The sequence below is a fragment of the Streptomyces sp. P5F9 genome (genome assembly GCF_057961495.1).
The window spans coordinates 1-55,222 of sequence record NZ_JBXVPZ010000016.1 but is presented as its reverse complement, the minus strand read 5'-3'; the positions used below and the strand labels follow the sequence as shown (position 1 = coordinate 55,222).

At 69.2% G+C, this 55,222-nt stretch carries 56 protein-coding genes and 1 riboswitch (1 of these 57 cut by a window edge); of the genes, 31 read left to right on the top strand and 25 right to left on the bottom strand.

Annotated elements, in window-relative coordinates:
- From AC31A1_RS05360 to AC31A1_RS05340, 5 genes are all read left to right on the top strand, one after another.
- Window positions 1–407, top strand: partial view of an HD-GYP domain-containing protein gene (locus tag AC31A1_RS05360; RefSeq protein ID WP_489652087.1) — the end only. It extends 844 nt beyond the left edge of the window; 407 of the gene's 1,251 nt are visible here — the last part of the coding sequence; its start codon lies off the left edge, out of view; its stop codon occupies window positions 405–407.
- Window positions 408–511: 104 nt separating this feature from the next.
- Window positions 512–1,492, top strand: a complete 981-nt coding sequence (locus AC31A1_RS05355; RefSeq protein WP_489652086.1) for a tetratricopeptide repeat protein — start codon at window positions 512–514, stop codon at window positions 1,490–1,492.
- A 242-nt stretch (window positions 1,493–1,734) separates the two neighbouring features.
- Window positions 1,735–2,385 (top strand): peptide deformylase, encoded by a 651-nt coding sequence (gene def, locus AC31A1_RS05350; protein ID WP_405973958.1) that lies wholly within the window; start codon window positions 1,735–1,737, stop codon window positions 2,383–2,385.
- A 297-nt stretch (window positions 2,386–2,682) separates the two neighbouring features.
- Entirely contained in the window at window positions 2,683–3,777 is a 1,095-nt protein-coding gene (gene cyc1, locus AC31A1_RS05345; RefSeq protein WP_489652085.1) for an epi-isozizaene synthase, read from the top strand.
- Window positions 3,777–5,147 carry a bifunctional albaflavenone monooxygenase/terpene synthase gene (locus AC31A1_RS05340; RefSeq protein ID WP_489652084.1) on the top strand — a complete coding sequence of 457 codons (1,371 nt, stop codon included), beginning with the start codon at window positions 3,777–3,779 and terminating at the stop codon, window positions 5,145–5,147. Before cyc1 ends, AC31A1_RS05340 begins: the two co-directional genes overlap by 1 nt.
- A 17-nt stretch (window positions 5,148–5,164) precedes the next feature.
- On the opposite strand, the gene AC31A1_RS05335 is transcribed toward AC31A1_RS05340, so the two are convergent.
- Window positions 5,165–6,127, bottom strand: a complete 963-nt coding sequence (locus tag AC31A1_RS05335) for a GlxA family transcriptional regulator (RefSeq protein ID WP_489652083.1) — start codon at window positions 6,125–6,127, stop codon at window positions 5,165–5,167.
- 87 nt (window positions 6,128–6,214) lie between these two features.
- Here AC31A1_RS05335 and AC31A1_RS05330 point away from each other — a divergent pair, with 87 nt between their 5' ends.
- Window positions 6,215–6,379 (top strand): hypothetical protein, encoded by a 165-nt coding sequence (locus tag AC31A1_RS05330; RefSeq protein WP_489652082.1) that lies wholly within the window; start codon window positions 6,215–6,217, stop codon window positions 6,377–6,379.
- On the opposite strand, the gene AC31A1_RS05325 is transcribed toward AC31A1_RS05330, so the two are convergent.
- The 5 genes from AC31A1_RS05325 to AC31A1_RS05305 form a co-directional block, all read right to left on the bottom strand.
- Entirely contained in the window at window positions 6,357–6,815 is a 459-nt protein-coding gene (locus AC31A1_RS05325) for a hypothetical protein (RefSeq protein ID WP_489652081.1), read from the bottom strand. The genes AC31A1_RS05330 and AC31A1_RS05325 overlap by 23 nt on opposite strands.
- Window positions 6,816–6,942: 127 nt before the next feature.
- Window positions 6,943–9,027 carry a putative Ig domain-containing protein gene (locus AC31A1_RS05320; RefSeq protein ID WP_489652080.1) on the bottom strand — a complete coding sequence of 695 codons (2,085 nt, stop codon included), beginning with the start codon at window positions 9,025–9,027 and terminating at the stop codon, window positions 6,943–6,945.
- Between the two features lie 311 nt (window positions 9,028–9,338).
- The gene (locus AC31A1_RS05315; RefSeq protein WP_489652079.1) at window positions 9,339–10,352 is read right to left on the bottom strand and encodes a ribonucleotide-diphosphate reductase subunit beta; all 1,014 of its coding nucleotides are present in this window, start codon (window positions 10,350–10,352) and stop codon (window positions 9,339–9,341) included.
- Window positions 10,352–12,781, bottom strand: coding sequence for a ribonucleoside-diphosphate reductase subunit alpha (locus tag AC31A1_RS05310; protein ID WP_489652078.1), 2,430 nt, complete (start codon window positions 12,779–12,781; stop codon window positions 10,352–10,354). Before AC31A1_RS05310 ends, AC31A1_RS05315 begins: the two co-directional genes overlap by 1 nt.
- 125 nt (window positions 12,782–12,906) lie before the next feature.
- Window positions 12,907–13,030: riboswitch (cobalamin riboswitch) on the bottom strand.
- Between the two features lie 52 nt (window positions 13,031–13,082).
- Window positions 13,083–13,589, bottom strand: a complete 507-nt coding sequence (locus AC31A1_RS05305) for a GNAT family N-acetyltransferase (RefSeq protein ID WP_489652077.1) — start codon at window positions 13,587–13,589, stop codon at window positions 13,083–13,085.
- Between the two features lie 485 nt (window positions 13,590–14,074).
- Here AC31A1_RS05305 and AC31A1_RS05300 point away from each other — a divergent pair, with 485 nt between their 5' ends.
- From AC31A1_RS05300 to AC31A1_RS05275, 6 genes are read left to right on the top strand one after another with little or no spacing between them, the layout of a single operon-like run.
- Window positions 14,075–15,367, top strand: coding sequence for a beta/alpha barrel domain-containing protein (locus AC31A1_RS05300; protein ID WP_489652076.1), 1,293 nt, complete (start codon window positions 14,075–14,077; stop codon window positions 15,365–15,367).
- A 3-nt stretch (window positions 15,368–15,370) separates the two neighbouring features.
- On the top strand, window positions 15,371–16,360 hold the full coding sequence (locus AC31A1_RS05295) for an AEC family transporter (protein WP_489652075.1): 990 nt from the start codon (window positions 15,371–15,373) through the stop codon (window positions 16,358–16,360).
- Complete coding sequence (locus AC31A1_RS05290) at window positions 16,357–17,646, top strand: Nramp family divalent metal transporter (RefSeq protein WP_489652074.1); 1,290 nt, start codon at window positions 16,357–16,359, stop codon at window positions 17,644–17,646. The genes AC31A1_RS05295 and AC31A1_RS05290 overlap by 4 nt, the downstream gene beginning before the upstream one ends.
- A 43-nt stretch (window positions 17,647–17,689) precedes the next feature.
- Complete coding sequence (locus AC31A1_RS05285; RefSeq protein ID WP_489652073.1) at window positions 17,690–17,929, top strand: DUF3311 domain-containing protein; 240 nt, start codon at window positions 17,690–17,692, stop codon at window positions 17,927–17,929.
- Window positions 17,926–19,590: a monocarboxylate uptake permease MctP gene (gene mctP / locus AC31A1_RS05280; RefSeq protein WP_489652072.1), complete on the top strand. Its 1,665-nt coding sequence runs from the start codon at window positions 17,926–17,928 to the stop codon at window positions 19,588–19,590. Before AC31A1_RS05285 ends, mctP begins: the two co-directional genes overlap by 4 nt.
- 13 nt (window positions 19,591–19,603) lie before the next feature.
- Entirely contained in the window at window positions 19,604–19,846 is a 243-nt protein-coding gene (locus AC31A1_RS05275; protein WP_489652090.1) for a hypothetical protein, read from the top strand.
- Here the strand turns inward: AC31A1_RS05275 and AC31A1_RS05270 are convergent.
- The 3 genes from AC31A1_RS05270 to AC31A1_RS05260 form a co-directional block, all read right to left on the bottom strand.
- The gene (locus tag AC31A1_RS05270; protein ID WP_489652071.1) at window positions 19,770–19,982 is read right to left on the bottom strand and encodes a CstA-like transporter-associated (seleno)protein; all 213 of its coding nucleotides are present in this window, start codon (window positions 19,980–19,982) and stop codon (window positions 19,770–19,772) included. The two genes, AC31A1_RS05275 and AC31A1_RS05270, sit on opposite strands and share 77 nt — an antisense overlap.
- Window positions 19,954–22,101 (bottom strand): carbon starvation CstA family protein, encoded by a 2,148-nt coding sequence (locus tag AC31A1_RS05265; RefSeq protein WP_489652070.1) that lies wholly within the window; start codon window positions 22,099–22,101, stop codon window positions 19,954–19,956. The genes AC31A1_RS05270 and AC31A1_RS05265 overlap by 29 nt, the downstream gene beginning before the upstream one ends.
- A gap of 246 nt (window positions 22,102–22,347) precedes the next feature.
- Window positions 22,348–23,112 carry a GntR family transcriptional regulator gene (locus AC31A1_RS05260; protein WP_489652069.1) on the bottom strand — a complete coding sequence of 255 codons (765 nt, stop codon included), beginning with the start codon at window positions 23,110–23,112 and terminating at the stop codon, window positions 22,348–22,350.
- Window positions 23,113–23,421: 309 nt separating this feature from the next.
- Here AC31A1_RS05260 and AC31A1_RS05255 point away from each other — a divergent pair, with 309 nt between their 5' ends.
- From AC31A1_RS05255 to AC31A1_RS05240, 4 genes are all read left to right on the top strand, one after another.
- The gene (locus AC31A1_RS05255; protein ID WP_489652068.1) at window positions 23,422–24,708 is read left to right on the top strand and encodes an extracellular solute-binding protein; all 1,287 of its coding nucleotides are present in this window, start codon (window positions 23,422–23,424) and stop codon (window positions 24,706–24,708) included.
- 312 nt (window positions 24,709–25,020) lie between these two features.
- A complete protein-coding gene (locus AC31A1_RS05250; RefSeq protein ID WP_489652067.1) occupies window positions 25,021–26,004 on the top strand; it encodes a carbohydrate ABC transporter permease in 984 nt (327 codons plus the stop codon).
- The gene (locus AC31A1_RS05245) at window positions 26,001–26,864 is read left to right on the top strand and encodes a carbohydrate ABC transporter permease (RefSeq protein ID WP_393763223.1); all 864 of its coding nucleotides are present in this window, start codon (window positions 26,001–26,003) and stop codon (window positions 26,862–26,864) included. The genes AC31A1_RS05250 and AC31A1_RS05245 overlap by 4 nt, the downstream gene beginning before the upstream one ends.
- Before the next feature lie 8 nt (window positions 26,865–26,872).
- Complete coding sequence (locus tag AC31A1_RS05240; RefSeq protein ID WP_489652066.1) at window positions 26,873–28,420, top strand: glycoside hydrolase family 3 protein; 1,548 nt, start codon at window positions 26,873–26,875, stop codon at window positions 28,418–28,420.
- Between the two features lie 107 nt (window positions 28,421–28,527).
- Here the strand turns inward: AC31A1_RS05240 and nagB are convergent, their stop codons facing one another.
- Window positions 28,528–29,313, bottom strand: a complete 786-nt coding sequence (gene nagB / locus AC31A1_RS05235) for a glucosamine-6-phosphate deaminase (RefSeq protein WP_393763219.1) — start codon at window positions 29,311–29,313, stop codon at window positions 28,528–28,530.
- Window positions 29,314–29,527: 214 nt separating this feature from the next.
- Between nagB and AC31A1_RS05230 the strand changes: the two genes are divergently transcribed.
- Window positions 29,528–30,601, top strand: a complete 1,074-nt coding sequence (locus AC31A1_RS05230; protein ID WP_489652065.1) for an SIS domain-containing protein — start codon at window positions 29,528–29,530, stop codon at window positions 30,599–30,601.
- Between the two features lie 362 nt (window positions 30,602–30,963).
- The gene (locus tag AC31A1_RS05225; RefSeq protein ID WP_489652089.1) at window positions 30,964–32,430 is read left to right on the top strand and encodes a sensor histidine kinase; all 1,467 of its coding nucleotides are present in this window, start codon (window positions 30,964–30,966) and stop codon (window positions 32,428–32,430) included.
- A gap of 171 nt (window positions 32,431–32,601) precedes the next feature.
- On the opposite strand, the gene AC31A1_RS05220 is transcribed toward AC31A1_RS05225, so the two are convergent.
- Window positions 32,602–32,859, bottom strand: coding sequence for a WhiB family transcriptional regulator (locus tag AC31A1_RS05220; RefSeq protein ID WP_006142322.1), 258 nt, complete (start codon window positions 32,857–32,859; stop codon window positions 32,602–32,604).
- Window positions 32,860–33,178: 319 nt separating this feature from the next.
- On the bottom strand, window positions 33,179–34,147 hold the full coding sequence (locus tag AC31A1_RS05215; RefSeq protein ID WP_489652064.1) for a diacylglycerol/lipid kinase family protein: 969 nt from the start codon (window positions 34,145–34,147) through the stop codon (window positions 33,179–33,181).
- Window positions 34,148–34,263: 116 nt separating this feature from the next.
- Here AC31A1_RS05215 and AC31A1_RS05210 point away from each other — a divergent pair, with 116 nt between their 5' ends.
- Window positions 34,264–34,722: a hypothetical protein gene (locus AC31A1_RS05210; RefSeq protein ID WP_489652063.1), complete on the top strand. Its 459-nt coding sequence runs from the start codon at window positions 34,264–34,266 to the stop codon at window positions 34,720–34,722.
- A gap of 16 nt (window positions 34,723–34,738) precedes the next feature.
- On the opposite strand, the gene AC31A1_RS05205 is transcribed toward AC31A1_RS05210, so the two are convergent.
- The 3 genes from AC31A1_RS05205 to AC31A1_RS05195 form a co-directional block, all read right to left on the bottom strand.
- Complete coding sequence (locus AC31A1_RS05205) at window positions 34,739–35,851, bottom strand: RNA polymerase sigma factor SigF (protein ID WP_489652062.1); 1,113 nt, start codon at window positions 35,849–35,851, stop codon at window positions 34,739–34,741.
- A gap of 17 nt (window positions 35,852–35,868) precedes the next feature.
- Window positions 35,869–36,282, bottom strand: a complete 414-nt coding sequence (locus AC31A1_RS05200; RefSeq protein ID WP_004925829.1) for an ATP-binding protein — start codon at window positions 36,280–36,282, stop codon at window positions 35,869–35,871.
- Between the two features lie 266 nt (window positions 36,283–36,548).
- Entirely contained in the window at window positions 36,549–36,809 is a 261-nt protein-coding gene (locus tag AC31A1_RS05195) for a UBP-type zinc finger domain-containing protein (protein ID WP_489652061.1), read from the bottom strand.
- A 62-nt stretch (window positions 36,810–36,871) separates the two neighbouring features.
- Between AC31A1_RS05195 and AC31A1_RS05190 the strand changes: the two genes are divergently transcribed.
- A complete protein-coding gene (locus AC31A1_RS05190; RefSeq protein ID WP_489652060.1) occupies window positions 36,872–38,467 on the top strand; it encodes a Na+/H+ antiporter in 1,596 nt (531 codons plus the stop codon).
- 4 nt (window positions 38,468–38,471) lie between these two features.
- Here the strand turns inward: AC31A1_RS05190 and AC31A1_RS05185 are convergent, their stop codons facing one another.
- Entirely contained in the window at window positions 38,472–39,389 is a 918-nt protein-coding gene (locus tag AC31A1_RS05185; RefSeq protein WP_489652059.1) for a 1-aminocyclopropane-1-carboxylate deaminase/D-cysteine desulfhydrase, read from the bottom strand.
- A 48-nt stretch (window positions 39,390–39,437) separates the two neighbouring features.
- Window positions 39,438–40,028, bottom strand: a complete 591-nt coding sequence (locus AC31A1_RS05180) for an N-acetylmuramoyl-L-alanine amidase (protein WP_489652058.1) — start codon at window positions 40,026–40,028, stop codon at window positions 39,438–39,440.
- A gap of 295 nt (window positions 40,029–40,323) precedes the next feature.
- Between AC31A1_RS05180 and AC31A1_RS05175 the strand changes: the two genes are divergently transcribed.
- From AC31A1_RS05175 to AC31A1_RS05140, 8 genes are all read left to right on the top strand, one after another.
- Window positions 40,324–41,730, top strand: coding sequence for a family 2B encapsulin nanocompartment shell protein (locus tag AC31A1_RS05175; RefSeq protein ID WP_393762354.1), 1,407 nt, complete (start codon window positions 40,324–40,326; stop codon window positions 41,728–41,730).
- Window positions 41,731–41,843: 113 nt separating this feature from the next.
- Window positions 41,844–42,974: a family 2 encapsulin nanocompartment cargo protein polyprenyl transferase gene (locus AC31A1_RS05170; protein ID WP_489652057.1), complete on the top strand. Its 1,131-nt coding sequence runs from the start codon at window positions 41,844–41,846 to the stop codon at window positions 42,972–42,974.
- 295 nt (window positions 42,975–43,269) lie between these two features.
- Entirely contained in the window at window positions 43,270–43,875 is a 606-nt protein-coding gene (locus AC31A1_RS05165) for a GNAT family N-acetyltransferase (RefSeq protein ID WP_489652056.1), read from the top strand.
- A gap of 4 nt (window positions 43,876–43,879) precedes the next feature.
- Window positions 43,880–44,065, top strand: a complete 186-nt coding sequence (locus AC31A1_RS05160) for a hypothetical protein (RefSeq protein WP_406454767.1) — start codon at window positions 43,880–43,882, stop codon at window positions 44,063–44,065.
- A gap of 87 nt (window positions 44,066–44,152) precedes the next feature.
- Entirely contained in the window at window positions 44,153–44,566 is a 414-nt protein-coding gene (locus tag AC31A1_RS05155) for a YciI family protein (protein WP_317881753.1), read from the top strand.
- Between the two features lie 5 nt (window positions 44,567–44,571).
- Window positions 44,572–45,780: an RNA polymerase sigma factor gene (locus AC31A1_RS05150; RefSeq protein ID WP_489652055.1), complete on the top strand. Its 1,209-nt coding sequence runs from the start codon at window positions 44,572–44,574 to the stop codon at window positions 45,778–45,780.
- A gap of 9 nt (window positions 45,781–45,789) precedes the next feature.
- Window positions 45,790–46,134: a DUF952 domain-containing protein gene (locus AC31A1_RS05145; RefSeq protein ID WP_489652054.1), complete on the top strand. Its 345-nt coding sequence runs from the start codon at window positions 45,790–45,792 to the stop codon at window positions 46,132–46,134.
- Window positions 46,122–46,358, top strand: coding sequence for a hypothetical protein (locus AC31A1_RS05140; protein ID WP_489652053.1), 237 nt, complete (start codon window positions 46,122–46,124; stop codon window positions 46,356–46,358). The genes AC31A1_RS05145 and AC31A1_RS05140 overlap by 13 nt, the downstream gene beginning before the upstream one ends.
- Here the strand turns inward: AC31A1_RS05140 and AC31A1_RS05135 are convergent.
- The 4 genes from AC31A1_RS05135 to sodN all read right to left on the bottom strand — a co-directional run bounded on the left by AC31A1_RS05135 (window position 46,345) and on the right by sodN (window position 48,550).
- The gene (locus AC31A1_RS05135; RefSeq protein WP_489652052.1) at window positions 46,345–47,094 is read right to left on the bottom strand and encodes a VOC family protein; all 750 of its coding nucleotides are present in this window, start codon (window positions 47,092–47,094) and stop codon (window positions 46,345–46,347) included. The two genes, AC31A1_RS05140 and AC31A1_RS05135, sit on opposite strands and share 14 nt — an antisense overlap.
- A gap of 76 nt (window positions 47,095–47,170) precedes the next feature.
- The gene (locus tag AC31A1_RS05130; RefSeq protein WP_318018756.1) at window positions 47,171–47,587 is read right to left on the bottom strand and encodes a VOC family protein; all 417 of its coding nucleotides are present in this window, start codon (window positions 47,585–47,587) and stop codon (window positions 47,171–47,173) included.
- 10 nt (window positions 47,588–47,597) lie between these two features.
- On the bottom strand, window positions 47,598–48,008 hold the full coding sequence (locus AC31A1_RS05125; protein WP_019058262.1) for a helix-turn-helix transcriptional regulator: 411 nt from the start codon (window positions 48,006–48,008) through the stop codon (window positions 47,598–47,600).
- Between the two features lie 146 nt (window positions 48,009–48,154).
- The gene (sodN, locus tag AC31A1_RS05120) at window positions 48,155–48,550 is read right to left on the bottom strand and encodes a superoxide dismutase, Ni (protein ID WP_019058247.1); all 396 of its coding nucleotides are present in this window, start codon (window positions 48,548–48,550) and stop codon (window positions 48,155–48,157) included.
- A gap of 145 nt (window positions 48,551–48,695) precedes the next feature.
- On the opposite strand from sodN, the gene sodX reads away from it, so the two are divergent.
- Window positions 48,696–49,130, top strand: coding sequence for a nickel-type superoxide dismutase maturation protease (gene sodX, locus AC31A1_RS05115; RefSeq protein ID WP_489652051.1), 435 nt, complete (start codon window positions 48,696–48,698; stop codon window positions 49,128–49,130).
- Here the strand turns inward: sodX and AC31A1_RS05110 are convergent.
- Window positions 49,034–49,663, bottom strand: coding sequence for a CGNR zinc finger domain-containing protein (locus AC31A1_RS05110; protein WP_489652050.1), 630 nt, complete (start codon window positions 49,661–49,663; stop codon window positions 49,034–49,036). The two genes, sodX and AC31A1_RS05110, sit on opposite strands and share 97 nt — an antisense overlap.
- A gap of 100 nt (window positions 49,664–49,763) precedes the next feature.
- Between AC31A1_RS05110 and AC31A1_RS05105 the strand changes: the two genes are divergently transcribed.
- Window positions 49,764–50,522, top strand: coding sequence for a class I SAM-dependent methyltransferase (locus tag AC31A1_RS05105; protein WP_489652049.1), 759 nt, complete (start codon window positions 49,764–49,766; stop codon window positions 50,520–50,522).
- 206 nt (window positions 50,523–50,728) lie between these two features.
- Here the strand turns inward: AC31A1_RS05105 and AC31A1_RS05100 are convergent, their stop codons facing one another.
- Genes AC31A1_RS05100 through AC31A1_RS05090 form a run of 3 tightly spaced genes read right to left on the bottom strand, consistent with a single transcriptional unit; the run spans window position 50,729 to window position 53,460 of the window.
- Window positions 50,729–51,481: an amino acid ABC transporter ATP-binding protein gene (locus tag AC31A1_RS05100; RefSeq protein WP_489652088.1), complete on the bottom strand. Its 753-nt coding sequence runs from the start codon at window positions 51,479–51,481 to the stop codon at window positions 50,729–50,731.
- Window positions 51,482–51,534: 53 nt separating this feature from the next.
- Entirely contained in the window at window positions 51,535–52,473 is a 939-nt protein-coding gene (locus AC31A1_RS05095; protein ID WP_489652048.1) for an amino acid ABC transporter permease, read from the bottom strand.
- Between the two features lie 33 nt (window positions 52,474–52,506).
- Window positions 52,507–53,460, bottom strand: a complete 954-nt coding sequence (locus AC31A1_RS05090) for an ABC transporter substrate-binding protein (protein WP_489652047.1) — start codon at window positions 53,458–53,460, stop codon at window positions 52,507–52,509.
- Window positions 53,461–53,961: 501 nt separating this feature from the next.
- Between AC31A1_RS05090 and AC31A1_RS05085 the strand changes: the two genes are divergently transcribed.
- Entirely contained in the window at window positions 53,962–55,185 is a 1,224-nt protein-coding gene (locus tag AC31A1_RS05085) for an NAD(P)-dependent malic enzyme (protein WP_489652046.1), read from the top strand.
- The last annotated feature ends 37 nt before the right edge of the window (window positions 55,186–55,222 follow it).

Here is a 55,222-nt window from a genome sequence, read left to right as displayed (position 1 = left end):
AGCCCGACCTCACCGTCCTGGAGTACGCCGCCCTGATGCACGACATCGGCCAGCTCAGCCTCGTCGACCCGGTACCGGCCGGCGCCACCGCCGTACTCCCCGCGGAGGAGCAGCGGCGGATAGCCCTGCTCGGCGGGGCCGTCGTACGGCAGACCGGGGTGAGTCCTCAGGTGGCGGCCGTCGTGGAGCGGCAGGCCGACCCGTGCCGGGAGCAGCCGCTGTCCGCGCGGATCGTCCGGGCCGTGAACGCGTACGAGGAGAAAACCCGGGCAGGCGGTCCCGGCGGGCCGCTGCGGGCGCTGGAGGAGCTGCGCCTCGGGACCGCCGGGGACTACGCTCCCGAGGTCGTGGAAGCACTGGCCCGGGTACTGTCCCGGGACTGTCTGACCTTGCCTTCGGCTGGGTAACCCATGGGTAATGAGCGCCCTCCCAGCCGTACGTGGTTGGATGCGAAGAAGAGGGTGTCCGGGGGCAGAGCCAGCCCACTGAACGGAACTGGCAGGCGGGAATCGTGAGGATCTTCGGCAAGGGACGGCACCGGCCCTCCGCCTCCTGGCGGCAGGCCACAGACCGCGCGTTCACGCTGATCGGCGACGGTCGGTACGAGGACGCGGGCGCGCTGCTGACGCGGGCCGCCGATCTGGAGCCCTGGCTGTCCGAGTCCTGGTTCAACCTCGCCCTGCTGCACAAGTTCCGGCACGACTGGGAGCAGGCGCGGGCGGCCGGGCTGCGGGCCGTCGCGCTGCTCGACCGGGAGGCCGGCGCGCCTGACTGGTGGAACGTCGGCATCGCGGCCACCGCGCTCCAGGACTGGCCGCTGGCCCGGCGGGCCTGGCAGGCGTACGGGCTGCGGGTGCCGGGCGGGGTCACCGGGGCGGGTGAGCCGGCCGGGATGGATCTCGGCAGCGCGGCCGTACGGCTCTCTCCCGAGGGTGAGGCCGAGGTGGTCTGGGGGCGGCGGCTGGATCCCGCCCGAGTCGAGGTGCTGTCCATTCCGCTTCCCTCGTCAGGGCGGCGGTGGGGTGAGGTCGTGCTGCACGACGGGGTGCCGCACGGGGAGCGGACGACTGCCGCCGGGCACTCGTACCCCGTGTTCGACGAGATCGAGTTGTGGGCGCCGTCTCCTGTGCCTACGTGGGTTGTCCTGCTGGAGGCTGCCGCCGAGGCCGATCGGGATGCGTTGGAGCAGTTGGCGGCGGATGCGGGGTTCGCGGCGGAGGACTGGTCGTCTTCCGTGCGGTTGCTGTGCCGGATGTGTTCCGAGTCCCGGATGCCCTCCGACGAGGGTGACGGGGAGCATCTTGATCCGCATGATCACAGTGAGCCTGGGCATCCTGGGCCGCTCGGTCACCGGACGGATGGGCAGTTGTGGGTGCCTGAGCGCGAGTGTGGGTTGGCTGCGCCGGCGTCGCTCGTCAGGGGGCTGTTGGACGGGTGGGTTGCCGACAGCCCTGATTCACGGGACTGGCGGGATCTGGAAGAGGTCTGCTGAGGTCTGTGGGCGGGTGCCGCGCCGTCGTGGCTGGTCGCGCAGTTCCCCGCGCCCCTTAAAGACAGGGCGTTGTCGCTGGTCGCGCCTACGCGGCGGAGCCGCACATCGACACAGTCCCGCGCCCCTTAAAAGACAGGGCGTTGTCGCCGCCCATTGACACAGGCCCGCGTCTCTCGAAGAACTCCACGTACCCTGTATCAGCAACTTCTCCCCCTTGGTTTTCAGGAAGGCTTACGTCGGTCATGGCGCAGCAGGACACCGATCAGCAGCACGTGGGCGTGCTCCCCGTGGATGACGAGGGGTTTGTCATCGACACCGAGGGGACCGAGGAGCGTGAGGCGGCCTGGCGGGAGCGGGGGGTCTCGCGGGCGATCACGGTCGTCGGGAATCCGGTGCTGCACAAGGAGTGCAGGGACGTCACCGACTTCGGCGCGGAGCTGGAGACGCTGGTGGCCGACATGTTCGCCTCGCAGCGCACCGCCGAGGGCGTCGGGCTCGCCGCGAACCAGGTCGGGGTCGACCTGAAGGTCTTCGTCTACGACTGCATGGACGACGAGGGCAAACGGCATGTCGGTGTCGTCTGCAATCCGAAGCTGGTCGACCTGCCCGCCGACAAGCGGCATCTGGACGAGAGCAACGAGGGGTGTCTGTCCGTGCCGACCGCGTATGCGCCGCTCGCGCGGCCCGACTACGCCGAGGTGACCGGACAGGACGAGAAGGGCAACCCGGTCAAGGTCCGCGGCACCGGCTACTTCGCTCGGTGTTTGCAGCACGAGACCGATCACCTCTACGGCTACCTCTACATCGACCGGCTCTCCAAGCGCGACCGCAAGGACGCGCTGCGGCAGATGGCCGAGAACGAGCCCCGTTACCCCGTGGTCGCCAACGACTGATCCGGCCGGCCCCAGCGGTCGACCCGTCTCCCTTACGAACGGCGTCTGTTCAGGTACAACTCCCTGACCAGGCGCCGTTCGTCTGTCCCTCGCACATTCGATCGTTTGTGCTCGCGTAGTGATCCAGAATCGGTCACGCAAGGGGGGATTCTCGGCACTTGGGGGGAGTGAAGGGAGCAAATCCGTTCCCAGAACGGTCAGTTGTGGTGCTGAATAGGAAGTGCGGGGATACGCAACGGCGCACGCCCGGCACAGCGGGAGGGGCGTGCGCAACTGGCGGCTGAGAGGGGTTTGTTCGTGCCTGCTTTCTCACACAGCACCACATCGACAACGGCAACGGTAACGACGGCGATCGCGGTTCCACCGTCGCTCTCTCTCCCGGTGATCGAGGCGGCGTTTCCCCGGCAACTGCATCCGTATTGGCCGAGGCTCCAGGAGAAGACACGTGTCTGGCTGCTGGAAAAACGCCTCATGCCGGCGGACAAGGTAAGGGAATATGCCGACGGTCTTTGCTACACGGACCTGATGGCCGGGTACTACATGGGCGCACCGGACGAGGTGCTCCAGGCGATAGCGGACTACAGCGCGTGGTTCTTCGTCTGGGACGACCGCCATGACCGGGACATCGTGCACCAACGCCCCGACGCCTGGCGGCGGTTGAGGTTCCGGTTGCACGCGGCGCTGGATTCACCACGGCACCATCTGCTCCACCCGGATCCGCTGGTCGCCGGGTTCGCCGACAGCATGATGCGGATCTACTCGTTCCTGCCCGACACCTGGAACGCGCGGTTCGCCCGGCACTTCCACGCGGTCATCGAGGCCTACGACCGTGAATTCCGCAACCGCACCCAGGGGACCGTCCCCACCGTCGAGGACTATCTCGCGCTGCGCCGGCTCACCTTCGCCCACTGGATCTGGACGGACCTGCTGGAGGCGAGCGCGGGACTCGAACTCCCGGACAGCGTACGGAAACACCCGGGATATCGACGGGCGGCACTGCTCAGCCAGGAATTCGCCGCCTGGTACAACGACCTCTGCTCGCTGCCCAAGGAACTCGCGGGCGACGAGGTCCACAATCTCGGAATCAGCCTCATCAAACACGAGGGGCTGACCCTTGAGGACGCGGTCGCCGAACTGAGGCGCCGTATCGAGGAATGCATAGATGAATTCCTCGTCGCGGAACGGGACACCTTACGTCTCGCCGACCGGCTCGACGACGGCACCGTGCGCGGAAAGGAATTGAGTGCCGCGGTACGGACCTGCCTCGGCAATATGCGGAACTGGTTCAGCACCGTCTACTGGTTCCACCACGAGTCCGGCCGTTACATGGTCGACAGCTGGGACGACCGGTCCACACCCCCGTACGTCAACAACGAAGCGGCAGGTGAGTAATGACCGTCGAGTCTGTGAAGCCCGCGGCACCCGAGGTGCCGGAGCTGCTTGAGCCGCCCGTCGCGGGCGGCAGGGTCCCGCTTCTCGGCCACGGCTGGAAGCTGGTCCGCGACCCCCTGGCCTTCATGGCCCAACTCCGCGACCACGGCGACGTGGTGAGGCTCCGCCTCGGCCCGAAGACGGTCTACGCCGTCACCGCGCCGGCCCTCACCGGCGCCCTGGCGCTGAACCCCGACTTCATCATCGCGGGCCCGCTGTGGGAGTCCCTGGAGGGACTGCTCGGCAAGGAGGGCGTGGCCACCGCCAACGGACCCCTGCACCGGCGCCAACGGCGCATCATCCAGCCCGCGTTCAAGCTCGACGCGATCCCCGCCTACGGCCCGATCATGGAGGAGGAGGCGCACGCGCTCACCGAGCGGTGGAAGTCCGGCGGGACGATCGACTGCACCTCCGAGTCCTTCCGGGTCGCCGTGCGGATCGCCGCCCGCTGTCTGCTGCGCGGCGACTTCATGGACGAGCGCGCCGAGCGGCTGTGCGTCGCGCTCGCCACCGTCTTCCGGGGCATGTACCGGCGGATGGTGGTACCGGCGGGACCGCTCTACCGGCTGCCCCTCCCGGCCAACCGCGAATTCAACCGGGCATTGGCCGATTTGCACCTCCTCGTCGACGAGATCGTGGCCGAGCGGCGCGAATCTGGTCAAAAGCCGGACGATTTGCTGACGGCATTGCTGGAGGCGACGGACGACAATGGCGACCCGATCGGGGAACAGGAGATCCACGACCAGGTCGTCGCGATCCTCACCCCGGGAAGCGAAACAATCGCGTCCACGATCATGTGGCTGCTCCAGGTCCTCACGGAACACCCGGAACACGCCGACAAGATACGCGAAGAGGTCGAATCCGTGACGGGCGGCCGTCCGGTGGCATTCGACGACGTCCGGAAGCTCACGCACACGAACAATGTCGTCGTCGAGGCGATGCGGCTGCGTCCCGCCGTATGGATATTGACGCGACGGGCGGTCGCCGACTCCGAACTGGGCGGCTATCGGATTCCGGCCGGGGCCGACATCATCTACAGCCCGTACGCGATCCAGCGCGATCCGCGTTCGTATGCGCACAACACGGAGTTCGACCCCGACCGCTGGCTTCCGGAACGGTCCAAGGACGTGCCGAAGTTCGCCATGAGCCCGTTCAGCAACGGCAACCGGAAGTGTCCCAGCGACCACTTCTCGATGGCCCAACTGAGCCTGATCACGGCGGCGGTGGCGACGAGGTACCGCTTCGAGCAGGTGTCCGGCTCGAACGACACCACCCGCGTCGGCATCACCCTCCGCCCGAACCGGCTGCTGCTCAGGCCCGTGTCGCGGTGAGACGCGACGGCGTACGTTCAGGCGGCTTCCGGGCCCCTGAACGTGCGCCGGTAGGCGTTCGGCGTGGTGCCGAGCGCCCGGACGAACTGGTGGCGCAGGGCGGGCGCGGTGCCGAAGCCGGCGCGCCAGGCGATCGCGTCCATCGTCTCGTCCGTCGCCTCCAGCAACTGCTGGGCCAGCAGCACCCGTTGACGCAGGATCCAGCGGTACGGCGTGGTCCCGGTCTCCTGCTGGAAGCGGCGGGCGAAGGTGCGCGGTGACATGTGGGCACGGGCGGCGAGCTGTTCGACGGTGACCTCCTGGTCGAGGTGTTCCGCCATCCACACCAGCACCTCGCCCACCGTGTCGCACTGCGAGCGCGGCAGCGGCCGCTCGATGTACTGGGCCTGGCCGCCGTCGCGGTGCGGCGGTACGACCATCCGCCGCGCGATCGCGTTGGCGACCTCAGGCCCCTGCTCCTTGCGCACGATGTGCAGACAGGCGTCGATACCGGCCGCGGTGCCGGCGGACGTGATCACCGGGCCCGCGTCGACGTACAGCACATCCGGCTCCACGACGACCTTCGGATACCGCCGGGCGAGCAGCTCCGCGTGGTGCCAGTGCACCGCGCACCGCCGCCCGTCCAGCAGCCCGGCGGCGGCCAGCACGAACACGCCCGAACAGACGCTGAGCACCCGGGCGCCCCGGTCCACGCCCCGTCGTAGGGCGTCGAGCAGTTCCTCCGGGTACTCCCGGGCCGCGTAGGTCGCACCGGCCGGTACGGCGATGAGGTCCGCGGTCTCCAGGCGTTCCAGGCCGTGTTCCACGGCCAGGGAGAAGCCCGCGTGGGTGGTCAGGGCCGGGCCCTCGGCCGAGGCGACGGCGAAGTCGTAGACCGGCAGGCCCTCGTCGCTGCGGTCGAGGCCGAACACCTCGCAGACGACGCCGAGTTCGAAGGGGTGCACTCCGTCGAGCAGGACTACGGCCACGTTCGTCAGCATGCTGCCAGTGTGCGCCACGACTGGCAGTAAATCGAGGGTGTACGGCAGTCCTGCCACTCACGGTAAGGAGTCAAAAGGACGAGACTCATGTCCATGAACGCAGCCATGGACAACCTCATCGCCCTCCTCACCGTCGTCGGCATCCTCGTGGCCGTGACCTTCCCGTCGCTGCTCGGCATCGCGCACGACCGGCGCATCGACCGTCAGATCCGGACCGCCCACCGGATGATCACTTCGACACCACGACGGTGACCGACCATTCCTGAATGCCCTTGCACGAGATCTTGTGCGGGGCGGTCGCACACAGCGGCCGGGACGACGTGAGCTTCACGGTCCCGGCCGAGACCGCCTCGTACGCGTTGCTCGCGTCGCCGGGCCGGATCAGGATCCCGCTGTTGGTGGCCTTCAGGCCGGTACCGACGGTCTTCACCGGCGTCCAGGGGCGGGTGGCCGTCCCGTCCAGCAGGATGCGGACGGTGTTGCCGGTCTTCAGGCAGAACGTGCCGTTCGTGTCGGTGGCGGAGAGTGTCTCCTTCGCCGTACAGGCCGCCCGGCTCTTGCTCGGTGTGGGGGAGGGCGACGGCGACACAGTGCCGCTGCCGGTGTCGGACTTCGTGCCGCCGCAGCCCGCGAGGGCGAGCGCCAGGGTGGCGACGGCGAGGGACGGACCGAGAATCGATCGGCGCATGGGGGGCCTCCTTTGCCCCTTTGACGTGTCACGGACGCATCCGGATCCCTCGTGAGCAGTGAAATACCCGTGGACATGACAGAACCCCGGCCGCTGCGAGACGGCCGGGGTCCAGCTCATGAAGGGGTCAGCTGGTCGTCACGGCGGTGTCGTCGACGACGAAGCTGGTCTGGAGGGAGGAGTCCTCGACGCCGCTGAACTTCAGCGTGACCGTCGAGCCGGCGTACGCGGAGAGGCTGATGCTCTTCTGTACGTACCCGGTGGCCGCGTTGAGGTTGGAGTAGGTGGCCAGGGTCGTCGATCCGGCGGTGACCGTCAGCTTGTCGTAAGCCGTGCTGGTGCTGGTCTCCGCGGTGTCGATGTGCAGGTAGAAGGTGAAGGTCGTGCCCGTGCAGCCGGACGGGATGGTCACCGACTGGGACAGCGTGTCGGTGTGGGTCGAGCCGTAGCCGTCGAGCCAGGCCTTGTACGAACCGGCGTGTGCCGCCTCGCCGGTGTCGTTGGTGATGACCCCGCTGCTCGCGGTCCAGGTGGTGTTGCCCGACTCGAAGCCCGCGTTGCCCAGGAGCTGGGTCGAGGTGCAGCTGCCGCCGCCGGAGGTGCTGACCGTCCAGGTGAAGGAGGCCGAGCCGGAGGCGCCGGTGGAGTCGGTCGCGGTCACCGTCACGGCGTAGGTGCCGGCGGTGGACGCGGTGCCGGAGATCAGCCCGGTCGAGCTGCTGATCGACAGGCCGGTCGGCAGCCCGCTCGCGCTGTAGGTGAGGGTCGCGCTCGCGCTGTCCGAGGCGGAGATCTGGAGGCTGGCCGTGGAACCGGTCGCCGTGGACTGGCTGCCCGGGTTGGTGACGGTCACCGTGTTGCCCGTGGTGGTGCCGGAGGTGAAGGCGGCGGTGCCGTCGGGGGTGCCCCAGCCGGTCGGGCCGTCGTAGCCGGTGCCCGCGGTGCAGAAGTAACTCGTCGAGCAGGAGCCGTTGTTGCCGCTCGTGACGTCGTACAGGTTGCTGGTGTGGGAGTAGGGGTACTTCGCCGGGTAGTCGCTGGAACCGGGGGTGCCGGCCAGCGCGTAGACGCCCGCGATGATGGGGGACGAGGCGCTGGTGCCGCCGTAGACCGCCCAGCCGGAGCCGCCGTAGGTGTCGTAGACGGCCACGCCGGTGGCGGGGTCGGCGACGGCGGAGACGTCGGCCTCCATGCGCTTGGTGCAGCCCGTGTCGGTCTGCCAGCTCGGCTTCGCGTCGTAGGCGGAGCAGCCGGAGCCGGTGCCTTCGGTGCTGCTGGTCTTCCACACGGACTCGGTCCAGCCGCGGGTGTTGGACGACGTGGAGAGGGCCGTGCCGCCAACTGCGGTCACGTACTGGGACGTTGCCGGGTACTCGGCGCCGTAGGCGCTGTCACCGGAGGAGACGGTGATCGCTACGCCCGGGTGCTTGAAGTACGAGGTGTCCTCGGAGGTCTGCGAGGAGGACTCGGAGCCGCCCCAGCTGTTGGAGACGAACTTCGCGCCCAGGGCGACGGCCTCGTTCTCGGCGGTGCCGAGGTTGGCGTCGGTGGCCGAAGTGGCCTCCACCAGAATGATGTTGCAGTTCGGGCAGACCGCGCTGACCATGTCGATGTCGAGCGCTTCCTCGCCCGCCCAGCCGGTGTCGTTGGTCGGCAGCGAGGTGGTCGAGCCGGTCTGACTGACCTGCTTGAAGCAGCCGTTGGCCTTGGTGCAGGCGGAGAGGCCGAAGTTCGAGCGGTAAGTGGCCAGGTCCGACTCGGCGTTGGGGTCGTTGTACGCGTCGACCACCGCGACCGTCAGGCCGGAGCCGCCGGTCGAGGGAAGCGCGTACGCGCTGTGCAGGTTGGCCGGGCTCAGGCCGGAGACCGCGGCTGCGGCGTCCGCGTGCACGGCGGAGGCCAGTTGCTGCTTGATGTCGGTGCGCCGCTGGGCGAAGCAGGACGCCGAACCGGGGGCCGCGGTCGCGCAGAGGCGCTGGGTCGGCACCTTCTGGCCGGCCTTGCCGGTCGAGTGGACGGCCTGGGCCGCGGGGGCGGTCAGGGCCTTGGAGTTCTGGGTGGCCTTGGAGACCTGGGCGGACTGGACGGCGGCCTGTGGGGCGGGTTGCGCGCCGGCGGGGGAGGCCGCCACGAGCCCGAAGACGCTGAGGGTGAGGGCGGGTACGGCGGCGGTCAGCAGTCTTCGCAGACTCCGTCTGGGCTTTTCACGCATGGGGGTACTGCCTCCATCGTGGGAGTGGGGTTCCTCGGCGTGGTGGCAGGCCTGTGACGCGCGTAGCGGCGGCAGATGACATCGTCATGGGCATGACACTTTGAGCGTCCTGTGGGGCCACTGGTGAATGGCATGAACAGGACGGGTGGAACGTAGCCGGGGCGACGAGACCGCGAACAGACGCACCCCATGAACTTTGCCGCTCCATAGGAACTCCATGGACGGCCCATGGAAGCTCCATGGGCCGTCCGCGAAGTAAGAGGCAGATAAAGGGGACTGGGAGTCCGCTAGGGGAGTCCTCCGGCGGGGCCCTAGAAGTCCTCGTCCAGGTCGACCGTGCCTTCTACGGCGACCTGGTACGCCGACGGGCGGCGTTCGAAGAAGTTCGTCAGCTCCTGCACGCCCTGCAACTCCATGAAGGAGAAGGGGTTCTCGGAGCCGTAGACCGGGGCGAAGCCCAGCCGCTGGAGACGCTGGTCCGCGACGCACTCCAGGTACTGGCGCATCGAGTCGGTGTTCATGCCCGGCAGACCCTCACCGCACAGGTCACGCCCGAACTGCAGCTCCGCCTCGACGGCCTCCTTCAGCATGTCCGTGACCTGCTGCTGGAGTTGGTCGTCGAAGAGCTCCGGCTCCTCCTTGCGGACGGTGTCGACCACTTCGAAGGCGAAGCTCATGTGCATGGTCTCGTCGCGGAACACCCAGTTGGTGCCGGTGGCGAGGCCGTGCAGGAGGCCCCGGCTGCGGAACCAGTAGACGTACGCGAACGCGCCGTAGAAGAACAGCCCCTCGATGCACGCGGCGAAGCAGATCAGGTTGAGGAGGAAGCGGCGGCGGTCGGCCTGGGTCTGGAGGCTGTCGAGCTTCTCGACCTCGTTGATCCACTTGAAGCAGAACTCGGCCTTCTCGCGGATGGAGGGGATGTTCTCCACCGCGTCGAAGGCGGCCGCCCTGTCCGCCGGGTCGGGGAGGTAGGTGTCCAGGAGCGTCAAGTAGAACTGGACGTGCACGGCCTCCTCGAAGAGCTGACGGCTCAAGTACAGCCGTGCCTCGGGGGAGTTGATGTGCTTGTACAGCGTCAGCACGAGGTTGTTCGCCACGATCGAGTCGCCCGTCGCGAAGAACGCGACCAGCCGGCCGATCATGTGCTGCTCACCCGGCGTCAGCTTCGCGAGGTCGGCGACGTCCGAGTGGAGGTCGACCTCCTCGACGGTCCAGGTGTTCTTGATCGCGTCCCGGTAGCGCTCGTAGAAGTCCGGGTAGCGCATGGGGCGGAGGGTCAGCTCGAAGCCCGGGTCGAGGAGATTTTTGGCTTCGGTCGTCATTACTGGCAGGCCTCGCAGGACTCGGGGTTCTCAAGGGAGCAGGCGACCGCGTCTTCGTCGGGCGTCAACTGCTGTACAGGGACGGTGGGTTGGGCCTGTGCCGCGCGGGCGATCCTCGTCGCCGGGCGGGAGCGCAGGTAGTACGTCGTCTTCAGGCCCTGCTTCCAGGCGTACGCGTACATCGAGGAGAGCTTGCCGATCGTCGGCGTCTCCAGGAACAGGTTCAGGGACTGGGACTGGTCCAGGAACGGGGTGCGGGCGGCGGCCATGTCGATCAGGCCGCGCTGCGGGATCTCCCACGCCGTGCGGTAGAGGGCGCGCACGTCGGCAGGGATCCAACTGAAGCCCTGTACCGAGCCGTTGGCCTCGCGCAGTGCCTCGCGGGTGCGGGCGTCCCACACGCCGAGCCGCTTCAACTCGTCGACCAGGTAGGAGTTGACCTGGAGGAACTCGCCGGAGAGCGTCTCGCGCTTGAACAGGTTGGAGACCTGCGGCTCGATGCACTCGTACACGCCGGCGATCGAGGCGATGGTGGCGGTGGGGGCGATCGCCAGCAACAGGCTGTTGCGCATGCCGACTTGGGCGATACGTTCCCGCAGGGCCGCCCAGCGCTCCGGCCAGGTCAGCTCCACGTCGTAGTGGTCGGGGTGCAGGACACCACGGGCCGTACGGGTCTTCTCCCAGGCCGGGAGCGGGCCGTTGCGCTCGGCGAGGTCGGCGGAGGCCTCGTACGCGGCGAGCATGATGCGCTCGGCGATCCGGGTCGAAAGGGCCTGCGCCTGGGGGGAGTCGAAGGGGACGCGGAGTTTGAAGAAGACGTCCTGGAGGCCCATCGCGCCCAGGCCGACGGGGCGCCAGCGGGCGTTGGAACGGCCCGCCTGCTCGGTCGGGTAGAAGTTGATGTCCACGACGCGGTCGAGGAAGGTGACGGCGGTGCGGACGGTCTCGTCCAGGCGCTCCCAGGCGATGTCACCGTTCGCTTGGTCCACGAATGCGCCCAGGTTCACCGAACCCAGGTTGCAGACCGCCGTCTCGCCGTCGTCCGTGACCTCCAGGATCTCCGTGCAGAGATTGGAGGAGTGGACCGTGTGGCCCGGCTCGGCCGTCTGGTTGGCGGTGCGGTTGGCCGCGTCCTTGAAGGTCATCCAGCCGTTGCCGGTCTGCGCGAGGGTGCGCATCATCCGGCCGTAGAGGTCACGGGCCGGGATGGTCTTCTTGGCGAGACCCCGCGCCTCGGCCTTGCGGTACGCGGCGTCGAACTCGTCGCCCCACAGGTCGACCAGCTCGGGCACGTCGGCGGGGGAGAACAGCGACCAGTCGCCGTTCTCGTTCACCCGGCGCATGAACTCGTCCGGGATCCAGTGCGCCAGGTTCAGGTTGTGCGTACGGCGGGCGTCCTCACCCGTGTTGTCCCGCAGCTCCAGGAACTCCTCGATGTCGGAGTGCCAGGTCTCCAGGTACACCGCGGCCGCGCCCTTGCGCCGGCCGCCCTGGTTCACCGCGGCGACCGAGGCGTCCAGCGTCTTCAGGAACGGGACGATGCCGTTGGAGTGCCCGTTCGTCCCCCGGATCAGCGAACCGCGGCTGCGGATGCGGGAGTACGACAGTCCGATGCCGCCGGCGTGCTTCGAGAGGCGGGCGACCTGGTGGTAGCGGTCGTAGATGGAGTCCAGCTCGTCCAGCGGGGAGTCGAGGAGGTAGCAGGACGACATCTGGGGGTGCCGGGTGCCGGAGTTGAAGAGCGTGGGGGAGGACGGGAGGTAGTCCAGGCGGCTCATCAGGCGGTAGAGCGCGGCTACTTCGTCCAAGGCGCGGGTGCTGTCGTCCTCGGCGAGGCCGGCCCCGACCCGGAGCATGAAGTGCTGGGGGGTCTCGATGACCTTGCGGGTGATCGGGTGGCGGAGGAGGTAACGGCTGTAGAGGGTGCGCAGGCCGAAGTAGCCGAAGCGGTCGTCGGCCTCCGTGTCGATCAGCGCGTCCAGGCGGGCCGCGTGCAGCGTCGCGAACTCGGCGGTGCGGTCCGCGATGAGGCCCTCGCGGTGGCCCACGGCGACGGACTCGGTGAACGTGGTGACGCCCTGGGAGGCGGCCTCGGCGGCGATGCTGATCGTCAGCAGCCGGGCGGCCAGCCGGGAGTAGACCGGGTCCTCGGAGATGAGGCCTGCGGCCGCCTCCGTCGCCAGCTCGCGCAGTTCCGCCACGTCCGCGTGCGCGGACCGGCCGCGCAACGTGGCGGCGGCGACCCGGCCGGGGTCGGCGTCGGGGAGGTCGGCGGTCAGCTCGGTCAGGGTCCGCAGGATCGCGGTACCGGGGCCGTCGGCGTCCTGAACGGCCGTTCCGGGAACGTCGGTTCCGGGTCCGGTCGTGGTCGCTGCGGTCGCCTCGTTCGCCTGGGTCGCTGATGCCGGCTCTGCTGGCGCGATGGTCACGGTGGGGCTCTCCCTCGCTCGGCACGGGGCCTCGCCGAGGGCAGGCGGCAGTACACGAGCGCACGGGGCGTCGCGTCCACCGGCCCACTCCACGAGGCCCGGACGTCATGCGCCCTGGCCGGGTGGCCGGACGCGCGCCGTCGGCAGGTCCTCGGACTGACCATGCGTGCATATGCACGTAAGTACACCGTTGCGGGACAGTTCCGGATTCGCACCGGATTCCCCTGCGGCGACAGCGAGCATGAGCATACATCTTGTGCCGGGCTGTCGTGGCAACCCCAGATGTTGTGTCGCGGCGGTTTCAGAGCGTCAGTTGATAGGTGAGCAGAGTGAGATCGTCCAGGTGTGGCACGGGGTTCCAGTCGCGGTCGGGGGTGCGGACGAAACCGAGGCGTTCGTAGATGCGGTGGGCCGCGTGCATGGAGCGTTGGGTCGACAGGACGAGCGCTGTGCAGCCTGCGGTGGCCCGGGCGCGGTCGACGCAGGCGCGGACGAGGGCTTCGCCGGCGCCCCGGCCGCGGGCGGCGCGGTCGATGGCGAGCGCGCGGATCTCGGCCTCGCCGGGGCGCGCTATGTCGGCGACGGGGCCGGGCCCCGAAACAAAGGTGACGCCGCCGAGGAGGCGGTCGCCCTCGACGGCGACCAGCACCTCGGCGTCGGCGGCCCGTCGCGCGACGTCCTTCAGCACGGGCAGGTACTCGTCACCCTCGCCGTAGTCGAGGAGGCCGTCGTCGAGGTAGGCGCGGGCGGTCAGGGTGCCGAGGGGTTCGTATTCGGTGGGCTCTGCTCGCCGGATGAGGATGTCCATGGAGGCGAGTGTGTACTACGGCGGACCGCCGAAGCTCGTGCCTTTCGGTGGTCCGCTGCGGGTTCCTCGCGGCCGGTCGCGCCCACGCGGCGGAGTCGAATTCTTCGGGGCGGGCTTTTCTGACGGTTGCGGACAGCGTGTCCACTATTTGAGAAGCGACGGATGGTCGTTTGTTAAAGGCTGGTGAAGCCCTTGTGTGAGGTGTCACGGGTGGCGTCACTGTGCGTGGTGGTAGATGGCCGACGGAAGTGCCTTTGGCTTAAACATGCCACTGCCAGGTAACCGCTTGTCGTTCAATCGGATGTTTCCATTCCGAGTCGGGCGAGAAGGGGGGTTGATGTGTTCGGCGGGGCATACGTAGCATCTTTCGCACGGCTGGAAACGAGTGCGGAATGATTGCGGGAACAGGTGATCGCACCCTTTTCGGCGGGCCGTCTGCTGCTCCATCCCGATGGTGTCCGACTCGGACTGGAAGAGAGCAAGAAATGGCACTCAAGTTTCCTGAGGATCACGAGCCCAGGTATTCCGACTTCAACCTGTTAGGGCTCTCCGACGAAACTATTCGAGAAGGAGGAGAAAGGGCTCTTTTCGGAGCCGACGACGACCGCAAGCTGGCGCTCATCGAGGGGCTGGCGAACGCGGGAATCAGGGACATCGACATGGGCTCCGGGCTGACCGAGCCGGCCTTCCTGCGGCGCGTGCTCGACTCGCAGCTCCTCCTGCACCGCATACCCGCGGACACGCAGTTCGTGTTCAACCTGACGCTCAAGACCTGGGAACCGCTCTCCGAGGCGCTCAAGGTCGTACCCCGCGACTATCTGGCGCGGATCCAGGTCAGCCTCGGCATGATCGAGTACCAGCAGGAGAACAAGCTCCTGGAGCGCGCCCACGAGAAACTCGTCGGGATCGGGGTCGGCTCCTTCCGGGCCAGCATCCTCAACGCCTTCTCGGCCGAGATCGACGACGAGCGCTACGAGTTCATCAACGAACAGATCGGCCGCGCCAAGCAGCTCGGTATCGAACTCATCCGGATCAACGACTCGATCGGCACACTGCTGCCGCACGCCACCGCCGTGCTCGCGGCGAACCTGGTGCGCGACAACCCCGGCACCAACTTCTACCTGCACGCCCACGACGACATCGGTCTGGGCCTGGCCAACTCGCTGACCTCGGTCTTCCACGGCTTCACCATGGTCGAGGGCGGTGTGGGCGGCTTCGGCAACCGGGCGGGTCTGGCGAACGTGGAGGTGCTCAGCCACATCTTCGCCGAGCGCGGGATCACCGTGGGCGGCCGGACCCTGGACGCGAAGAAGCTCTCCCGCGTCGCCTCGCTGGCGGAGGAGACCTTCATGGCCCTCCCCAACGTCTACCGGCCCATCAGCGGTCTGCTCACCGAGACCGAGAACGCCGGAATCGTGAACGTGCCGGACTACCTCGGCGTCAGCCGCGAGGTCGAGTACTTCCTCAACCCGATCGGCATCTTCCCCACGACCATCGGGCAGATCCTCGCGAACGTGGGGCTCCCGGAGGAATACACGGCCGACGAACTGTTCGTCGGTGCCGTGGCCGAACGCCTCAAGAGCCGCCTGGAGAACGAGATATATCCGGCCAAGCGGGCCGAATTCGAGAGCCTGCTGCGGAAGGTGCACGAGTTCTACGCGGACTTCGTCCGGATCGAGGACGTCCAGAAGACCGCGATCCAGGTCCTCCAGGACCCGTCCGTCGTACCCGTCGAAAACGCAGGACGGGCGAAGGCAGCTGAGACGGTGTCGAGCTGATCCATGGAACTGAATACCATCCTGAACGCGATTGTGCCGCTGTTCGCGATTGTCGGAATCGGATATGGGGCCAGCGCGTTCAGGGTGTTCCAGGGGAACACCGCACAAGCAGTCAACGACTTCGTCTTCTATATCGCGCTGCCCGCGCTGCTTTTTCTGGCTGTCGCCAGGGCGGACATCTCGGCGGGTGTGCCCTGGCAGTTCATTGCCGTCGCCGTCGTGTCGATCGTTATTTCCTATGCGCTCGGCATGGCTGGGGCCCGCCTTTTCTTCCGTCGGGACAACGAGGTCAGCCTGACCATGGGCCTGATGTCGGGCTACGGAAACGTCGCCTATATGGGTGTCCCGTTGTTACTGGCCGCGCTGGGTCCGAAAGCAGTTCTGCCCGCGGCCATCGGGCAGTTGATCCACAACATGTTCAACATGGTCTGCTATCCGGCGGCGCAGACCCTGCTGGTCGCCCGCGCCGGCACGACCGGCCCCGGCGCGATGCACCGGACGGAGAGCCGGGTCGTGCTGCGCCGGGAAATCGCCCGGAAGGTGCTGCTCAACCCGGTGGCACTCTCGGTCGCCGCGGGCCTCGTGTTCGCGGTCCTCGGCATCGGGCTCGCCAAACCGGTGTACACCACCATCAACATGCTGGGCGGCGCCGCGGCGCCCGGCGCGCTCTTCGCCGTCGGGCTCACCCTGCGCAAGGCGGTGGCCGGCATGCGGGACGGCAGCGTCGCCGCGCCCGAAGTCGGCCTGACCGTGGGCATCAAGCTGCTCCTCATGCCCGCGGTCGCCTACGTCCTGGTGTCCACGGTGTTCCGTATGCCGGACACCTGGGCGGCGGCGTCCGTCATCCTCGCCGGACTGCCGAACGCGGCCACCGCCTATGTGCTGGCCCAGCAGGCCCGTACGTACGTACAACAGGCGGCGGCCGGTGTCGTGGTGTCCACCGTCGGCGCGGTCGCGACCCTGTCCGTGCTCATACCGTTGGTGAAGCCATGACCGGGCGCGACGAGCCCACCGCGGAACTGGCGGCGGAGGTGCCCGGACCAGGGGCCCAGGCCCCGCCCCGGAGCGGCGGCCGCCGGGCGGTCATGACACTGCCGCTGCTCGGACCGGCGTTCGTGGCCGCGGTCGCGTACGTCGATCCGGGCAACGTGGCGACGAACGTCGCCGCCGGCGCCCGGTACGGCTATCTGCTGGTCTGGGTCGTGGTGACGGCCAACCTCGTCGCGATGCTGGTCCAGTACCTGTCGGCGAAGGTCACCATCGTCAGCGGGTCGACCCTGCCCGAGCTGTGCCGCAGGCACTTCCGCCGCCCGGCCGCGCTCGGGCTGTGGGCCCAGGCGGAACTGGTCGCCGTGGCCACCGACCTCGCCGAACTGATCGGTGGGGCCGTGGCGTTGAACCTGCTGTTCGGGATGCCCGTCCTCGCCGGAGGCGTCCTGACCGGAGTGGTCTCCTGGCTCGTCCTCGCGGTGCAGAACCGCCGTGGCGCCCAGCATTTCGAGGCCGCCGTCGGCGGAATGCTCGCCGTGGTACTCGCCGGGTTCTGCTACAACGCGCTGACGGCGGGTCTGGACCCCGGGGAACTGCTGGCGAACGTGGCGCCACGGCTCGAAGGAACGGAGAGTCTGCTGCTCGCGGTGGGCATCCTGGGTGCCACCGTCATGCCGCACGCCATCTACCTGCACGGCGCCCTGGTCCGCGACCGGCACGGCAGTACGGTCGGCGAGCCCGACCGGCAGCGCAGACTACTGACGGCCACCCGGCTGGACATCGGCGCGGCGATGGGGCTCGCCGGCGTGGTCAACCTGGCCATGCTGACCTCGGCTGCCGTGGTCCTGCTGCCCGCGGAGGCCGACAGCATCCAGAGCGCCCACGACGGCTTCGCCAGGGCGCTGGGCACCTCGGGCGCTCTGCTCTTCGCCCTCGCCCTGCTGGCCTCCGGGTTCGCGTCCTCAGCGGTGGGCACCTACGCGGGAGCGGTCATCTTCGAGGGCTTCCTCGGGCGCGAGACCTCGGTGCTGATACGGCGGGCCGTCACGCTGCTGCCCGCCCTCGCGGTCCTCGCCTCCGGCGTCGAGCCCGGGCGTGCCCTCGTGCTGTCGCAGGTGGTGCTCAGCTTCGGAATTCCCTTCGCGCTGTGGCCACTTGTGTACTTCACGGGGCGCAGGGAACTGATGGGGAGTCTGGTCAACAGGAGGGTGACCACCGTCGCGGCCTGTGCGGCGGCGGCGTTCATCAGCGTGCTGAACGCGGTCCTCCTCGTCCTGACATTCGTTTGATCCCGTTGGTCCGTCTTCGTCCCGCACACGAAGGGCAGGTTCCTTGCAGACAACCGAATCCGACGGCGTACGCGAACCACGCGACACCACGACAGGCGGCCGTAGCGCCTGGAACTGGCTGTTGTGGATCCCGATCGTCGTCCCGCTGCTGACCTTCTTCTTCAACTCCGACGAGCCGAGGGTGTTCGGCTTTCCGTTCTTCTACTGGTTCCAGCTCGTCTGCGCCTTCCTCAGCATGGTCGTGATCGCGGTGGTCCACCAACGCACCAGGAGGGACCGTTGAGAGACCATCTCACCGAGATCATCGTCTTCTCCGTGCTCTTCCTGCTCGTCAGCGGCATGGGGTTCGCCGCGGCCCGATGGCGCCGCGCCGAACAGTCGGCGAACCTCGACGAATGGGGCCTGGGCGGCCGCGGTTTCGGCACCTGGATCACCTGGTTCCTGATCGGCGGCGACCTCTACACCGCCTACACCTTCGTCGCGATCCCGGCGTTGATGTACGGCGCCGGCGCGATGGGCTTCTTCGCGATGCCGTACACGGTGGTGGTCTATCCGCTGGTCTTCGTCGTGGTCCTGCGACTGTGGTCGGTGTCGCACAAGCACGGGCTGGTCACTCCCGCGGACTTCGTCCGGGTCCGGCACGGCTCCCGTACGCTCGCGCTGCTGGTCGCCGTCACCGGCATCGTCGCGACCATGCCGTACATCGCCCTGCAACTCGTGGGTATCGAGGCGGTGTTGCGCACCATGGGGATCACCGGCCACTGGCCGGTCTTCGTCGCCTTCGCGATCCTGGCCGCGTACACCTACCACGCGGGGCTGCGGGCGCCCGCGCTGATCGCCTTCGTCAAGGACATCCTGATCTACGTCGTGATCATCGCCGCGGTGATCTTCATTCCGCCGAAGATCGGCGGCTGGGACCACATCTTCGCCTCGGCCGACGCCAAGTTCGCCGCCACGCCCGCGACCGGCGACGGCACACTGCTCAACGGGAGCAACCAGCTCCAGTACGTCACGCTGGCGCTCGGCTCCGCGATGGCGCTCTTCCTCTATCCGCACATGGTGACCGGGCTCCTCGCCTCCCGGAGCCGTGACACGATCAAGAAGAACATGGCCGCGCTGCCCGTCTACAGCGTGCTCCTCGGTCTGATCGCGCTGCTCGGATACATGGCGATCGCCGCCGGAATCACCCCGCTCAGCGGCGAGAACGGGAAGCCGAACGCCAACACCGTCGTCCCGCAGCTGTTCGAAGCCGAGTTCCCCGCCTGGTTCGCGGGGGTCGCCCACGCGGCGGTCGGCATCGGGGCGCTCGTTCCCGCGGCGATCATGTCCATCGGCGCGGCCAACCTCTTCACCCGCAACATCTACCGTGAGTACGTCAACCCCGACGCGAGCCCCGAGACCGAGGCGAAGGTCTCCAAGCTGGTCTCGCTGCTGGTGAAGGTCGGCGCGGTCCTCGTCATCGTCATGCTGGACCCGCAGTTCTCCGTCGACCTCCAGCTCATCGGCGGTGTGCTCATCCTCCAGACGCTGCCGGCCGTGGGCCTCGGGCTGTACACGCGGTGGTTCCACCGCCACGGTCTGATCGCGGGCCTGGTCGCCGGGCTCGTCACCGGGGTCCTCCTGCTCTACAACATCTCCAACCCCGCCACCGGAAAGGAGCACTTCGCCGGATCGGCCTTCCCCCTGTCCGACTTCGGCCTCTCCACCGACGTCACCATGTACGCCGGTCTGATCGCGGTGGTGGCCAACCTCGCCGTGGCCGGGCTCGTCACGCTGGTCAGCAGGGCGGCGGGGGCCACCGAGGGCACGGACCTCACCCGCGCACAGGACTATGTCTCCGACGTGGACCACGGCACGGCCGACGACGGCAGGGGCGTCCGGCCCGGCGCCGGTGTCTCCGCCGGGGGACCGGCCGCGGTCGCCGGCGCCGGAGGCGACAACTGAGGAGTTCGCGTCCGTGAGAAACCTGGTCCGGCGAGCGCTGCGACGACTGCGATGGATATGCCTGTTCTACATCGCCGTCGGCTGCCTCGGCGTCGTGCTGCACTACGCCGACGGCCGGGACCCGCTGTGGCCGTTCGTGGCATGCGCCACGATCGGCCTCGCGGTCCTGCCGCCGACGTTCAGCAACAGCGGAACCCGCTTCGGGGGTCGTCGTCGCGCGCTGCGGCCCGGCGACGCTCGAACTCCCGGCGACTGAGCGACCGGGCGTCCGGAGCGTGGCGTCGTACGTGCGCGGTGTAGTGCTCGTACGACGCCTCGCCGGTCAGTTCGCGTACGTACCAGCGGATTGCCCTTCCCGCCCGGCTAGCCGCCCTGAGCGGCGCCCACCGCATCTCGCCTCGCCTTCTCCGCCGCCTTCTCCTCGGTGGTCGGGATCAGCCCGGCCGGTGCCACGATCTTCGATTCGACGTACGGCGTCTCGCTCAGTGAGGAGAGCGCGGGACGGCGGACGTGTCGAACGCAGACGCGAAGGGCGTCGGCGATCACGACCACGACCAGCAACGCGAGAATGGCCGAAAGCACTCCGTCCACCGTGGAGTTGGTGACGACGGTGTGCATGTCGTCCATGTTCTTGGCGGGCGGCAGCACCTTGCCCGCGTCGATGGCGTCCTGGAACACGGACCGCTGCTTGAAGAAGCCGACCTTCGGGTCGCTGGAGAACACCTTCTGCCAGCTGGCGGTCAGGGTCACCGTCGCGTCCCAGACGAGCGGAATCCCGGTGGTCCAGGCCCACTTGAGGCGTCCGGACTTCACCAGGAGGGTGGTGCAGACGGCCAGGGCGACGGCGGCGAGGAGCTGGTTGGAGATGCCGAAGACCGGGAAGAGCTGGTTGATCCCGCCGAGGGGTTCATGGACGCCGACCCAGAGGAAGTAACCCCACAGCGCGCACACGATCGCGCTGGTCAGCGCCAGGCCAGGCTTCCAACTCACGTTCTTGAAGGGCCGGTAGACGTTCCCGAGCATGTCCTGGAGCATGAACCGGCCCACGCGGGTGCCGGCGTCCAGCGCGGTCAGGATGAACAGTGCCTCGAACATGATCGCGAAGTGGTACCAGAAGGCGCGCAGGCTCCCCCCGGTGACCTTGGAGAAGATCTCCGAGACACCGACCGCGAGGGTGGGCGCACCGCCGGTACGGGACAGCAGGCTGGCCTCGTCGACGTTCTTCGCGGCCTGCGCGAGGTCGGCGGGGGAGATGTGGTAACCCCAACTGGTCACCACCTGCGAGGCGTTCTGCACGGTGGTGCCGATCGCGCCGGACGGGGCGTTCATCGCGAAGTACAGACCGGGGTCGATGATGCTCGCGGCGACCAGTGCCATGACGGCGACGGACGACTCCATCAGCATGGCGCCGTAGCCGATCATGCGAACCTGGGTTTCCTTCTGGATCATCTTCGGCGTCGTACCGCTCGATATCAGCGAGTGGAAGCCGGACAGGGCCCCGCACGCGATCGTGATGAAGACGAACGGGAAGAGCGAGCCGGCGAAGACCGGGCCGTTGCCGTGCTTGGCGAAGTCGGTGACGGCGGGCATCTTCAGGGCGGGCAGGGCGACCACGACACCGATCGCCAGCAGGAAGATCGTGCCGATCTTCATGAAGGTGGAGAGGTAGTCGCGCGGGGCGAGCAGGGTCCACACCGGCAGGATCGAGGCGATGAAGCCGTACGCCACCAGCCAGACGACCAGGGTCGAGGGCGCGAGCGTGAAGGTGCCGGCCCAGGAGGACTCGGCGACCCAGCGGCCCGCGACCAGGGCGAGCAGCAGCAGGGCCACGCCGATCAGGGACACCTCGGAGACGCGGCCGGGGCGCAGGACCCGTAGATAGAAGCCCATCAGCAGGGCGATCGGGATGGTCATGCCGATGGAGAAGGTGCCCCAGGGAGAGGAGGCCAGCGCGTTCACGACGACCAGGGCCAGCACGCCGAGCAGGATGATCATGATGGCGAAGGTGGCGATCAGCGCCGCCGCACCGCCGAAGGGGCCGATCTCCTCGCGGGCCATCTGACCAAGGGACCTGCCGTCGCGCCGGGTCGCGAAGAACAGCGCCACCATGTCCTGGACCGCGCCCGCGAAAATGGCCCCCACGATGATCCAGATCGTGCCGGGCAGGTAGCCCATCTGCGCGGCCAGTACGGGGCCGACGAGCGGTCCGGCGCCGGCGATCGCGGCGAAGTGGTGGCCGAGCAGGACGCGGCGGTCGGTGGGGTGGTAGTCGATGCCGTTGTCGAGGCGTTCGGCCGGGGTGGCCCGGGTGCCGTCGACCTTCAGGACCTTGTACGCGATGAACTTCGCGTAGAAGCGGTAGGCGATGGCGTACGAGCCGAGCGCGGCGGCGACCATCCAGGCGGCCGACACGTTCTCGCCCCGCGCCAGCGCGAGCACGGACCAGCCCGCGGCGCCCACCAGCGCCACGAGCGTCCAGATCAGGATGGTTCGTGTGCTGGTGGTACGCATCCGAGTCGTCCTCCCACTCGTACGGCGACGGGAGGAACTTGGAGCTCTCTCCCGCGAGACCGCGGGAGACTCTCCCCTGGATTGCTCCGGGGAGTTTGACAGGCCATGCCCGTCCCGCGACCACTCTCCCAGCGGCCGGAGCGGGTCAAGACCCGCTCGGTGGCGCCGACTTGGTTGTCATCGGCGAGCCGAGCGTAGCAGCTACGCGCCTGACGGGCGCCCGGCGTGCGGCAGTTGGGGGCGCCCTTACTCCGTAGGCCGCTTGAGCCTCGCCACGAACTTGTACCGGTCCCCCCGGTACACCGACCGCACCCACTCCACCGGCTTGCCCTCCTTGTCGATGGAGTGGCGGGAGAGCATCAGCATCGGGAGGCCCACGTCGGTGCTGAGGAGGCCGGCCTCGCGCGGGGTGGCCAGCGAGGTCTCGATGGTCTCCTCGGCCTCGGCGAGATGGACGTCGTAGACCTCGGCCAACGCGGTGTACAGGGACGTGTACTTGACGAGTGACCTGCGCAGGGCGGGGAAGCGCTTCGCGCTGAGGTGGGTCGTCTCGATGGCCATCGGCTCGGCGTTGGCCATGCGCAGCCGCTCGATGCGCAGGACCCGGCCGCCGGCGGTGATGTCGAGCAGGTCGGCGAGGGTGTCGTCGGCGGTGATGTAGCCGATGTCCAGGAGCTGCGAGGTCGGTTCGAGGCCCTGGGCGCGCATGTCCTCGGTGTACGAGGTGAGTTGGAGGGCCTGGGAGACCTTCGGCTTGGCGACGAACGTGCCCTTGCCCTGGATGCGCTCCAGGCGGCCCTCGACGACGAGTTCCTGAAGTGCCTGGCGCACGGTGGTGCGCGAGGTGTCGAACTCCGCGGCCAGGGTGCGCTCGGGCGGGACAGGGGTGCCGGGCGGCAGCGTCTCCGTCATGTCGAGGAGGTGCTTCTTCAGGCGGTAGTACTTCGGCACACGCGCGGTGCGGACGGTGGCCCCACCCTCGTTCTCCGCACTGCTGACGTCGGTGCTCATGCTCCGCCTTCCCGGCTCCGGACAAGGGTCACTTGGTGATCCCCTCTGTATACCGTCGCCGTCTCTTTTGGTCTAGTCCACAGCGCCAAGTGGTCTAGCGGAAGACAGTACTCCGGCACCGTTGTTTTCGCTGCCTTCTTACTTAAAGGTTCCTGCATATGTAGGTCGCATAACGGCTGGTCAGGGGTGTTTCGGGGGCTCTTGACAGGCCCTGTGGTCTGGTCCAAGCTCCCGGTACTGGTCTACACCATTGGTTCAGGTCCCGGCTCTTGGGCGGGAGGTGTGGCAGGCATCCCTGAGGAGGGTGGCGTGAAGCGCAAGCTGATAGCCGCGATCGGTATCGCGGGCATGATGGTCTCCATCGCGGCGTGCGGGGGCAACGACGACAAGAGCTCTTCGAACAGCGGCGCCGACGCCAAGGAGCTGACCGTCTGGCTCACCGTCGACGCGCAGAACAACTGGCCCCAGCTGGTGAAGGCGGCCGACGCGGCCGTGCAGAAGGCGCACCCGGGCGTCAAGATCAAGCACGAGTACTACGGCTGGCCGGACAAGAACACCAAGCTCGACGCGGTTCTCGCCACCGACAAGGCCCCTGACGTGGTCGAGATGGGCAACACCGAGATGCTGGGCTACATGGTCAAGGGCGCCTTCGCACCCGTCGACGCTTCCAAGTTCACCAACTCCTCCGCCTGGCTCGACGGCCTCAAGGCCTCGGTGACCTACGACGGCAAGACCTACGGCGTCCCCTACTACGCCGGTGGCCGCGTCGCCAACTGGCGCAAGGACATCGCCGCTTCGGTCGGCGTCAAGGCCCCGCCGACGACGTACACCGAGCTGACCGCCGACCTGGACAAGATCCAGAAGAAGGAAGGCAGCAAGTTCAGCGCCTGGTACCAGCCCACCCGTGACTGGTACGCGGCCATGTCCTTCGTCTACGACGCCGGCGGCGCCATCGCCACCCAGTCCGGCAGTGAGTGGAAGGCCAGCCTCTCCTCGCCCGAGTCCGTCAAGGGACTCACCGAGTGGAAGTCGGTCATCGACAAGTACATGCACGGCGACAAGACCAAGGACGAGTCCGACCGTTACATCGTCTACGGCCAGGGCAAGGCGTCCATGATCTTCGCCGCCGCGTGGGAGGGCGCGACCGCCGCCGACCCGAAGAACGACAAGACCGGCGGCAAGCTGAAGACCGACCTCGTCAACTTCGTGATGCCCGGCCCGTCCGGCAAGAACATGCCCGTGTTCCTGGGCGGTTCGGACCTCGCCGTCCCGGTGAAGTCCAAGGCGCAGGCGCTCGCCGCCGAGTGGATCAACGCCTTCACCGGTCCGTCCGGCCAGAAGGGCCTGATGGCCAAGGGCAACCTGCCGAACAACAAGACCGACCTCGCGACGCTGAAGAGCGACCCCGCGACGGCGGTCCCGGCCACCGCGGCCGAGTCCAACTGGTTCGTCCCGATGGCACCGGGCTGGGGCCAGGTCGAGAAGGCCCAGGTCCTTCAGACCATGCTGCAGAACATCGGCACCGGCAAGAAGTCGGTGGCGGACGCCGCGAAGGAAGCGGACGCCGCGATCGACAAGGTCATCAACACCAAGTGACCCAGGGCCCTGCCGTCGAACTCCCGCCTGCCCGGCGACGCCTGGCACGCACTCCCCCACTGCCCAAAAGGCGCGGGGGGACCCCCAGCTGCGTTGCCGAACCGCCCACGTGGCTCCGCCACGAGGACGCTCCGGCGCCTTGCGATCGCACGCACCAGACGCCGCCGGGCCCGCCCTTCGGGCGGACGACGGGAGTTCGACGGCAGGACCCAGCGCGGGGCCCTGTTGGACACCTGGGTGTTCTCGGGGCAGGGCCCCGCCACTCCTGCGAAGCACGGCCGTACGACCTGAGGGACCGCTGAGGAGCGCGCGATGAGTGCCGACACGACCACCCCTGCCAAGGTGCCGCCGCCGCGGCAGGCGCCCCCACCGCGCGTCTCCGGCGCACCCCGCGGACGGGGGACGTCGAGAGGGGCCGGGGTCCCCTGGCTGCTGCTCGCGCCCTGTCTGCTCATCCTCGCCCTGGTCATGGGCTATCCGCTGGTCCGCCTGGTCACGCTGTCCTTCCAGTCCTTCGGCCAGTCCCAGCTGTGGGGCTTCAAGCCCGCCGAGTGGATCGGCTTCGACAACTTCTCCGGCATCCTCGGCGACGGCGAGTTCTGGGGCGTCGTCGTCCGCACGATCGTCTTCGCGGCGGGCTCGGTCATCTTCACGATGGTCGCCGGCATGGCCCTCGCCCTGCTCCAGCAGAAGGTCTCCGGCTGGATGAAGACCCTCATCAACATTGTCCTGGTGGCCAGTTGGGGCATGCCGGTCATCGTCGCGACCACCGTCTTCAAGTGGCTCTTCGACTCGGACTACGGCGTCTTCAACGCGCTGCTCAGCAAGTTGCCGGGCGTCGACATGATCGGCCACAACTGGTTCGCCAGCGGACCGCAGGGCCTCCTCGTCATCATGCTGCTGGTGGTGTGGGGCGCGGTGCCCTTCGTGGTCATCACGCTCAGCGCCGGACTCACCCAGGTTCCCCAGGAGTTGGAGGAGGCGGCCCGTCTCGACGGCGCCGGCGCGTGGGGTGTCTTCCGGTACGTCACCCTGCCCATCCTCAAGCCGATCATCGTGATGCTCACGACCCTGTCGGTGATCTGGGACATGGGCGTCTTCCCCCAGGTGTTCGTGATGCGCGGCGGCCACCCCGAGGCCGACTTCCAACTGCTCAGCACCTATTCGTACGACCGTGCCTTCGTCGTCAACGACTACGGACAGGGTTCCGCGATAGCCCTGGTCACCGTGGTGCTGCTGCTCGGGGTCGTCGCCGTCTACATGCGTCAGATGCTTCAGATCGGAGAGGTCGAATGAGCGCGCTCACGACCGATGCGCCCAAGACATCGGGCGGTGGCCGCCGGAAGTCGAAGCTGGGCTGGAACCTCGTGGGCCTGCTCGTCTTCGTCGTCGTCGGCTTCCCCCTCTACTGGATGCTCGACACGGCGTTCAAACCGGCCAAGGACGCCATCGACCCGGACCCGAGCCTGCTGCCCACCGGCATCACGCTCGACAACTTCCGCCGGGCGCTGGACATCGCCGACTTCTGGGGCCCGGTCGGCCGCAGCCTCATCGTGTCCCTGTCGGTGGTCGTGATCGGCGTCGTCGTCGGCCTGCTGGCCGCGCTCGCGATCTCCCGCTTCGCCTTCCGCGGCCGCAAGATCGTGATCGTCGGCATCCTCGCGGTCCAGATGGTCCCGCTGGTCTCGATGATCATCCCGGTCTTCCTGCTCCTGAACGACCTCGACCAGTACGACAAGCTCTCGGGCCTGGTCATCACGTACCTGACCTTCATCCTCCCGTTCACGGTGTGGACCCTGCGCGGCTTCATCGTCAACATCCCGAAGGAGCTGGAGGAGGCGGCCATGGTCGACGGCTGCTCCCGCACCGGCGCCTTCATCCGTGTGGTTTTCCCGCTCCTCGCCCCCGGCATGGTCGCCACCTCGGTCTACGGCTTCATCCAGGCCTGGAACGAGTACCTGTACGCCCTGATGCTGCTCAGCCAGGAGCACCAGACGGCGACCGTCTGGCTCGGCAACTTCACCACCAAGCACGGCACCGAGTACGCCCCGATGATGGCCGGCGCCACGATGATGGCCGTGCCGATCGTCGTCCTGTTCCTCATCGTCCAGCGCAAGATGGCCGCGGGGCTGACCGCTGGCGCTGTGAAGGGATAACGCCACCGATGACGACACTCGCCAGCGGTACCACAGCGTCTGATTCTGAAAAAGATGGCCTGACGCGCGACGCCCTCACCGTCCTGCAACCGGGCTTCCCGGGCACCACGGCCCCCGACTGGCTGCTGCGGCGCCTCGGTGAAGGCCTCGCCTCGGTGGGCCTGTTCGGCCGCAACATCGCCTCGCCCGATCAACTCTCCTCGCTGACCGCCCAGTTGCGGTCCGAACGGGACGACGTGCTGGTCGCGATCGACGAGGAGGGCGGAGACGTCACCCGCCTGGAGGCCCGCACCGGCTCCTCCTTCCCGGGCAACCACGCGCTGGGCGCGGTGGACGACGTGGAACTCACAACGGCGGTGGCGCACGAACTGGGCCGCAGGCTCGCGGCCTGCGGCGTGAACCTGAACTGGGCCCCCTCCGCGGACGTCAACTCCAACCCCTCCAACCCGGTCATCGGCGTCCGGTCCTTCGGCGCCGACCCGGAGCTGGTGGCCCGGCACACGGCGGCCTACGTCACCGGCCTCCAGTCGGCGGGCGTCGCCGCCTGCACCAAGCACTTCCCGGGCCACGGCGACACGGCGGTCGACTCCCACCACGCGCTGCCGCGCATCGACGCCGGGTCGACGGTACTGGAGCAGCGTGAACTGCTCCCGTTCCGCGCGGCCATCGCCGCCGGCAGCCGCGCGGTGATGAGCGCCCACATCCTGGTCCCCACCCTGGACCCGGACCGCCCGGCCACGCTCTCCCTCCGCATCCTGACCGACCTCCTCCGAGGCCAACTCGCCTACGACGGCCTCATCGTCACCGACGGCATGGAGATGCAGGCCATCGCCGCCACCTACGGCATCGAACGCGGCAGCGTCCTGGCGATCGCCGCCGGCGCCGACGCGATCTGCGTGGGCGGAGGCCTCGCGGACGACGAGACGGTACGGCGGCTGCGCGACGCGCTGGTGGGGGCGGTGCGGTCGGGGGAGCTGCCGGAGGAACGCCTGGCCGAAGCGGCGGAACGGGTGCGGGGGTTGGCTCAGTGGACGGCTTCCGGTGCCGCCGCTGCTTCGGAACCGGAGGCCGACGCGCAGACGGGCTCCGCCTCGGCAGGAAGCGTGACGCGCGTCGACATCGGTCTCGTCGCCGCCCGCCGCGCCCTCACGGTCACCGGCGCCGAGGACTTCACCCCGCTCACCGAAGCGCCGTACATCGCTCTCCTCACCCCGGTCGCCAACATCGCCGTGGGCGACGAGACCCCCTGGGGCGTGGCTGCCGAACTCGAACGGCTCCTGCCCGGCACGGAGGCGGCCGGCTTCGCCGGGGACGACGCGGGGAGTGTGATGCTGAAGGCGGCCGGGACCCGGCGCATCGTGGCCGTGGTCCGGGACGAACACCGGCACCCCTGGATGACGTCCGCCCTCGACACCCTGCTGGCCGCCCGGCCGGACACCGTCGTGGTCGAGATGGGCGTCCCGCAGGCACCGCCCCGAGGTGCCCTGCACATCGCGACTCACGGCGCGGCCCGTGTCTGTGGCCACGCGGCGGCGGAGGTCATCGCGGGCGCGTGACGTGAGCCGGGGGGAGCGTCCCCGACCAGGGGAACACCTCCGAATACACCGGTGCCGGGCCCTCCACGAGCGGGCCCGGCACCGGCACGTACTGATGTGAGACCGCGTCAGATCCCTTGCCAGTCCGGCTTGTTGACGAACGTGTGCCGGAAGTAGTCCGCGAGCTTCAGCTTGGACGCGGCACCCTCGTCGACCACGACCGTCGCATGCCGGTGCAACTGGAGCGCCGACGCCGGGCACACCGCGGCGACCGGTCCCTCCACGGTCGCGGCGACCGCGTCCGCCTTCCCCTCGCCGGTCGCGAGCAGCACCAGGTGCCGGGCCTCCAGGATCGTGCCGATGCCCTGCGTGATGACGTGGTGCGGGACCTGCTCGATGTCGCCGTCGAAGAACCGCGCGTTGTCCACCCGCGTCTGCTCGGTCAGCGTCTTGATCCGGGTCCGCGAGGCCAGCGACGAGCACGGCTCGTTGAACCCGATGTGCCCGTCGGTCCCGATGCCCAGCACCTGGAGATCGACCCCGCCGGCCTCGCCCAGCGCCCGGTCGTACGCCTCGCACGCCGCCTGCACGTCCTCGGCGGTCCCGTCCGGCCCGAAGAAGGCGTCCATCCCGATGCCGAGCGGCTCCAGCACCTCGCGCCGCAGGACCGAGCGGTACGACTCCGGGTGCTCGGCGGGCAGCCCCACGTACTCGTCGAGCTGGGCGATCCGGGCCCGCGAGGTGTCCACGGCCCCCGCGCGGACCTTGGCGGCGAGGGCTTCGTAGATAGGCAGCGGCGTCGACCCGGTGGCCACGCCGAGAAGAGCGTCCGGCTTGCGCCGGAGCAGCTGTGCCATGGCCTCGGCGATGAGTTCGCCGCCCGACTTGGCGTCCGGAACGATGACAACTTCCACGCTGGCCTGCCGTTCTGCAGAGGGGCTTCGAGGAGCCCGGAGGAGCTGTGTGGTTTAGACCAATCCGCGCACCAATCTAACAGAGGAGGCTCCTGCCTCCCAGAGTTCGCCGCCTGTCCGAGAACCGGTAACCGCCCCACAGAGGCGCACCTCCCGCGGACAGGGTGAAATGGACACCGCACCACTGCCCCGACCGACCTCCGGAGGACCCCGCATGACCGCCACGACCCCGGCCGTCCCCCAGAACGAACTCCCCGGCCGGATCATGGCCCGCGAGATGGCCGAGCAGCCCGCGGTCCTGCGCCGCATCCTGGACGAGGGCGCCCCGCGCATCCGCCAGGTCGCCCAGGAGGTCGCCGCCCGCAAGCCCCGCTTCGTGCTGCTCACCGCCCGCGGCACCTCCGACAATGCGGCCCTCTACGCCAAGTACCTCCTGGAGATCCGCCTCGGCCTGCCCTGCGGACTCACCTCGATGTCGACGACCACGGCCTACGGCGCCCGCCCCGACCTGACCGACGTCCTCGTCGTCACCGTCAGCCAGTCCGGCGGCTCCCCGGACCTGGTGGCCTCGACCCGGGCCGCCCGCGAGGCCGGCGCGATCACGGTCGCGGTGACCAACAACCCGGACTCACCGCTGGCCGCCGTATCCGAGTACCACGTCGACATCATGGCGGGCCCGGAGAAGGCGCTCCCCGCGACCAAGACGTACACGGCCTCGCTCCTCGCGCTCTACCTCTTCGTCGAGGGCCTGCGTGGCGGCGACGGCGCGGCGGCCAAGGCACTGCCCGACCTCGCCGACCAGCTGCTCGCCCGCCAGGACGAGGTCCGCTCCCTCGCCGCCCGCTACCGCTTCGCCGAGCGCATGGTGATCACCTCGCGCGGCTACGGCTACCCCACCGCCAAGGAAGCCGCCCTCAAGCTGATGGAGACCAGCTACATCCCCGCGCTCGCCTACTCCGGAGCCGACCTCCTGCACGGCCCCCTCGCCATGGTCGACAACGTCTCCCCGGTCATCGCGGTCGTGACGGCGGGCAAGGGCGGCACCGCCCTCCAGCCCGTGCTGGACCGCCTGCGCGGCCGGGGCGCCGACCTGGTCGTCATCGGCCCGGCCGGCCAGGTCGAGCAGGCCTCGGCCGGTTTCGTCCTGCCCGTCGAGGGCGTCCCCGAGGAACTCCAGCCGATCCTGGAGATCCTCCCGCTCCAGCTCCTCGCCTACGAGGTCACCATCGCCCGCGGCCAGGACCCGGACGCGCCCCGCGCCCTGGCCAAGGTGACGGAGACCCGCTGAGCCCGAGTCCGTGTTGCGGCCACGGAAATTCCCATGACCAATCAGTCCCGCACAGGACCCGACACGGTTAGGCTCTTCAACGTCCTTCAAAGCATGGACACCGCATGTGGTCTAGTCCACAATGTGTTACTGGCGTAAGCCTCCGTCCTCCCCGCACAGGAGGACGGACCGAGGAACCGAGGCTCTCTGCCCTGACTGCCCCGGCTCCTCATCCATCGGCCGATCGGGACCGCACACCCCGTGGCCGTTGCTGCTCCGGGCTGCGGTGCCGAGAGGGCTGAGGGTCCCTCTCAGGCGCCGCGGCCCGCGGGTGTTTTTAGGACAGGTACAGACCGGCGGGTACGCTCGCAGACGTGCCCTCCATGAACGAACTCGTACGCCAGCACACAGCACTCGACGACTCCGACCTCGAATGGCTGCACCTGCTGGTCTCGGAGTGGCAGCTGCTCTCCGACCTATCCTTCGCCGACCTGGTCCTGTGGGTCCCCACGCGTGACGGCACCCGCTATGTCTCCGTCGCCCAGATGCGGCCGAACACGGGCCCCACCTCGTACCAGGACGACATGGTCGGCCACCTCGTCCCGCGCGGCCGCCGCCCCATGCTGGACGCGGCCCTGGACGAGGGCCGGATCGTCCGCGAGGGCGACCCCGAGTGGCGCGAAGAGGTCCCCGTCCGGGTCGAGTCGATTCCGGTACGACGGGACGGGCGCGTCCTGGGTGTCATCGCCCGCAACACCAATCTCCTCACCGTGCGCACCCCGAGCCGCCTCGAACTCACCTATCTGCAGAGCGCGTCGGACCTCGCGCAGATGATCGCGGCCGGTTCCTTCCCGTTCCCGAACCAGCAGGTCGACATGGACGCCTCGCCGCGCGTCGGCGACGGACTGATCCGGCTCGACGGCGACGGCATCGTGCAGTACGCCTCGCCCAACGCGCTGTCCGCGTACCACCGCATGGGCCTCGCCACCGACCTCGTCGGCCAGCCGCTGGGCGTGACCACCGCCGAACTCGCCCCGACCCGGGGCCCGGTGGACGAGGCGCTCGCCAAGGTCGCCAGTGGCTGGGCGCCGCGCGAGTTCGAGATCGAGGCACGCGACGGAGTCATCCAGTTCCGGGCGATCCCGCTCAAACCCAAGGGCACCCGCATCGGTTCACTGGTGCTGCTCCGGGACGTCACCGAACTGCGGCGCCGCGAGCGGGAGTTGATCACCAAGGACGCGACCATCCGGGAGATCCACCACCGGGTGAAGAACAATCTCCAGACGGTCGCCGCCCTGTTGCGCCTCCAGGCCCGCCGCATCGACTCCGAGAGCGGCCGGGAGGCGCTGGAGGAGGCCGTACGCCGGGTCGGCTCGATCGCGATCGTGCACGAGACGCTGTCCCAGAACCTGGACGAGCGCGTGGAGTTCGACGAGATCGCCGACCGGGTGCTCGCGATGGTCGCCGAGATCTCCCCGGGCAAGGTCACCGGCCGGCGCAGCGGACGCTTCGGAATACTGGACGCCGAGGTCGCGACCCCGCTCTCCATGGTCCTCACCGAGATCCTTCAGAACGCCCTCGAACACGGCTTCCGCGAGGGCGAGACGGGCACGGTCGAGGTCTCCGCGGTCCGCGGCGGCACCTCGAAGGAGGCCCGCCTCCTGGTCACCGTGCAGGACGACGGCGTGGGCCTCCCCGAAGGATTCGACCCGCACCGCTCCGGCAACCTGGGCCTGCAGATCGTACGGACGCTGGTGGAGGGCGAGTTGGGCGGCACGTTCGACATGGTGCCGGGGCCGGAGCGGGGGACCCGGGTGATCCTGGACGTGCCGGTGCAGGCGCACAAGTGACGTACGGGGAAAGGGTGTACGGGGACAGCAAAGAGCCCCGGATCATCAACTGATCCGGGGCTGCTCGCTCGTTGCTATGCGCATCGGGGGTACTGCGCGCTGCGGCTCGGGGGCGGGAGATGCGCACTCGCTGTACGCGCCGCCAAGCTCAGGCTGTTAGCAGGGTGGGCGTCAGGCGGAGGCCTGACGGGCACGGTTGCGAGCGGCGCGGCGCTTCATGGCGCGGCGCTCGTCCTCGCTGAGACCACCCCAGACGCCGGAGTCCTGGCCGGACTCAAGCGCCCACTGCAGACACTGGTCCATAACGGGACAGCGACGGCAGACGGCCTTGGCTTCCTCGATCTGCAGCAGCGCAGGACCGGTGTTGCCGATGGGGAAGAAGAGCTCGGGGTCTTCCTCGCGGCAAACGGCGTTGTGACGCCAGTCCATGGCTGCTACCTCTCCTTGGTATTACGTGCGGGTTGCTTGTGAATGTGAACGCTTTCACGAATCCCTCAACAAGTGAAGGGCCGAAAGCCAGGTTCACTGGCGGGGTCCTGTGGATTGAAGAGGGGTTCCGGTGATCCGTGGAGGCCGGTGTTGCGGGCCGTCTCGATCGCCACGTAGAGACTCGCAAACCTCAGCGGCGGATACAACCCCTTCCGGAAAGTTTTTTTTGATTCCTCGGTGTCGACTAGGTCACAGCCGTACTTCCATGGGGTGGACCCTGGTCTAAACGTTCGAGTGAAAGGACTTCAGCCCTTTCTGCTCACACAATCACACGCAGTGCACGGCGTACGCCTGTGAACGTCACGCTCGTACGCAGTCCGAGGTGGTCGCCGTCCATCTGGAGGGGCAGGGGGACCTTCGAATGCAAGGTGAACTCACTCAGGTCGTGCAGAGCCGCAGCGTGCTTGCCATGGGGCCCGCGTTCGGGGGACGAAGTGAGCAACTGCGTGCCATACCGGGCAACCGCGGCGCTGGACAGGCGGCTGAGACCGAGTACGTCGAGGCCTTTATCGAACGACGCCTTAGGTGACGTGTACATCGGGCGATTGCCGAGATACGTCCAGGGCGAGGTGTTCGAGACTATGGCCACCACCAGATCGCTGACCGGGTCCGCGCCGGGCTGCTCCAGCGTGATCGTCCCGTGTCGGCGGTGCTGCTCGCCGAGGAACTGCCGGACCACCTGACGCACGTACAGCGCATGCGTCGATTTCTTGCCCTGCTCCCGCTGCTGCTCGACCCGCCCGACCACCCCGGCGTCGAACCCGAGCCCGGCGTTGAAGGTGAACCAGCGCGACGGCACCGCCTCGTCCTCCGTGCCGGGCGTCCCGGAGGTCAGCCCCAGGCCGACCGTGCGCTCGCTGCCCCTGCGCAGGGCGTCCAGGATGGCGCCAGTCGCTTCCACGGCGTCGTTGGGCAGGCCCAGGGCGCGGGCGAAGACGTTCGTGGAGCCGCCGGGGACCACCGCGAAACCGGGCAGGCGCTCCGGATCGGGGCCCGTGTGCAGCAGGCCGTTGACGACCTCGTTGACCGTGCCGTCGCCGCCGAGGGCCACGACCAGGTCGACGTTCCCGCTCTCCGCGGCCTGCCGGCCGAGGTCGCGCGCGTGGCCTCTGTACTCCGTGGTGACCGCTTCCAGCTTCATCTCGCTCGCGAGCGCGTGGAGCAGGACGTCGCGCGTACGTGCGCTTGTGGTGGTTGCCGCCGGATTGACCACGAGAAGTGCACGCATGAGTTGCAGCGTACCTACTGGGGGGTACTCGTCCCATACCGAGGTAGGGGTTGGGTAAGAGGAGACGGCGTGAGCCTGAACACCTGGGGCCGCATCCCGAGGGCTACCCTTCTGGGGTGAGTGCTCAGCAGACCCCCGCCCCGGAGACCGATGGCCCCGACGGACCCCGTCCGCGCCGTCTGACCTACGCGGCGGCCCTCGTCGCCGTCGAGGGGCTCGCGCTGGCGGTCGCCGGAGTGTGGATGCTCGTCCTGGGTCTCACCGGCGAACCGGACGACCGCCAGCAGGCCGTGACCGGGGGCGTGACCCTGGTGGTGCTCGCGCTGCTGCCGCTGCTCGCCGCACGCGGACTGATCGGGCAGCGAAGCTGGAGCCGGGGGCCGGCCGTCATCACCCAGGTCATGGCGCTGCCCGTGGCCTACAACCTGCTCCGGGCCGACAGCGTGGCCATCCCGGCCGGCATCGTGCTCGCGGTGGTCGCCATCGCCGCGCTGGTGCTGCTGGTGAACCCGGCGACGACACAGGCCCTCGGAATCCGAGGGCCCGGCCGCCGTACCGAAGAGCCGAAGGGCTGACCTTCGACTCGGTGTCCTACTCCTCGACGAGGAGCTTCTCCCGCAGCTGGGCCAGCGTCCGGGCCAGCAGCCGGGACACGTGCATCTGCGAGATGCCGACCTCCTGCGCGATCTGCGACTGCGTCATGTTGCCGAAGAAGCGGAGCAGCAGAATGCGCTTCTCCCGGGGCGGCAGATCCTCCAGCAGCGGCTTGAGCGACTCGCGGTACTCGACGCCCTCCAGGGCCTCGTCGTACGCGCCGAGCGTGTCGGCGACCGCCGGGGACTCGTCGTCCGTGTCCGGGACGTCCAGGGACAGCGTGGAGTAGGCGTTGGCCGACTCCAGGCCCTCCAGGACCTCCTCCTCCGAGATGCCCAGCTTCTCGGCCAGCTCGTGGACCGTGGGGGAGCGGCCGTGCCGCTGCGAGAGCTCCGCCGTCGCCGTGGTCAGCGACAGCCGCAGCTCCTGGAGCCTGCGCGGGACGCGCACCGCCCAGCCCTTGTCACGGAAGTGCCGCTTGATCTCGCCGACGACCGTCGGGGTCGCGTACGTCGAGAACTCGACACCGCGCTCCGGGTCGAAGCGGTCGACCGACTTGATCAGGCCGATGGTGGCGACCTGGGTCAGGTCGTCCAGCGGCTCGCCGCGGTTGCGGAAGCGGCGCGCGAGGTGCTCGACGAGCGGCAGGTGCATGCGGACCAGCCGGTTGCGCAGCTCCGCGTACTCGACGCTGCCGTCCTTGAGCGTGCGCAGCTCGATGAAGAGTGCGCGCGCCCCGCTGCGGTCCTGGGGGTCGTGCCGTGTGACCTGCACGCTCTGCGCGCCCGCCACGTCGTCCCGCTCGTGCTCGTTCATCGCCTGGCCCGTCGCCCCTTCCCGAGCTTTCGCCTCCTCCCCCGCGCTCGACCCAGTCGGAGCGGGGGAACCCCCGGCAACGGGGGAGACCCCACCAATACGCACGGCACCGTCCTGCTCACGTTGACCGTCGTCCATCACACCGGCCTCCGAGGGTTCTTCCTCCGGGTGCGGCCGGGCCTGTTCGGGGATTCCGCCGCGTGGCACGAGGGCGCCGTCGTCCGCCGTGCGGCGGGATCCGCCTGAGCCGCCCTCGGCCGGCAGCTCCCGTGTGCCGCGCTCTTCGTCCCGCACCGGCCCGTCCCCGTTCCTCACGCCGGCCCGGGTCCCGCGCCGCGCTGTTTGTAGAGGCTGATCGAAACGGTCTTGTCCTCGTCGACTGCCGATGAGACCTTGCCCGCGAGGGCCGAGAGCACGGTCCAGGCGAAGGTGTCGCGCGAGGGGGCGTGACCGTCCGTCGTCGGGGCGGAGACGGTGACTTCGAGCGAGTCGTCCACGAGGCGGAAGACACAGCTGAGCACCGATCCCGGCACGGCCTGCTGAAGCAGGATCGCGCAGGCCTCGTCCACCGCGATGCGAAGGTCCTCGATCTCGTCGAGGGTGAAGTCCAAACGGGCCGCGAGGCCGGCCGTGGCCGTACGCAGCACCGACAGGTAGGCACCCGCAGCCGGCAGCCGGACTTCCACGAAGTCCTGGGTCGCGGGCTCGCCTGCGATCTGGGACACCCTCACCTCCAAGGTGGTACAAGCTCTTTCGGGGGCCCAGGGGTCGCCCCCCGGGGTAACGCGATACTTGGTTCAGCGGTGACGCTACCGCGCTCCGAACTTTTCTGTCCCCGGGACCCCAACCCCATGCTGTCACTCATAGTAAACCTACGGATACGCTCCGTGGCTAGGGGTCCTGCGGGCCCAATTGGGAAGAGCGCGCGCCGGGTTGACGTACCCAGACGTCAGACGGTCGAACCGTCGAAACCGGGGGTCGGATTACGGCGTCACACGAGTACGTGGTCGACGAAGCACCAGCGCCAGCTCTCCCCCTGCTCGAACGTCCGCATCACCGGATGCCCGGAGTCCTTGTGATGTGCTGTGGCATGGCGCAGGGGGGAGGAGTCGCAGCAGGCGACATGGCCGCAGAAGAGGCACAGTCTCAGCTGCACCGGGTGGGTGCCTGCCGCCAGACACTCCAGACAGGTCTCGCTCTGGGGCCCCGGTTCAGGAAGCGGCAGCGCGTCGGCGTGCGTGCACTGTTTCATGATTGCCAGATTACGACGGGTGTGCGGTTGGCCGCGCGAAAAAACGAGGGCGGGCGAGAACGATGGACGTGATGCCACTGCTGTTGCTGGTGGCGGGGAGCGCCGTGGTGGCCGCCGCGGCCCGGCGCACACCGGTGCCGGCACCGCTGCTGCTGGTCGCGGTCGGACTGGTCGTCTCGTACGTCCCGGGGGTGCCCGACTACACCCTCGACCCGGAGGTCGTGCTGCCGCTGCTGCTGCCCCCGCTGCTGTACACGTCGGCCACCGACAGCTCGTACCTCGACCTGCGGGCCCAAGTGCGGCCCGTGGCACTGCTGTCGGTCGGCTACGTGCTCTTCGCCACGTTCGTCGTCGGCTGGGCCGCCTATGTGATCGTGCCGGGGCTGCCGCTGACCGCCGCCCTGGTGCTGGGCGCGGTGGTGGCGCCGCCGGACGCGGTCGCGGCGACGGCGGTGGCCCGCCGGGTCGGACTGCCGTCACGGATCACGACGATCCTCCAGGGCGAGTCCCTGCTGAACGACGCGACCGCGATCACCGCCTACAAGGTGGCTCTCGCGGCCGCGATCGGCGAGGGCGCCACCTGGGCCGGCGGCATCTGGGAGTTCCTGCTCGCGGCCGTCGGCGGGGTGGGGGTCGGGCTCCTGATGATGGTGCCGATCCACTGGCTGCGCACCCACCTCAAGGAGGCGCTGCTGCAGAACACACTCTCCCTGCTGATCCCGTTCGTCGCCTACGGGGTCGCCGAGCAGGTGCACGCCTCCGGGGTGCTCGCCGTCGTGGTCGTGGCGCTCTATCTGGGGCACCGCGCGTGGGAGGTCGATTTCGCGACCCGCCTCCAGGAGGAGGCCGTCTGGAAGATGGTCGCCTTCGTCCTGGAGTCGGCGGTGTTCGCCCTGATCGGACTCCAACTGCCGGTGGTTCTCAAGGGCCTTGGCGAGTACCGGGGCCTGGACGCAGCCTGGTACGCGATCGCCGTCTTCCTGGTCGTCGTCGTGACCCGGTTCGTGTGGGTGTACCCGGCGGCCTTCATTCCGCGCATCCTGTCGGCGCGGATCAGAGAGCGCGAGGACAGCCCCACCTGGAAGGGGGCGATGACCACCGCGTGGGCCGGCATGAGAGGCGTGGTCTCGCTGGCCATCGCCTTCTCGATCCCGCTCACGGTGCACGGCGGCGACCCCTTCCCGCAGCGCAACCTCATCCTGTTCCTGACCTTCACGACGGTCATTGGCACCCTGGTGGTGCAGGGCCTGAGCCTGCCCCCGATCATCCGGCTGCTGAAGTTCCCCGGCCGCGACCAGCAGGCCGAGACGCTCGCCGAGGCCAACGCACAGGCGCAGGCCTCCCGGGTCGCCGAAAAACGCCTGGAGGCCCTTCTGGAGGACGAACGCAACGCCCTGCCGCCTCCCCTCGCCGACCGCCTCCGCGAGGTCCTGGAACGCCGCCGCAACGCCGTCTGGGAGCGCCTCGGCGCCACCAACCCCGTCACCGGCGAGACCGTCGACGACACCTACCGCCGCCTCTCCCGCGAGATGATCAGCGCCGAACGCTCGATGTTCGTCCGCCTCCGCGACGGCCGCTACATCGACGACGAGATGCTCCGCACCCTGCTGCGCAGGCTGGACCTGGAGGAGGCGGCGGCTTACCGGGAGGCGGCGTAGAAGATCACGGGAACTGGCGCCCGGTGACGATCGCGGCGACCGTGCTCCCGCGCGGGAAGGCCCCTTCGTCGGCGAGGGCGACAAGTCCGTACAGCAACTTGGCGACATAGAGATGCTCGACGGACACCCCGTGCCGCTCCTCGAAGTCCTCGGCGAAGGCGTCGAGTTCGGCCGGCACGCGCGCGTAGCCCCCGAAATGGAAGCGCTCGTCGAGGGACCATTCGCCCCGCCGGCCACCGAAGGCACGCTCCTGCAGCTCCTCGATGTCGGCGCTCAGGAAGCCGCCCTTGAGGACCGGTATTCCCAAGGCGCGCTGGTCGGGGCCGAGCCCGGCGGCCAGCCCGGCCAGCGTGCCGCCGGTCCCGCATGCCAGGGCGACGACATCGATACGGGCATCGACGTCGGCACGCGCGCGTAGTTCCTCGCCCAGGGCCCGGCAGCCGCGTACCGCAAGGGAGTTGCTGCCGCCCTCGGGGATCACGTACGCGTCCTCCGCGCCCGCCCCGCGCAGGATCGCGGCCAGCGTCTCCGGCTCGGACTTGTGCCGGTACGTCGACCTGTCGACGAAGTGGAGCCGCATCCCGTCGGCCGTGCACTGGGCCAGGGACGGGTTGAGCGGGCGGTCGGACAGCTCCTGGCCGCGGACCACGCCGACCGTGGGCAGACCCAGGAGGCGGCCCGCGGCGGCGGTGGCGCGCAGGTGGTTGGAGTAGGCGCCGCCGAACGTGACGACCGTACGTCCGGCCGCCGCCGTCAGGTTCGGCGCGAGCTTGCGCCACTTGTTGCCGATGAGGTCCGGGTGGATCAGGTCGTCCCGCTTGAGCAGCAGCCGGATGCCGTGCCGGCCGAACCGCCCGTCCGTGATCTCCTCCACCGGCGACGGGAGCCGGGGCCGCAGGGCGGCGAGGTCGGGGCTGGTCACGGGACCATTGTCACCCGGGGCGCCGGTGCCGTCCCTGCCGTCCGGGCGTCACTTCAGCCGGTCGTGGACCCGGTCGCGCAGCCAGTTCATCGTGAACCCGCGCGGGTCCACCTTTCCGGGCTGCCACTCCAGGTGCCCGATCACCGATCGCGCCGTCCATCCGTGGTGGCGGCAGATCGCCGCGCAGACCTTCTCGATCGTCTCCAACTGGGCCTCGGGCCAGGGGTCCTCGCCGTCGCCGAGGTTCTCGCACTCGAAGCCGTAGAAGTGCCGGTTGCCGTCGGTGTCGGCCTCGTTGTCGTGCGGCAGCGCCTTCTCGGCGATCACCGCGCGCAGCACGTCGTCGTCGCCGAGGCCCGCGTGGTTGGCGCGGCCGTAGCCGACCAGGTGGAGGTGGCCGTCCTTGGTGATGACGCCGTGGCAGAGCGGGCCGGGGAGGTCGGGGCGGCCCTCGCGGCACAACTCCACCGTGCGCGCGCTGCCCTTGGTGACCGTGTGGTGGATCATCACGCCGTGGACGGGCCCCCACGGGCCCTTGTGGTTGCGGTTGTGGTGCTCCCAGTCGCCGACCTCGACGACGGTGACGCCCTCCGCCTTCAGACCGGCCAGGAAACCGCCCGCGGACATGGGTGAGGCCATGACGCCTCCTTCGTGCTGTGCGACGGCCGACGTGCACGGCCGTCTGTTATCTCCGCTTGTACCGAAAAAATCCGGTACGGACGACTTGTTCGCACGGCGTGCGAGCCGATCCGGACAACGGCCGACCCGGCGGCAACTCGAACAACATTCGACGTAAACAGCCCCTGTGCCCAGCAGTTGAAGATCCATTCCCGCTCTTTCGGGTAATACCACCAGCACGCTCCGTGAGGAAGGCTGGTGCGCGAGAACGATGCCGGGCGCACAGGTGCCGGGCGAATGGGGAGGGCATTTCTCTATGTCGGTAGGCGAAGAGGTCCGCGCGGAGCAGAACAAGCCGCAGCAGAGTCTTGGTACGGCGGCCGCGCGGAACCTGGCCACGACCACGAAGTCCGCGCCGCAGATGCAGGAGATCAGCTCGCGCTGGCTGCTGCGCACACTGCCGTGGGTGAACGTGCAGGGTGGCACATACCGGGTGAACCGACGGCTGAGTTACTCCGTGGGCGACGGCCGGGTGACATTCGTGAAGACCGGCGACCGCGTCGAGGTCATCCCCGCGGAGCTCGGCGAACTGCCCGCGCTGCGGGACTACGAGGACGAGGAGGTGCTCTCGGAGCTGGCGACCCGCTGCCGGCAGCGCGAGTACGCCCCGGGAGAGGCGATCGCGTCGTTCGGCGGCCAGGCCGACGAGGTGTACCTGCTGGCGCACGGCAGGGTGGAGAAGGTCGGCACGGGCCCGTACGGCGACGACACGGTCCTCGGGGTCCTCGCCGACGGCGCCTACTTCGGCGACCAGGCACTGCTCGACCCGGATGCCATCTGGGAGTACACGGCCCGCGCGGACACCGCGTGCACGGTGCTGATCCTGGCCCGCGGAGACGTCGAGCAGGTCGCGGAGCGCTCCGAGACCCTGCGGGACCACCTCGCGCAGCTGCGCGCGATCCCGGAGCAGCGCACCAACAAGTACGGCGAGAAGGCCATCGACCTCGCCGCGGGCCACTCCGGCGAGCCGGACATCCCGCACACGTTCGTCGACTACGACGCCAGGCCGCGCGAGTACGAACTGAGCGTCGCCCAGACCGTCCTGCGCATCCACTCGCGCGTGGCCGATCTCTACAACCAGCCGATGAACCAGACGGAGCAGCAACTCCGGCTCACCGTCGAGGCGTTGAAGGAACGCCAGGAACACGAACTCATCAACAACCGCGAGTTCGGCCTGCTCAACAACTGCGAGTACGACCAGCGGCTCCAGCCCCACGACGGCGTGCCCAGCCCGGACGACCTGGACGAGCTGCTCAGCAGGCGGCGCGGCACCAGGATGCTCCTCGCCCACCCGCGCGCGATCTCCGCGATCGGCCGCGAGCTCAACAAGCGCGGACTGGTCCCGGAGTCCATCGACGTCGGCGGCAACCGCATCCCGACCTGGCGCGGCGTGCCGATCTACCCGTGCAACAAGATCCCGGTCAGCGACCGGCGGACCACCTCGATCATCGCCATGCGTACCGGCGAGGCCGACCAGGGCGTCATCGGCCTCCAGCAGGCCGGCATCCCGGACGAGATCGAGCCGAGCCTGTCGGTGCGCTTCATGGGCATCAACGAACAGGCGGTCATCAACTACCTCGTGACGGCCTACTACTCGGCGGCGGTCCTCGTGCCGGACGCCCTCGGCGTCCTGGAGAACGTCGAGATCGGCCGCTGGAGGTGACGTTTCAGCAGCTGGACGCGGTGTCCCCGCCCGGAAGGGCGGGTACACCCCGGTCGAACGCGACCGGTCGCAGCGCAGGCGTCACCGTCCGCGGACTCTCCGAGGGGGACCCCATGGCCGAGTTCAGGACGGAGACGAAACAGCCCGCCGACGGGAGCCCGGCACCTGACGGGACCCGGCCGCTCGACGGGACACCACCGGCAGCGACGACACCGCCGCCCGACAGGCACGAGGCGGCGGTGATCCTGGAGGGGGCCAGGACGTCCGTCGACCCCGAACTACGCTCGGCGATCGACTCGCTACCCGGCTCGATGCGCCGGGTCACGCTCTACCACTTCGGGTGGGAGCACGCGGACGGCACACCGGCGGCGGGGAACGCGGGCAAGGCGATCCGCCCCGCCCTCGTCTTGGCCGCCGCCACCGCGCTCGGCGGCGAGCGGGCACGGGCGAGCGCGCTGCGGGCCGCCGCGGCGGTGGAACTGGTCCACAACTTCACGTTGCTGCACGACGACGTGATGGACCGGGACACCACCCGCCGGCACCGGCCCACCGCGTGGACCGTGTTCGGCGACGCCGACGCGATCCTCGCCGGGGACGCCCTCCAGGCGCTGGCCCTCCGGCTGTTCGCCGAGGACCCGCACCCGGCGTCCTCGGCCGCCGCGGCCCGGCTCGCGGACTGCGTCGTCGAACTGTGCGAGGGCCAGCACGCGGACACCGCCATGGAGAAGCGCGCCCCCGGCGAGGTCACCCTCGACGAGGTGCTCGTCATGGCCGAGGCCAAGACCGGCGCGCTGCTCGGCTGTGCCTGCGCGGTGGGCGCGCTGTACGCGGGGGCGTCCGCCGAGGACGTCGAGGCACTGGACGCGTTCGGCCGGCAGGCAGGGCTCGCCTTCCAGCTGATCGACGACGTCATCGGGATATGGGGCGACCCCGGCCGCACGGGCAAACCGGCCGGGGCCGACCTCGCCGTCCGCAAGAAGTCCCTGCCCGTGGTCGCCGCCCTCACCTCGGGCACACCGGCGGCCGCGGAACTCGCGGAGCTGTACGGACTGCCGTACGAGGAGGGGGAGTTGGAGCGCACCGCGCTCGCCGTCGAGCGGGCCGGGGGCCGGGACTGGGCGCAGGACCAGGCGGCCGACCGGATGGCGCGGGCCGTGCAGGAGCTGGCCCGGGCGATCCCGGACCCGCAGGACGCGGGCGGTCTGCTCGCACTGGCCGAGTTCGTGACCCGGCGCAGCAGTTGATGACTCCGGAGCCTTCCGGAACCGCGCGGTCCTGACCCCCGCACGGCCACCGGAGGCCCCGGACAGGCGGGTCCCGCGCATCCCCACGGTGCGCGGGGCACGCCCCCTTTTTTAAGGCTCGGTTCGCCTCCGGGGCGCCAAAGCCTGTGTCGAGAGCGCGATCGTGCTCGACCCTTCGGGCCTCCGCGCGTTCGCGCTCTCGACACAGGCGCGCCCCTTCGGCTCACTCGCCCGTAAGTCCCGCTAGTCTCAACAGCCGTTCAGGTGACGGTGGTTGAGAGCTAAGGGGTGGGACATGGGCGTGACGATACGGGCGGCCGGCGAGGGTGACAGAGAGCTGGTCGTCCGGCTGTTGGACGAGGCCTTCCAGGACGATCCGGTCAGCGGCTGGGTCTTCCCCGACGCCGAGTACCGCCGCACGACCCACCACAGGCTGATGGCCGCCTTCACCGACGCGGTGTTCGCCGACGGCCGCATCGACCTCGCCGAGGACGGCGCGGCGTGCGCGCTGTGGCTGTCGGTACCGGCCGAGGCGCATGCGGAGAACGGCGAGGACGAGGCCGTACAGCTACGGGAGTTGGTGGATCCGGACAATGAGCGGGTCGAGACGATAGCCCGGTTGATGGCGGAGGGGCATCCCGCAGGCCGGGCCCACGAATACCTGTGGATGATCGCCGTGGCACCGGACCGGCAGGGCGAGGGCCTCGGCGCCGCGCTCATCCGGCACGTCCTGGACCGCTGCGACCGCGAGGGCCTCCCCGCGTACCTGGAGGCGAGCAGCGAACGCAGCACCAAGCTGTACGAGCGCCTCGGCTACACCTTCATCGACCGCACCCTCGACCTCCCGGACGGCCCGCGCATGTACCCGATGTGGCGCGAGCCCCGCACGGTTCTAGGCTGAGTACATGGGCAGAGAAGAGCACACCTGTCCCGTCTGCGGACAGCCGGTGGCCACCGTCGTCCGGCGGTACAAGACGCTGGGCGCATGGGTACCGAAGTGGGAGGCCGGCCCGTGCCGGAACCCCGAGTGCGAGGCGTACGTCGGCGAGGGCGCCGAGCCCCGGGCAGACACCGCCCCGAAAGAATCCTGAAACCCGTGTCGAGAATCCCGGCCCGGCTCCGATGTCTCCTGTGAGAAGCCGCCCGGCACGGGTGGCACGAGCCGAAGGAGCGGACTCATGAAGTACCTGGTCATGGTGCAGGGCACCCAGGCGGACTACGACGGCATGCAGGGCAAGCCCACCCCCGGGTCCCCGGCCTGGAGCGAGGCGGAGATGCAGGCCATGTTCGCCCACATGGGCGCCATCAACGACGACCTGTCCGAGACGGGCGAGCTGATCGACGCGCAGGGGCTGACCGAACCGGCGAGGACCCGGCTGGTCGCGCTGGGCGCGGACGGCAAGGCCGTGATCACCGACGGCCCGTACAGCGAGACCAAGGAATTGATGGCCGGCTACTGGGTCCTGGAGTGCGCGAGCCTGGAACGCGTCACGGAGATCGCCGACCGCGTCACCCGCTGCCCCCTGCCCGAGGGTGCCGTCAACCGCGCGGTGGTGATCCGTCCCATCCAGGACGGCACCGCGGACGTCTGAGCCGTATGCGCGACACCACCGGCACCGAGGACCAGCTGCGCCGACACGCGCCGCAGGTCCTCGGCGCCCTGGTCAGGCGGTACGGCCATTTCGACACCGCCGAGGACGCCGTACAGGAGGCGCTGCTCGCGGCGGCCCGGCAGTGGCCGGAGCACGGTGTGCCGGAGAATCCGCGCGGCTGGCTGATCCGGGTCGCCTCGCGGCGGCTGACGGACGCGCTGCGCAGCGAGGAGGCGCGGCGGGCGCGCGAGGAGAAGGCGGCGGCACTCGCGCCCCGGGAGCCGTACACGGCCGAGCCGCCGCGCGAGGACGACACCCTCTCCCTGCTCTTCCTGTGCTGCCATCCGGCGTTGACTCCGACCGCGCAGATCGCGCTCACCCTGCGGGCGGTCGGCGGACTGACGACGGCGGAGATCGCCCGCGCGTATCTCGTACCCGAGGCGACGATGGCACAGCGGATCAGCCGGGCGAAGGCGAAGGTGCGGGGTGTGCGCTTCGGGCGGCCGGACAACTGGGCGGAGCGGCTGCCGGCCGTCCTGCACACGCTGTACCTGATCTTCAACGAGGGCTATACGGCGACGTCCGGCCCGAGTCTGACGCGGCGCGAACTCGCGGGCGAGGCCATCCGGTTGACCCGTGCCGTGCACCGGCTGCTCCCCGAAGTCGGCGAAGTGGCCGGGCTACTCGCGCTGATGCTGCTCACCGACGCCCGCCGGGCCGCCCGCACCGGTCCGCACGGCGAACTCGTCCCCCTCGACGAACAGGACCGCGACCGCTGGGACGGGGCGGCGATCGAGGAGGGCGTCGCCCTCGTCACCCGGGCGCTGTCCCAAGGGTCCGCAGAGCCTTACCAGTTGCGCGCGGCGATCGCCGCCGTACACGACGAGGCGCCGTCGGCGCGGGCGACGGACTGGCACGAGATCCTCGGCCTGTACGAGGTGCTGGTGCGTCTGGTCCCCGGCCCCGTCGAACGCCTCAACCGGGCTGTCGCCGTAGCCATGGTCGACGGTCCGCATGCGGGCCTGGCCGAACTTGACCTACTGGCGGACGAGTTGGGGGAGGGGCACCGCCCCGACGCGGTCCGCGGCCATCTCCTGGAACGGGCCGGTGAGTTCACCGCGGCCCGGGCCGCCTACGAGTCGGCGGCGGCCAAGACCCTCAGCCTGCCCGAGCAGCGGTACCTGCGGGCGCGGGCGGCACGGCTCGGGCCGTAGCGTGACCCCATGCCGGAAGACGAACCCACCGCCACCATCCTCCACATCACCGAACGCGCCCTCTGGGACGCGGCCCGCGAGCGTGGCACCTACGAGTGGTCGACCCGCGGCCGCACCCTCCAGGAGGAGGGCTTCATCCACTGCTCGACCCGCGCCCAACTCCCGCGCGTGGCAGCCTTCTTGTACGGCTCCTACGACGGCCCCGACGACCTGGTGGTCCTGGTCGTGGACCCGGGACGGCTCGGCGTACCCCTGAAGTACGAGGCGCCGAAGCCGGGCGGCGAGGAGTTCCCGCACGTGTACGGGCCGATTCCGGTGGACGCCGTGGTGGACGTGGAGGTGTGGGCGGCTTGAGCCGGTTGTGGCGCCGGGTCCTGGTCGTGTGGGCGGTCGCCGTGGTCGTCGGGGGCGGGCTCACGTTGTGGCTGCAGGACTCCGGCGAGCCGCACGAGCCCGGCGCGACGCCGACGCCATTGCTGAGGCAGGACAGCCAGGACACGGCGAGTGCCTGTCCGAGGCCCACGGACTCGCGGTACGACGACCGCCGGATGATCGTCGTCTGCGTCAGGGACGGCTAGGCAGCCCGCCGGTCTCCGGGTCGCGCCCCGTCAGGCAGTACGTGCCGCCTGCCGGGTCCCGCATCACCGTCCAGTGCTTTCCGTGGGAGACGACGGTCGCGCCGAGGTGCTCGTGCAGCACGACGGACTCGTCGATGTCCGCGCAGGCCAGGTCGAGATGGGCGGCGGCGGGGCGGTCCTCGCCGAGGCGTTGGAGCAGGATGCGGATCGGCAGGCCGGGCGGGGGTTTGAGCACGTGGAACTCGGGGAGCGCGCCCGAGAGCGAGGCCCAGTCGGGCAACAGGGCGCTCCAGAAGGCGACTTCGGCGTCGTAGGAGCCCGGGCCGATGTCGAGGGAGACCTGGTCGAGGCGGGTGCCGGCCACGACGGGCGGCCGCACGGACTCGCCGTGCCAGGGGGCGGCGCAGAACAACTGACCTGCGGGGGACCGGAGTACGGCCCAGCCGTCGTGCTCGGCGACCGTCTCCGCGCCGAGCCGCAGCGCGGCACTCACGAACGCCGGTACGTCCTCGACGGAGAAGTCGAGATGAGCGCCGCCCGGGCCGGCCCCGACGCCCTGGACCTTCACGCAGGCGTCGGTGCCGTCGGACAGCAGGGTGACGAACTCGCCCTCGTCACCCCGGAGTTCGGACAGCCGGGTGTCCGTGACCGCCGTCCAGAAGTCGCGGGCGGGGCCGAGGCGGCCGTGAGGGCGGTCGATGAAGGCGTAGGTCCAGCGGATGTTCGTTGCGGTCATTGCGTGATCGTAGGCGGGAGGCGGCGACCCGCCCGAGAGTTTTTCAGCCCCCGCAGCCTCCCTTCGGTCCCGTCCCTCAGTCCTCACTCCGCTGCATGAACCGCAGCATGTTCCCGGCCGGGTCGCGGAACGCGCAGTCGCGGACGCCGTACGGCTGGTCCGTCGGCTCCTGGACCACCTCGGCGCCGGACTCCTGGACGCGGGCGTACAGGGCGTCGCAGTCGGCGGTGGTGAAGTTGACCCCGCGCAGGGTGCCCTTGGCGAGCAGTTCGGCCATGGCCTGCTTGTCGGCGGGGGAGGCGTCCGGGTTCGCGGCCGGCGGCTCCAGGACGATCTCCACGTCCGGCTGCAACGGCGACCCTACAGTCACCCACCGCATGCCCTCGAAACCGACGTCGTTACGGATTTCCAGCTCCAGGACGTCGCAGTAGAAGGCGAGCGCCTTGTCGTGGTCGTCGACGGCGATGAAGCACTGGCGGAGTTTCAGGTCCATGCAGAACAGGCTAGGGCCGCAGCGGCGGTCCCGCCCGGTTCGGGCGGGTGAAAGTGCGGGCCACGCAGGACGGGATGACCGCGCCCGCCTCGTGGGAACGGGCGCGGTAGGCGCTGGGGGTTTCACCGACCAGCTCGGTGAAGCGGGAGCTGAAGGAGCCGAGCGAGGTACAGCCGACGGCCATGCACACCTCGGTCACGCTCAGGTCGCCGCGTCGCAGGAGTGCCTTCGCCCGCTCGATCCGCCGGGTCATGAGATAGCTGTACGGCGTCTCCCCGTACGCGGCGCGGAAGCTGCGCTGGAAGTGGCCCGGGGACATCAGCGCGGTCCGCGCGATCGAGGCCATGTCGAGCGGTTCGGCGTACTCGCGGTTCATGCGGTCACGGGCCTGGCGCAGCCGTACGAGGTCGTCGCGGTTCACGTCGTCCAGGATGACACGGGGGCGCTTTCGCTGAGCCGGGAACGACGAAGGGACCCCGCCGGCGAACCGGCGGAGCCCCTTCCCCGCGCCCGCTGACCTGCGATGGTGCACCGATCGCCGGTCGGTCGGGTCGGGCTGACTGGGTGTCAGGCCTTCTTGGTCTCCCAGAAGATCTTGTCGATCTGGGCGATGTAGTCGAGCGCCTTCTGGCCCGTCGCCGGGTCGGTGGACGCCTTGGCGGCCGAGAGGGCCTTCAGGGTGTCGTTGACCAGCTGGTGCAGCTCCGGGTACTTCTCGAAGTGCGGGGGCTTGAAGTAGTCGCTCCAGAGCACCGAGACGTGGTGCTTGGCGAGCTCGGCGCGCTGCTCCTTGATGACGATGGCGCGCGCCTGGAAGTGCGGGTCGTCGTTGGCGGCCATCTTGTCCTGCACGGCCTTCACCGACTCCGCCTCGATGCGGGCCTGGGCCGGGTCGTACACACCGCAGGGCAGGTCGCAGTGCGCGCTGACCTTCACCTTGGGGGCAAACAGGCGGGAAAGCATGGAGCGTTCCTTCCTCGTGATCGTCTTCTCAGGTGGGACATTACTCCCTGGAGAAGCTGATTTCGCGAGTGCCCCCATGGGCTTAGGACAAAAGTCCAGGGTCGGACTCAGACTGGTGGAGGATAGGACCGGGGAGGTGCCGGGGATGCCGGAGCTGTCGCAGGAGACCGAGCGGGGAAGGGCTGTACTGCCCTTCGGTACGGCCGAGGTGACCGGGCCGTCGATGGTGCCGACGCTGTTCCACGGGGATCTGCTCGTGGTGCAGTACGGGGCGCGGATCAGGCCCGGCGACATCGTCGTGCTGCGCCATCCGTTCCAGCAGGACCTGCTGGTCGTCAAGCGGGCCGCCGAGCGCCGCGACGGGGGGTGGTGGGTGCTCGGGGACAACGCGTTCGCCGGGGGTGACAGTACGGACTACGGCACCGTTCCCGAGGATCTGGTGCTGGGCAAGGTGCGCTTCCGGTACCGGCCGCCGAAGTCCGGTCAGCGTTCGCCGGCCGCGCTCGTCCGCTGGGCGCTCTCCGCCGCCAGGCCCGTGCTCTCCGACCGGTCGGCCTCCAGGCGCTTCCGGGCCCGGTAGGCGGCCACGTTGGCACGGGTCGCGCAGCGGTCCGAGCAGTAGCGCCGGGAGCGGTTCGTCGAGGTGTCCAGGTAGGCGTTGCGGCACGGCGCCGCCTCGCACAGGCCCAGGCGGTCGACGCCGTACTCGGTGAGGTGGAAGGCCAGGCCCATCGCCGCGATCGCCGCGTAGCCGGCCGTCGCGTTCGACGGGTGGTCCGCGAGGTGCATGTGCCACAGCGGGCGGCCGTCGTCGTCGCGGAAGTTGTGCCCGGAGATCTGCGGGCTCACCGGGAACTCCAGCAGGAGCGAGTTCAGCAGGTTCACGGAGAGGGTCTCGTCGCCGCCGTCGGCCGCCTCGAACACCGCCCGCAGCCGCGCCCGGACCGAACGGAAGCGCGTGACGTCGGCGTCGGCTGCGCGGCGGGCCGCCTCCTTGTTGGTGCCGAACAGATCCCGCACGGCCTCGACCGAGGTCAGGGCGTCCTTGCCCCGCGCCGGTTCCTCGGTGTTGACGAGGCGTACGGCATAGTCCGAGTAATAGGCCAGTTCCACTTGTAGTCCTTACGGAGGCGCTCTATGGTCGTGGATGCGGTCGGGTAACAGCTGATCGTGCTTCCAGGGTATTACGACAGTGAGTGGACAGGGGGTCCTCATGACGACCGGTGTCGGAACCGACTGGCAGGCCTGGCAGGAGAGCTGGGACCGGCAGCAGGAGTGGTACATGCCCGACCGGGAGGACCGCTTCCGGATCATGCTCGACATGGTCGAGGCCCTCACCGGCCCCGCACCCCGCGTGCTCGACCTCGCCTGCGGCACGGGCAGCATCACCGCCCGGCTGCTCGCCCGCCTCCCGGACGCCACCAGCACCGGGGTCGACCTCGACCCGGCCCTCCTCGCCATCGCCGAGGGCACCTTCGCGGACGACGAGCGGGTCACCTTCGTGACGGCCGACCTCAAGGACCCGCAGTGGACGACGAGGCTGCCGTACGACTCGTACGACGCCGTGCTGACCGCCACGGCCCTCCACTGGCTGCACAGCGAACCCCTCGCGGCTCTCTACGGTCAGGTCGCGGGACTCGTCCGCGACGGTGGTGTCTTCATGAACGCGGACCACATGATCGACGAGTCGACGCCCAGGATCAACGCGGCGGAGCGCGCGCAGCGGCACACGCAGATGGATCAGGCCAAGCGGAACGGCGTCCTCGACTGGGCCGAGTGGTGGCAGCTCGCCGCCCAGGACCCCGTCCTCGCCGGACCGACGGCCCGCCGCTACGAGATCTACGGCGAGCACGCGGACGGTGACATGCCCTCCGCCGCGTGGCACGCGCGCGTGCTGCGCGAGAAGGGGTTCGGGGAGGCGCGTCCGGTGTGGTGCTCGCCCTCCGACACGCTGCTGCTCGCACTGAAGTAGGACCGCGGGGGACCAGGCAGGGGGAGCGGCGAGGAGAGGCGCGGAGACGGCGTTGCACGCCTTTGTCGAAGGCAGACGCATCGCGCTGGTGAAGGTGGTGCTCGGCGCGCTGATGAAGAGCCGGCGGTAGGGAACGTCGAAGGGGCGGTACGAGGATCTCGTGCCGCCCCTTCGACTCGCCTACCGACAGGGAGCCTTGTCCAGCGCTAGAGCACCTTGGACAAGAACCCCTGCGTGCGCTCGTGCTGAGGGTTCGTCAGGACGTCGCGTGGGTGGCCGGATTCGACCACCACGCCGCCGTCCATGAAGACGAGGCTGTCGCCGACCTCGCGGGCGAAGCCCATCTCGTGGGTGACGACGATCATCGTCATGCCGGACTCGGCGAGGTCGCGCATGACGTCGAGGACGTCGCCGACCAGCTCCGGGTCGAGGGCCGAGGTCGGCTCGTCGAAGAGCATCAGCTTCGGGTCCATCGCCAACGCCCGCGCGATGGCCACCCGTTGCTGCTGGCCGCCGGAGAGCTGGGAGGGGTAGCTGCCGGCCTTGTCGGACAGCCCCACCCGCTCCAGGAGCTGCATCGCGCGCTCCCTGGCCTGGCTCTTGTTGACGCCCCTGACCTGCACTGGCGCCTCGATGATGTTCTCCGCGGCCGTCATGTGCGGGAACAGGTTGAAGCGCTGGAAGACCATGCCGATGTCCCGGCGCTTCACCGCGACCTCGCGATCGCGCAACTCGTAGAGCTTGTCGCCCTGTTGGCGGTAGCCGACCAGTTCACCGTCGACGTACAGCCGGCCCGCGTTGACCTTCTCCAGGTGGTTGATGCACCGCAGGAAGGTCGACTTGCCGGAACCGGAGGGGCCGATGAGGCAGAACACCTCGCCGGACTTCACCTCCAGGTCGATGCCCTTGAGGACCTCGACCGGGCCGAACGACTTGTGCACGCCCTCGGACTTGACCATCGGGACCGACGGGTCGGTCGTGGCGGCGTCGTCGGTCTTGCTGAGTTCGGGGCTCATGCCGCGCCTCCCTTCGGGCGGCCGATGGACAGTACGTTCGCCCTGATCTTCTGGAGCGGGGTCGGCGGCAGCGCGCGGCTGGAGCCGCGGGCGTAGTAGCGCTCGACGTAGTACTGCCCGACGCTCAGGATCGACGTCATGATCAGGTACCAGGCGGCGGCGAGGAAGTACATCTCCACCGGGGCGCCGGAGTTCTGGCCGATGTCCTGGGCGTAGCGGAAGAGTTCCGGATACTGGACGGCCGCCACGAGCGAGGTCGTCTTCAGCATGTTGATCACTTCGTTGCCCGTGGGCGGCACGATCACGCGCATCGCCTGCGGGATCACGATCCTGCGCAGCGTCTTGGCGTGGCTCATGCCCAGCGCGTGCGAGGCCTCGGTCTGGCCCTCGTCGACGGCCAGCAGACCGGCGCGGCAGATCTCCGCCATGTACGCGGCCTCGTTGAGGCCCAGGCCGAGCAGCGCCGTCAGCAGCGGCGTCATGAAGTCCGACCAGTAGTTCTTGTAGATCGGACCGAGGTTGATGTACTCGAAGACCAGGCCCAGGTTGAACCAGAGGAACAGCTGGACCAGCACCGGGGTACCGCGGAAGAACCAGATGTAGAACCAGGCGATCGAGGAGGTCACCGGGTTCTTCGACAGCCGCATCACCGCGAGGCCGATGCCGCCGACGATGCCGATGACCATCGACAGGACCGTCAGGAGGAGGGTCTTGTAGACACCGGTCATGATCCGGTGGTCGAAGAAGTAGTCCGGTACGGCATGCCAGTTGATCTTGCCCTGGCCGAACGCGTAGACGATCGCGACCAGGATGCCGATCGCGATCACGGCGGAGACGTACCGGCCGTAGTGCCGGACAGGAATGGCCTTGATGGGCTTCGGGGCGTCCGGGGGCGCGTCCTGCGGCCCCCGCGCCCCGTCGATGTCAGTAGTCACGGATGTTGCCTCTCAGCGACTGCGGACCCGCGGTCACTTGCCGCCGTTGATCACGGACGACTTGACGGCACCGTCCTCGGCGCCCCACTTCGTCAGGATCTTCTGGTACTCACCGCTCTTGATCACGGCGTCCATCGCGGCCTGCAACGCGTCCCGCAGCTGGGTGTCGCTCTTGGCGACCGCGATACCGTACGGCGCCGCCTCGACCTGGTCGCCGACGAGCTGGAAGTCCTTGCCGCCGCCGGAGGTCTTCACCGCGTAGGCCGCGACCGGGAAGTCGGAGGAGGCCGCGTCCGCGCCACCGGAGCGCAGGCGGGTCTGGGACTGCTGGTCGTCGTCGAAGGCCTCGATGGTGATCTTCTTGCCGCCCGTGCACTTCTTCGTCTCGGACTTGGCGAGGTCCTCGGAGACGGTGCCGCGCTCGACGGCGAGCTTCTTGCCGCACAGGTCGGACCACGACGCGATGTTCTCGGTCTGGCCCTTGCGGGTGTAGATCGAGACACCGGCGGTCAGGTAGTCGACGAAGTCGACGCCCTCGCCGACCTTCTTGCCCGTGTCGGGGTCGACGCCGTCCTGGCGGTTCTTGTTGTCCGTCATCGCCGACATGGCGATGTCGTAGCGGTTGGACCGCAGACCGGTGAGGAGCGCGTCGAAGGTGCCGTTCTGGAACTCGAACTTCACCCCGAGCTGCTTGCCCATCGCGGCGCCGAGGTCCGGGTCGAGACCGACGACCTTGCCGGAGTTGTCCTTGAACTCGACCGGCGCGTACGCGATGTCCGAGCCGACCGTGATGACGCCCTTGTCGCGGATCGCGGCGGGGAGCTTGCTCGCCAGGGGGGCCGAGCTGGTGGACGCGCTGCTGGAGTTGTCCTTCTTGGTCTGGTCACCACAGCCGGCGAGCAGCAGGGTGGAGGCGACCGCGATCGCACCGACCGCTGCCAGCCGGGTGTGCGGGGCGGTCGTACGACGGGTGAATCTTGCGGTCATGGTGGGTTCCTCCGGCGGATGGATGGCGGTGCCGACGGGTCGACGAGAACACACACCTTCGGGTGTCGCGACCTCGTGTGATTAGGGCATCTTGCCATTCGGACTGAACCATTCAGGGGAGTAGCCATGTCAAAATCGGATAACGGGTGAACCCCGAATCGCATCAGGTCGGTACATCGAGACGCCCTGATCACGGACCATCTGCTGGAATCACTCGTTCCGGCCGGAAGATCTTCGGCATGTCTCACGATGTGATCGATCATCGTTCCGCCCTCGGCGGACGGGATGTGACCTTGCGCCTATTGGGCTCGTCCTCTGTGCCGTCCGTCCGGTAAGAAGGGTCTCTACACCCCTCATCCGGGGCTCAGGGCGCGTGTGCGGCGCGCCCGTCGCGCAGGTGCTCGTACGCATCAAGTCTCTGGGCCCTGCGCGGTGCCCGCCCACCCCTCACCAGGGAGTGGCCACCCTCAAAATCAATGAAGACCTAAGGGGTAAGACAAAGTGGCAGCGGAGATCGTCAATCCTCGCAGCGACAGCAGTACGGATCAGGACGGCGGGGCCGAGCCCCTCGATTCCTTCGATCCGGCGTTCGCGCTGCACCGCGGCGGCAAGATGGCCGTGCAGGCCACCGTGCCGATCCGCGACAAGGACGACCTGTCCCTCGCGTACACACCCGGCGTCGCGCGCGTGTGCACCGCGATCGCCGAGCAGCCGGAACTCGTCCACGACTACACATGGAAGTCGTCCGTCGTCGCCGTCGTGACGGACGGTACGGCGGTGCTCGGACTCGGCGACATCGGTCCCGAGGCCTCCCTCCCGGTCATGGAGGGCAAGGCGATCCTGTTCAAGCAGTTCGGCGGCGTGGACGCCGTGCCGATCGCGCTGGACTGCACCGGCGTCGACGAGATCATCGAGACCGTGGTGCGCCTCGCGCCCTCCTTCGGGGGTGTCAACCTGGAGGACATCTCGGCGCCGCGCTGCTTCGAGATCGAGCGCAGGCTCCAGGAGCGGCTGGACATCCCGGTCTTCCACGACGACCAGCACGGTACGGCGGTCGTGACGCTGGCGGCGCTGCGGAACGCCGCGCGGCTGACCGGGCGGGAGCTGGGTGACCTGCGGGCCGTCATCTCCGGCGCGGGCGCGGCGGGTGTCGCCATTGCCAAGTTCCTGCTGGAGGCCGGGCTCGGCGATGTCGCCGTCGCGGACCGCAAGGGTGTCGTCTCGCGCGACCGGGACGACCTCACGCCGGTCAAGCGTGAACTCGCCGAGATCACCAACAAGGCGGGTATCTCCGGGTCGTTGGAGGCGGCGCTGGAAGGCGCCGACGTCTTCATCGGGGTTTCCGGGGGTACGGTGCCGGAGCCCGCGGTGGCTTCCATGGCGGAGGGCGCGTTCGTCTTCGCGATGGCCAACCCGGATCCCGAGGTGCACCCGGATGTGGCGCACAAGTACGCGGCGGTCGTCGCCACCGGGCGGTCGGACTTCCCGAACCAGATCAACAACGTGCTGGCGTTTCCGGGGATCTTCGCGGGGGCGCTGCAGGTGCGGGCGTCCCGGATCACGGAGGGGATGAAGATCGCGGCGGCCGAGGCGCTGGCCGGGGTCGTCGGTGACGATCTCGCCGCGGACTATGTCATTCCGTCACCGTTCGACGAGCGCGTCGCCCCTGCGGTGACCGCGGCTGTGGCTGCGGCGGCGCGGGCGGAGGGCGTTGCCCGGCGGTAGCCTGAACGGCCCCGTCCACTTGGGCGGGGCCCTTCTT

What these genes read in the sequence shown, in the direction of transcription:
- def (WP_405973958.1), top strand. Translation starts at nt 1,735, where the DNA reads ATGGCGCAGCAGGACACCGATCAGCAGCACGTGGGCGTGCTCCCCGTG.
- AC31A1_RS05340 (WP_489652084.1), top strand. Translation starts at nt 3,777, where the DNA reads ATGACCGTCGAGTCTGTGAAGCCCGCGGCACCCGAGGTGCCGGAGCTG.
- AC31A1_RS05335 (WP_489652083.1), bottom strand. Translation starts at nt 6,127, where the DNA reads ATGCTGACGAACGTGGCCGTAGTCCTGCTCGACGGAGTGCACCCCTTC.
- AC31A1_RS05330 (WP_489652082.1), top strand. Translation starts at nt 6,215, where the DNA reads ATGTCCATGAACGCAGCCATGGACAACCTCATCGCCCTCCTCACCGTC.
- AC31A1_RS05325 (WP_489652081.1), bottom strand. Translation starts at nt 6,815, where the DNA reads ATGCGCCGATCGATTCTCGGTCCGTCCCTCGCCGTCGCCACCCTGGCG.
- AC31A1_RS05320 (WP_489652080.1), bottom strand. Translation starts at nt 9,027, where the DNA reads ATGCGTGAAAAGCCCAGACGGAGTCTGCGAAGACTGCTGACCGCCGCC.
- AC31A1_RS05315 (WP_489652079.1), bottom strand. Translation starts at nt 10,352, where the DNA reads ATGACGACCGAAGCCAAAAATCTCCTCGACCCGGGCTTCGAGCTGACC.
- AC31A1_RS05305 (WP_489652077.1), bottom strand. Translation starts at nt 13,589, where the DNA reads ATGGACATCCTCATCCGGCGAGCAGAGCCCACCGAATACGAACCCCTC.
- AC31A1_RS05300 (WP_489652076.1), top strand. Translation starts at nt 14,075, where the DNA reads ATGGCACTCAAGTTTCCTGAGGATCACGAGCCCAGGTATTCCGACTTC.
- AC31A1_RS05295 (WP_489652075.1), top strand. Translation starts at nt 15,371, where the DNA reads ATGGAACTGAATACCATCCTGAACGCGATTGTGCCGCTGTTCGCGATT.
- AC31A1_RS05290 (WP_489652074.1), top strand. Translation starts at nt 16,357, where the DNA reads ATGACCGGGCGCGACGAGCCCACCGCGGAACTGGCGGCGGAGGTGCCC.
- AC31A1_RS05270 (WP_489652071.1), bottom strand. Translation starts at nt 19,982, where the DNA reads ATGCGGTGGGCGCCGCTCAGGGCGGCTAGCCGGGCGGGAAGGGCAATC.
- AC31A1_RS05265 (WP_489652070.1), bottom strand. Translation starts at nt 22,101, where the DNA reads ATGCGTACCACCAGCACACGAACCATCCTGATCTGGACGCTCGTGGCG.
- AC31A1_RS05260 (WP_489652069.1), bottom strand. Translation starts at nt 23,112, where the DNA reads ATGAGCACCGACGTCAGCAGTGCGGAGAACGAGGGTGGGGCCACCGTC.
- AC31A1_RS05250 (WP_489652067.1), top strand. Translation starts at nt 25,021, where the DNA reads ATGAGTGCCGACACGACCACCCCTGCCAAGGTGCCGCCGCCGCGGCAG.
- AC31A1_RS05245 (WP_393763223.1), top strand. Translation starts at nt 26,001, where the DNA reads ATGAGCGCGCTCACGACCGATGCGCCCAAGACATCGGGCGGTGGCCGC.
- AC31A1_RS05240 (WP_489652066.1), top strand. Translation starts at nt 26,873, where the DNA reads ATGACGACACTCGCCAGCGGTACCACAGCGTCTGATTCTGAAAAAGAT.
- AC31A1_RS05230 (WP_489652065.1), top strand. Translation starts at nt 29,528, where the DNA reads ATGACCGCCACGACCCCGGCCGTCCCCCAGAACGAACTCCCCGGCCGG.
- AC31A1_RS05225 (WP_489652089.1), top strand. Translation starts at nt 30,964, where the DNA reads ATGAACGAACTCGTACGCCAGCACACAGCACTCGACGACTCCGACCTC.
- AC31A1_RS05220 (WP_006142322.1), bottom strand. Translation starts at nt 32,859, where the DNA reads ATGGACTGGCGTCACAACGCCGTTTGCCGCGAGGAAGACCCCGAGCTC.
- AC31A1_RS05215 (WP_489652064.1), bottom strand. Translation starts at nt 34,147, where the DNA reads ATGCGTGCACTTCTCGTGGTCAATCCGGCGGCAACCACCACAAGCGCA.
- AC31A1_RS05195 (WP_489652061.1), bottom strand. Translation starts at nt 36,809, where the DNA reads ATGAAACAGTGCACGCACGCCGACGCGCTGCCGCTTCCTGAACCGGGG.
- AC31A1_RS05190 (WP_489652060.1), top strand. Translation starts at nt 36,872, where the DNA reads ATGGACGTGATGCCACTGCTGTTGCTGGTGGCGGGGAGCGCCGTGGTG.
- AC31A1_RS05180 (WP_489652058.1), bottom strand. Translation starts at nt 40,028, where the DNA reads ATGGCCTCACCCATGTCCGCGGGCGGTTTCCTGGCCGGTCTGAAGGCG.
- AC31A1_RS05175 (WP_393762354.1), top strand. Translation starts at nt 40,324, where the DNA reads ATGTCGGTAGGCGAAGAGGTCCGCGCGGAGCAGAACAAGCCGCAGCAG.
- AC31A1_RS05170 (WP_489652057.1), top strand. Translation starts at nt 41,844, where the DNA reads ATGGCCGAGTTCAGGACGGAGACGAAACAGCCCGCCGACGGGAGCCCG.
- AC31A1_RS05165 (WP_489652056.1), top strand. Translation starts at nt 43,270, where the DNA reads ATGGGCGTGACGATACGGGCGGCCGGCGAGGGTGACAGAGAGCTGGTC.
- AC31A1_RS05160 (WP_406454767.1), top strand. Translation starts at nt 43,880, where the DNA reads ATGGGCAGAGAAGAGCACACCTGTCCCGTCTGCGGACAGCCGGTGGCC.
- AC31A1_RS05155 (WP_317881753.1), top strand. Translation starts at nt 44,153, where the DNA reads ATGAAGTACCTGGTCATGGTGCAGGGCACCCAGGCGGACTACGACGGC.
- AC31A1_RS05150 (WP_489652055.1), top strand. Translation starts at nt 44,572, where the DNA reads ATGCGCGACACCACCGGCACCGAGGACCAGCTGCGCCGACACGCGCCG.
- AC31A1_RS05145 (WP_489652054.1), top strand. Translation starts at nt 45,790, where the DNA reads ATGCCGGAAGACGAACCCACCGCCACCATCCTCCACATCACCGAACGC.
- AC31A1_RS05135 (WP_489652052.1), bottom strand. Translation starts at nt 47,094, where the DNA reads ATGACCGCAACGAACATCCGCTGGACCTACGCCTTCATCGACCGCCCT.
- AC31A1_RS05130 (WP_318018756.1), bottom strand. Translation starts at nt 47,587, where the DNA reads ATGGACCTGAAACTCCGCCAGTGCTTCATCGCCGTCGACGACCACGAC.
- sodN (WP_019058247.1), bottom strand. Translation starts at nt 48,550, where the DNA reads ATGCTTTCCCGCCTGTTTGCCCCCAAGGTGAAGGTCAGCGCGCACTGC.
- sodX (WP_489652051.1), top strand. Translation starts at nt 48,696, where the DNA reads ATGCCGGAGCTGTCGCAGGAGACCGAGCGGGGAAGGGCTGTACTGCCC.
- AC31A1_RS05105 (WP_489652049.1), top strand. Translation starts at nt 49,764, where the DNA reads ATGACGACCGGTGTCGGAACCGACTGGCAGGCCTGGCAGGAGAGCTGG.
- AC31A1_RS05100 (WP_489652088.1), bottom strand. Translation starts at nt 51,481, where the DNA reads ATGGTCAAGTCCGAGGGCGTGCACAAGTCGTTCGGCCCGGTCGAGGTC.
- AC31A1_RS05090 (WP_489652047.1), bottom strand. Translation starts at nt 53,460, where the DNA reads ATGACCGCAAGATTCACCCGTCGTACGACCGCCCCGCACACCCGGCTG.